At 39.3% G+C, this 57671-nt stretch carries 54 protein-coding genes (2 of these 54 cut by a window edge); 19 read left to right on the top strand and 35 right to left on the bottom strand.

What is annotated here, in order from left to right; translation table 11 throughout:
* The 15 genes from AB657_RS07230 to AB657_RS07160 form a co-directional block, all read right to left on the bottom strand.
* A protein-coding gene (locus AB657_RS07230) for a shikimate dehydrogenase family protein (RefSeq protein ID WP_047245881.1) crosses the window boundary here: on the bottom strand, positions 1 to 734 show its 5' portion. 19 nt of this gene lie to the left of the window's left edge; 734 of the gene's 753 nt are visible here — the first part of the coding sequence; it begins with the start codon at positions 732 to 734; its stop codon lies off the left edge, out of view.
* On the bottom strand, positions 706 to 1725 hold the full coding sequence (locus tag AB657_RS07225) for a DUF368 domain-containing protein (RefSeq protein ID WP_047245880.1): 1020 nt from the start codon (positions 1723 to 1725) through the stop codon (positions 706 to 708). Before AB657_RS07225 ends, AB657_RS07230 begins: the two co-directional genes overlap by 29 nt.
* 12 nt (positions 1726 to 1737) lie before the next feature.
* A complete protein-coding gene (locus AB657_RS07220; protein ID WP_047245879.1) occupies positions 1738 to 2652 on the bottom strand; it encodes a DUF368 domain-containing protein in 915 nt (304 codons plus the stop codon).
* 17 nt (positions 2653 to 2669) lie between these two features.
* The gene (locus tag AB657_RS07215; protein WP_047245878.1) at positions 2670 to 4073 is read right to left on the bottom strand and encodes a tetratricopeptide repeat protein; all 1404 of its coding nucleotides are present in this window, start codon (positions 4071 to 4073) and stop codon (positions 2670 to 2672) included.
* Positions 4074 to 4176: 103 nt separating this feature from the next.
* Positions 4177 to 5352 carry an aspartate aminotransferase family protein gene (locus tag AB657_RS07210; protein ID WP_047245877.1) on the bottom strand — a complete coding sequence of 392 codons (1176 nt, stop codon included), beginning with the start codon at positions 5350 to 5352 and terminating at the stop codon, positions 4177 to 4179.
* A 14-nt stretch (positions 5353 to 5366) separates the two neighbouring features.
* Positions 5367 to 7055, bottom strand: a complete 1689-nt coding sequence (locus tag AB657_RS07205) for an OstA-like protein (protein WP_084696395.1) — start codon at positions 7053 to 7055, stop codon at positions 5367 to 5369.
* 72 nt (positions 7056 to 7127) lie between these two features.
* Positions 7128 to 8129: a ThuA domain-containing protein gene (locus AB657_RS07200; protein WP_052958654.1), complete on the bottom strand. Its 1002-nt coding sequence runs from the start codon at positions 8127 to 8129 to the stop codon at positions 7128 to 7130.
* A 19-nt stretch (positions 8130 to 8148) separates the two neighbouring features.
* On the bottom strand, positions 8149 to 11304 hold the full coding sequence (locus AB657_RS07195) for a PVC-type heme-binding CxxCH protein (RefSeq protein WP_047245876.1): 3156 nt from the start codon (positions 11302 to 11304) through the stop codon (positions 8149 to 8151).
* 83 nt (positions 11305 to 11387) lie between these two features.
* Complete coding sequence (locus AB657_RS07190) at positions 11388 to 12851, bottom strand: Gfo/Idh/MocA family protein (RefSeq protein ID WP_047245875.1); 1464 nt, start codon at positions 12849 to 12851, stop codon at positions 11388 to 11390.
* A 10-nt stretch (positions 12852 to 12861) separates the two neighbouring features.
* On the bottom strand, positions 12862 to 13653 hold the full coding sequence (locus AB657_RS07185) for a 3-keto-disaccharide hydrolase (protein ID WP_047245874.1): 792 nt from the start codon (positions 13651 to 13653) through the stop codon (positions 12862 to 12864).
* Between the two features lie 113 nt (positions 13654 to 13766).
* Positions 13767 to 15038 carry an adenylosuccinate synthase gene (locus AB657_RS07180; protein ID WP_047245873.1) on the bottom strand — a complete coding sequence of 424 codons (1272 nt, stop codon included), beginning with the start codon at positions 15036 to 15038 and terminating at the stop codon, positions 13767 to 13769.
* Positions 15039 to 15056: 18 nt separating this feature from the next.
* Positions 15057 to 15512: a Fur family transcriptional regulator gene (locus AB657_RS07175; protein WP_047245872.1), complete on the bottom strand. Its 456-nt coding sequence runs from the start codon at positions 15510 to 15512 to the stop codon at positions 15057 to 15059.
* 49 nt (positions 15513 to 15561) lie between these two features.
* Entirely contained in the window at positions 15562 to 17766 is a 2205-nt protein-coding gene (locus tag AB657_RS07170; RefSeq protein ID WP_047245871.1) for a RelA/SpoT family protein, read from the bottom strand.
* A 44-nt stretch (positions 17767 to 17810) separates the two neighbouring features.
* A complete protein-coding gene (locus AB657_RS07165; protein ID WP_047245870.1) occupies positions 17811 to 19043 on the bottom strand; it encodes a M48 family metallopeptidase in 1233 nt (410 codons plus the stop codon).
* A 40-nt stretch (positions 19044 to 19083) separates the two neighbouring features.
* On the bottom strand, positions 19084 to 19890 hold the full coding sequence (locus tag AB657_RS07160; protein ID WP_047245869.1) for a TrmH family RNA methyltransferase: 807 nt from the start codon (positions 19888 to 19890) through the stop codon (positions 19084 to 19086).
* 79 nt (positions 19891 to 19969) lie between these two features.
* Here AB657_RS07160 and AB657_RS07155 point away from each other — a divergent pair, with 79 nt between their 5' ends.
* The 10 genes from AB657_RS07155 to AB657_RS07110 all read left to right on the top strand — a co-directional run bounded on the left by AB657_RS07155 (position 19970) and on the right by AB657_RS07110 (position 27293).
* Positions 19970 to 20782: a DUF6503 family protein gene (locus AB657_RS07155; RefSeq protein WP_232304854.1), complete on the top strand. Its 813-nt coding sequence runs from the start codon at positions 19970 to 19972 to the stop codon at positions 20780 to 20782.
* A 108-nt stretch (positions 20783 to 20890) separates the two neighbouring features.
* Positions 20891 to 21139 carry a MoaD/ThiS family protein gene (locus AB657_RS07150; RefSeq protein WP_047245867.1) on the top strand — a complete coding sequence of 83 codons (249 nt, stop codon included), beginning with the start codon at positions 20891 to 20893 and terminating at the stop codon, positions 21137 to 21139.
* A 2-nt stretch (positions 21140 to 21141) separates the two neighbouring features.
* Positions 21142 to 21558 carry a molybdenum cofactor biosynthesis protein MoaE gene (locus AB657_RS07145; protein WP_047245866.1) on the top strand — a complete coding sequence of 139 codons (417 nt, stop codon included), beginning with the start codon at positions 21142 to 21144 and terminating at the stop codon, positions 21556 to 21558.
* A 77-nt stretch (positions 21559 to 21635) separates the two neighbouring features.
* A complete protein-coding gene (gene moaA, locus AB657_RS07140) occupies positions 21636 to 22619 on the top strand; it encodes a GTP 3',8-cyclase MoaA (RefSeq protein WP_084696394.1) in 984 nt (327 codons plus the stop codon).
* Positions 22619 to 23092, top strand: coding sequence for a cyclic pyranopterin monophosphate synthase MoaC (gene moaC, locus AB657_RS07135; RefSeq protein WP_047245864.1), 474 nt, complete (start codon positions 22619 to 22621; stop codon positions 23090 to 23092). The genes moaA and moaC overlap by 1 nt, the downstream gene beginning before the upstream one ends.
* Entirely contained in the window at positions 23076 to 23669 is a 594-nt protein-coding gene (locus AB657_RS07130) for an NTP transferase domain-containing protein (protein ID WP_047245863.1), read from the top strand. The genes moaC and AB657_RS07130 overlap by 17 nt, the downstream gene beginning before the upstream one ends.
* Complete coding sequence (gene moeB / locus AB657_RS07125; RefSeq protein WP_047245862.1) at positions 23666 to 24736, top strand: HesA/MoeB/ThiF family protein; 1071 nt, start codon at positions 23666 to 23668, stop codon at positions 24734 to 24736. Before AB657_RS07130 ends, moeB begins: the two co-directional genes overlap by 4 nt.
* A complete protein-coding gene (locus tag AB657_RS07120) occupies positions 24720 to 25496 on the top strand; it encodes a sulfite exporter TauE/SafE family protein (protein WP_052958653.1) in 777 nt (258 codons plus the stop codon). The genes moeB and AB657_RS07120 overlap by 17 nt, the downstream gene beginning before the upstream one ends.
* A gap of 62 nt (positions 25497 to 25558) precedes the next feature.
* Positions 25559 to 26749, top strand: coding sequence for a molybdopterin molybdotransferase MoeA (locus tag AB657_RS07115; RefSeq protein ID WP_047245861.1), 1191 nt, complete (start codon positions 25559 to 25561; stop codon positions 26747 to 26749).
* 118 nt (positions 26750 to 26867) lie between these two features.
* Positions 26868 to 27293 carry a hypothetical protein gene (locus tag AB657_RS07110; RefSeq protein WP_047245860.1) on the top strand — a complete coding sequence of 142 codons (426 nt, stop codon included), beginning with the start codon at positions 26868 to 26870 and terminating at the stop codon, positions 27291 to 27293.
* A gap of 68 nt (positions 27294 to 27361) precedes the next feature.
* Here AB657_RS07110 and AB657_RS07105 read toward each other — a convergent pair whose 3' ends face one another.
* From AB657_RS07105 to AB657_RS07095, 3 genes are all read right to left on the bottom strand, one after another.
* Positions 27362 to 28654: an amidohydrolase family protein gene (locus AB657_RS07105; protein WP_047245859.1), complete on the bottom strand. Its 1293-nt coding sequence runs from the start codon at positions 28652 to 28654 to the stop codon at positions 27362 to 27364.
* 30 nt (positions 28655 to 28684) lie between these two features.
* Entirely contained in the window at positions 28685 to 31639 is a 2955-nt protein-coding gene (locus AB657_RS07100; protein WP_047245858.1) for an amidohydrolase family protein, read from the bottom strand.
* 160 nt (positions 31640 to 31799) lie between these two features.
* On the bottom strand, positions 31800 to 32864 hold the full coding sequence (locus AB657_RS07095) for a DUF3810 domain-containing protein (protein WP_316933211.1): 1065 nt from the start codon (positions 32862 to 32864) through the stop codon (positions 31800 to 31802).
* A 67-nt stretch (positions 32865 to 32931) separates the two neighbouring features.
* On the opposite strand from AB657_RS07095, the gene AB657_RS07090 reads away from it, so the two are divergent.
* The gene (locus AB657_RS07090; protein ID WP_047245856.1) at positions 32932 to 34383 is read left to right on the top strand and encodes an aminoacyl-histidine dipeptidase; all 1452 of its coding nucleotides are present in this window, start codon (positions 32932 to 32934) and stop codon (positions 34381 to 34383) included.
* Positions 34384 to 34445: 62 nt separating this feature from the next.
* On the opposite strand, the gene AB657_RS07085 is transcribed toward AB657_RS07090, so the two are convergent.
* The 3 genes from AB657_RS07085 to AB657_RS07075 are packed head-to-tail and all read right to left on the bottom strand — an operon-like array spanning position 34446 to position 37160.
* On the bottom strand, positions 34446 to 35582 hold the full coding sequence (locus AB657_RS07085; protein WP_084696473.1) for a peptidylprolyl isomerase: 1137 nt from the start codon (positions 35580 to 35582) through the stop codon (positions 34446 to 34448).
* Positions 35583 to 35595: 13 nt separating this feature from the next.
* Positions 35596 to 36147, bottom strand: a complete 552-nt coding sequence (gene gldI, locus AB657_RS07080) for a gliding motility-associated peptidyl-prolyl isomerase GldI (protein ID WP_047245855.1) — start codon at positions 36145 to 36147, stop codon at positions 35596 to 35598.
* The gene (locus AB657_RS07075; RefSeq protein WP_047245854.1) at positions 36144 to 37160 is read right to left on the bottom strand and encodes a DHH family phosphoesterase; all 1017 of its coding nucleotides are present in this window, start codon (positions 37158 to 37160) and stop codon (positions 36144 to 36146) included. Before AB657_RS07075 ends, gldI begins: the two co-directional genes overlap by 4 nt.
* 158 nt (positions 37161 to 37318) lie before the next feature.
* Here AB657_RS07075 and AB657_RS07070 point away from each other — a divergent pair, with 158 nt between their 5' ends.
* On the top strand, positions 37319 to 37738 hold the full coding sequence (locus AB657_RS07070; protein ID WP_047245853.1) for a nucleoside-diphosphate kinase: 420 nt from the start codon (positions 37319 to 37321) through the stop codon (positions 37736 to 37738).
* A gap of 81 nt (positions 37739 to 37819) precedes the next feature.
* Here the strand turns inward: AB657_RS07070 and AB657_RS07065 are convergent, their stop codons facing one another.
* The 3 genes from AB657_RS07065 to recF are packed head-to-tail and all read right to left on the bottom strand — an operon-like array spanning position 37820 to position 39623.
* Complete coding sequence (locus tag AB657_RS07065) at positions 37820 to 38116, bottom strand: DUF721 domain-containing protein (protein ID WP_047245852.1); 297 nt, start codon at positions 38114 to 38116, stop codon at positions 37820 to 37822.
* 2 nt (positions 38117 to 38118) lie between these two features.
* Positions 38119 to 38538, bottom strand: coding sequence for a hypothetical protein (locus tag AB657_RS07060; RefSeq protein WP_047245851.1), 420 nt, complete (start codon positions 38536 to 38538; stop codon positions 38119 to 38121).
* A gap of 5 nt (positions 38539 to 38543) precedes the next feature.
* Positions 38544 to 39623: a DNA replication/repair protein RecF gene (recF, locus tag AB657_RS07055; protein WP_047245850.1), complete on the bottom strand. Its 1080-nt coding sequence runs from the start codon at positions 39621 to 39623 to the stop codon at positions 38544 to 38546.
* 125 nt (positions 39624 to 39748) lie between these two features.
* On the opposite strand from recF, the gene AB657_RS07050 reads away from it, so the two are divergent.
* From AB657_RS07050 to AB657_RS07020, 6 genes are all read left to right on the top strand, one after another.
* Positions 39749 to 40516 (top strand): tetratricopeptide repeat protein, encoded by a 768-nt coding sequence (locus AB657_RS07050; protein WP_047245849.1) that lies wholly within the window; start codon positions 39749 to 39751, stop codon positions 40514 to 40516.
* A complete protein-coding gene (gene ribH / locus AB657_RS07045; protein ID WP_047245848.1) occupies positions 40516 to 40998 on the top strand; it encodes a 6,7-dimethyl-8-ribityllumazine synthase in 483 nt (160 codons plus the stop codon). The genes AB657_RS07050 and ribH overlap by 1 nt, the downstream gene beginning before the upstream one ends.
* Before the next feature lie 442 nt (positions 40999 to 41440).
* Positions 41441 to 43285, top strand: a complete 1845-nt coding sequence (mutL, locus tag AB657_RS07035) for a DNA mismatch repair endonuclease MutL (RefSeq protein WP_047245846.1) — start codon at positions 41441 to 41443, stop codon at positions 43283 to 43285.
* On the top strand, positions 43286 to 44029 hold the full coding sequence (locus AB657_RS07030) for a rhomboid family intramembrane serine protease (RefSeq protein WP_047245845.1): 744 nt from the start codon (positions 43286 to 43288) through the stop codon (positions 44027 to 44029). It abuts the gene before it with no gap.
* A 3-nt stretch (positions 44030 to 44032) separates the two neighbouring features.
* On the top strand, positions 44033 to 44905 hold the full coding sequence (locus tag AB657_RS07025) for a rhomboid family intramembrane serine protease (protein WP_047245844.1): 873 nt from the start codon (positions 44033 to 44035) through the stop codon (positions 44903 to 44905).
* Between the two features lie 7 nt (positions 44906 to 44912).
* Positions 44913 to 45926, top strand: a complete 1014-nt coding sequence (locus AB657_RS07020; RefSeq protein ID WP_047245843.1) for an endonuclease/exonuclease/phosphatase family protein — start codon at positions 44913 to 44915, stop codon at positions 45924 to 45926.
* On the opposite strand, the gene AB657_RS07015 is transcribed toward AB657_RS07020, so the two are convergent.
* The 9 genes from AB657_RS07015 to udk form a co-directional block, all read right to left on the bottom strand.
* Complete coding sequence (locus AB657_RS07015) at positions 45903 to 46223, bottom strand: DUF6122 family protein (protein WP_047245842.1); 321 nt, start codon at positions 46221 to 46223, stop codon at positions 45903 to 45905. The genes AB657_RS07020 and AB657_RS07015 overlap by 24 nt on opposite strands.
* A complete protein-coding gene (locus AB657_RS07010; RefSeq protein WP_047245841.1) occupies positions 46216 to 46842 on the bottom strand; it encodes a WbqC family protein in 627 nt (208 codons plus the stop codon). The genes AB657_RS07015 and AB657_RS07010 overlap by 8 nt, the downstream gene beginning before the upstream one ends.
* A gap of 11 nt (positions 46843 to 46853) precedes the next feature.
* A complete protein-coding gene (gene lepB / locus AB657_RS07005) occupies positions 46854 to 48551 on the bottom strand; it encodes a signal peptidase I (protein ID WP_047245840.1) in 1698 nt (565 codons plus the stop codon).
* A gap of 97 nt (positions 48552 to 48648) precedes the next feature.
* On the bottom strand, positions 48649 to 49350 hold the full coding sequence (dapB, locus tag AB657_RS07000; RefSeq protein ID WP_047245839.1) for a 4-hydroxy-tetrahydrodipicolinate reductase: 702 nt from the start codon (positions 49348 to 49350) through the stop codon (positions 48649 to 48651).
* 2 nt (positions 49351 to 49352) lie between these two features.
* A complete protein-coding gene (locus AB657_RS06995) occupies positions 49353 to 50012 on the bottom strand; it encodes a DUF5683 domain-containing protein (RefSeq protein ID WP_047245838.1) in 660 nt (219 codons plus the stop codon).
* The gene (locus AB657_RS06990) at positions 50005 to 50910 is read right to left on the bottom strand and encodes a ParB/RepB/Spo0J family partition protein (RefSeq protein ID WP_047245837.1); all 906 of its coding nucleotides are present in this window, start codon (positions 50908 to 50910) and stop codon (positions 50005 to 50007) included. Before AB657_RS06990 ends, AB657_RS06995 begins: the two co-directional genes overlap by 8 nt.
* A 1-nt stretch (position 50911) precedes the next feature.
* Positions 50912 to 51685: a ParA family protein gene (locus AB657_RS06985; protein ID WP_047245836.1), complete on the bottom strand. Its 774-nt coding sequence runs from the start codon at positions 51683 to 51685 to the stop codon at positions 50912 to 50914.
* Between the two features lie 177 nt (positions 51686 to 51862).
* Positions 51863 to 52204, bottom strand: coding sequence for an FtsB family cell division protein (locus AB657_RS06980; RefSeq protein WP_047245835.1), 342 nt, complete (start codon positions 52202 to 52204; stop codon positions 51863 to 51865).
* Positions 52204 to 52818, bottom strand: coding sequence for a uridine kinase (gene udk, locus AB657_RS06975; protein ID WP_047245834.1), 615 nt, complete (start codon positions 52816 to 52818; stop codon positions 52204 to 52206). Before udk ends, AB657_RS06980 begins: the two co-directional genes overlap by 1 nt.
* A 108-nt stretch (positions 52819 to 52926) precedes the next feature.
* Between udk and AB657_RS06970 the strand changes: the two genes are divergently transcribed.
* Positions 52927 to 54147, top strand: a complete 1221-nt coding sequence (locus AB657_RS06970) for a multidrug effflux MFS transporter (protein WP_047245833.1) — start codon at positions 52927 to 52929, stop codon at positions 54145 to 54147.
* Positions 54148 to 54150: 3 nt separating this feature from the next.
* Here AB657_RS06970 and acs read toward each other — a convergent pair whose 3' ends face one another.
* Together acs and AB657_RS06960 are read right to left on the bottom strand one after the other, a co-directional pair.
* Positions 54151 to 56058, bottom strand: a complete 1908-nt coding sequence (gene acs / locus AB657_RS06965) for an acetate--CoA ligase (RefSeq protein ID WP_047245832.1) — start codon at positions 56056 to 56058, stop codon at positions 54151 to 54153.
* A 35-nt stretch (positions 56059 to 56093) separates the two neighbouring features.
* Positions 56094 to 57671 carry the 3' portion of a sodium:solute symporter family protein gene (locus AB657_RS06960; RefSeq protein WP_047245831.1) on the bottom strand. It continues 117 nt past the right edge of the window, so the window shows 1578 of its 1695 coding nt (coding positions 118-1695); its start codon lies beyond the right edge, outside the window; it ends in the stop codon at positions 56094 to 56096.

The raw sequence follows: 57671 nt of genomic DNA, 5'->3' as shown, positions 1-57671 counted from the left end.
CATGCTTTTTCTGCTTGTAACTCCAACATTCTTAACCCATTTAACGTGGTGGCTCCCTTAGCTCGTCCGTTCTTTAGGAAAGCACTTGTTTCGGGGTTGTATATTAAATCGAACAAAAGATGTCTTTTGTTCAAGTGTTCATAGGGGATGTTGGGTTTGTTATCTACATCTGGATAGGTTCCCAATGGGGTACAATTTATGATAAGCAAACGGTCTTCGATAATGTCTTTTGTCAATTCTGGGTAGGTATAACCATCTTCCCTTTTTGTTCTTGAAACAAATTTGTAAGGGATTTCTAATTTTTTTAAAACATAGGCAATGGCTTTTGATGCTCCGCCAGTACCTAATATCAAAGCATTTTTATGGTATTCTTTTAGATGTGGCTCCAGTGATTTCTGAAACCCATAGGCATCTGTGTTGTAGCCTGTCATAGAATCTTTATTGAACTTGACCGTGTTGACCGCACCTATTTCGGCTGCCGCATTATCCAAATTTTCTAAAAATGGAATAATCTCTTCTTTGTAAGGTATGGTAACGTTTAAACCCTTTAGATTTTCTGTTTTGACTATTAAGTCATTTAGTTCGGAGATGTTGGCCAGATCAAAATTCACATAGCTATAGCCGTTTAAACCTAGCTCCTTGAATTTCTTTGCAAAATAGCCCCTGGAAAAAGAGTAAGAGATGTTCTTGCCTACCAATCCGAACTTATGTGGTTCTTTTTCTGTTTTTTCCATACCAATCTAAAAGTAATAATATGCTGACTCCAAAAATAATAAAAAAGAATGCCCACCATGTTTCAGAAAGTTCTAGGTGGGGAAGATAGCGTTCGTAATTAATTATTATTTCTTTTCCATTGGAGTCCAAAAGAACAGTGCCGTCTAAATCTTTTTTGAAGATGGCCTTTTTCCAGGGCCAAACTACCCCTAAAGACCCGGTTATAAAACCTAAAATTACCGCAGTGGTAATATGCTTGTAATGTTTAAGTACATAACTTAGAATATGTGACAAGGTAACTAGGCCCGTGGCAGAACCTAATGTGAAAACAGCCAATATTTTTAAGGTTCTTAAGCGTTCTGTGTTAGAGGTAAAGCTAAAGTCGCCTAATAATATTTCAGAAAACGTATCGTAAAGGGCGTTTACCGAGTCTACTAATAACAAGACGTAATTTCCCAATAAAATAAGGATAAAAGATCCCGAGAGCCCTGGTAACGTCATACCCGATACACTTATGATTCCGCAAAAGAAAATAAAAAGAAGGTTGTCGTTTTCTTTAGCGGGGTTTAAAAAACTTATAGATATGCCCACGGCCAAACCAATTAAGGCGGCGGGTATTGTCTTTTTTGTCCATTGACCAAAATCTTTTCCGATATAGTAGATAGACCCCAAGATCATTCCGAAAAAAGCGGACCATACAAATAGTTCCTTTTTTTCTAGAAAATAGTCCAACACTTTTGAAATGCTGAAATAACTTACCAGCATACCAAAGATCAATAGGGTAAGAAACGAACCGTTAATGTACCTATAGAAGCTTTTGAACCTTCCGTTGATCAACAGCTTTAAGGCTTTGCCATTGATCTTTTGGAGAGAATAAATAAACTCTTCGTAAAATCCGGCAACAAAGGCTACGATACCACCAGAAACGCCCGGGACTTTATTGGCGGCCCCCATACAAAGTCCTTTGATGATTAGGAATAGTTTATCCTGTAAGGTTCGTGAATCGTTCATTTGGGACCTCTCTTACTTTTTAGAAGCAGTTTTTTCCAATATAAAAATAAGGGAAAAACCTATGAGGGCAGCAAGGATGGCATAGAATATTTGTGGGTCGCCTTCGTAGCTTAACGGAGAGGTGTTGGTATCTATAATTACTGTTTTATCACCATATACCTTGGTTTCCAAAATTCTTTTCCAGGGCCATATCTTGTTCAAAGAACCTACAATAAAACCGGTAAGAAGGGCCAATGTAATGTTCTTGTAATTAGTGAACATCCATTTTAATAGTTTGGCAAAACTAAGAAGACCAAAAATGGCACCTATACCGACCGTTACAACTATTTTAACGTCTCTTTCATGAACAGCATCCAATATTGTTTTGTATGAACCAAGTAGAACCAAGATAAAGGCGCCGGAGATGCCCGGTAAAATCATGGCACAGACGGCCAATGCTCCCGACAAGAATAAAAAGGGCAGGCCATCCACATTTTCGTTTGGAGGCAAAGTGGTGATAAAAAATGCGATTAAAGCCCCGATAACAAGAGCCGAAATGGTTCCTAAATGCCATTTTTGAATTTCCTTGCCTACAAAAAACACACTAGCTGCCACTAGTCCAAAAAAGAAAGACCATAGTAAAATAGGTTCGTTTTCGAGCAGCCAGCTTACCAAGGTTGCCAGTGAAAAAAGGCTAATGAATATTCCTGTAAAAAGCGCTAATAAGAAATTGCCGTTTACTTTGGCCCAAACCGTTTTAAAACCATCGTCCTTCAAAGTCTTCAGTAGGCCTAGGTTTATGTTGTTTATAGAGGTAATAAGTTCTTCGTAGATACCTGAAATAAAGGCGATTGTTCCGCCAGATACCCCGGGTACAACATCTGCGGCACCCATGGCAATACCTTTCAGGGTAATAAATATGTAATCTAATAAATTTCTATTTCCCATAATTTAGGAGTAAAAAGTCAAGAAGCTTTTTTGTAGCTCGCTAAAATAGCATTAATCCAATCAGAATTGCTGTATTCGGGAAATTGATTGAAGAAAAGATGTATCTGTTTTTGCTTTTTGTCTAGTTTAAGGGCGTCCATTAAACTTATTCTTGCATTTATGAAATCTTGTAAAATAAGATGAAAACCTACGGTCTTATAGATAATTTTTAAATTGTTGGGGTAAAATTCCCTTCCTTGCGAAAGTATTTGTACCGCCGCATAGGTGTCTCCGTTTATATGGGCCACATCTGCCCATTTTAACCAAGTGTCCAATTCATAGTTTCCTAGATCAACTACTTGTTTAAAGGCGAAGTCTGCTTGGTCGTAATTTTTTAGGGCGAAATTTATATTCGCACATTTTTTCCAATACAAAGGGTTCTCACCATCAATATTCAATGCTTTGTTTATGTAGTACAGTGCTTTCGAATAATTTTTTTCGTTGTAATAGAAGTTTGTAATAGCCAGCCAACCTTTGTCCAACAGCGGGTCTTCATGTACCGTCTGGTAGAAATAGTACTTGGCCATTTCTTTGTTTTTTAACTTTTCATAACACTTGCCGATTCTCAAAAAGGCATGTGAAGTGGGGTCTTCAATGGTTATGGTCGTTTCATAATTTTCTATAGCTTCTTTGTATCTCCCTAATTTTTCCAACACTTTTCCTTTTTCAAAATAAGCACCTATAAAGGTGTCATCTGAAATTACGGCAAAATCAAAAGCGGTCAATGCTTCTTGAAACATTTCTTTTTCATAGTACTGCTTGCCCAACTGGTGCCATGCAACTTGGCAATAGGGGTTTTTTTCCAAGTATTCATTTAAGTAGGCTATAGCCCCATCATAATCCTCTAAAAACTCAAAACAGTATATGACGTTGTAAAGGGAAGAATAATCTTGGTTGTCGAACTCTACACAGCGCATAAAACTTTTCTTGGCCGATTTAAAGTCGTCCATAAAAAGATACTCCATACCCAACAAGGAAAAAATATCAAAAGAATTGGTAGATATATCCAATGCTTTTTGAAGCAGAGCCACTGCGGCCTCATGGTTGTCTTTTTTAGAGTAGATGTTTGCACGCTGAATATATATTTCTTCATTGTGGGCATCCAACAACTGAAGTTCGTCCAATAATTCCTCCGCACTTTCCAGATTGTTTTCAAAAACCATTACCTCTACCTGCAACAATTTTAACTCAATGGAGGCGGGGTGCTGTTGAAGTCCGATCTTGATGCCTTTTTTTGCCAGGGAAATTTTACCGTTGTTAAGATAATGGTGAATAATATCCTCGAAATCCTCCGCATCAAAGAAATAGACATCGTCTGTCTTGAGCATGGATTCGAACTTGGTAATTGGCTTGTCAGGTCTTTCGTTAGATTCTAACGCCATAGGAACATTCTGTTTAAACTATGGATTTAAAAGTAATCTTTTGTCAGGGGTCAAAGGTAGACTTCAACGCTATATTATTAACAAATTAGTTAACAAAATATTGTTACACCCTATCTAAAAGGCGCAATATAATATCACACCCTGCAGTTATTTCCTCCTTGGAAATAGTCAGTGGTGGCGATATTCTAACCGCTCTTTGCTCGAACAAAAGCCAAAATAGAATTAGGTTTTCATCTTTTGCTTTTAAGATCAGATTATTTGCAATGTCGGGGGTTTCCATTATTAATGCCAGCATTAGCCCCTTACCACGGATCTCTTTTATTTTAGGGTGAACAAGTTTTTTTCTGAATAGAGCTTCTTTTTTACGGGTGTCTTCTATAATCGAGGAATGTAGTAAAACATTTAGCGTTGCCAAACTTGCTGCGGCAATGACCGGATTGCCTCCAAATGTAGTAATGTGTCCCATTTTAGGGTTTTGGCTGAGGGTCTGCATAATATTTTTGCTAGAGGTGAAAGCTCCAACCGGCATTCCGGAAGCCATGCCCTTTCCGATGACCAGAATATCTGGAGTACAGTTAAAATGTTCAAAGGCGAATAATTTGCCTGTTCTACCAAAGCCAGGTTGAATCTCATCCAATATCAACAGCGCACCTACTTGCCTGCAACGCTCACTGACCTTTTTTAAATAGTCTTTTTTTGGTACTATGAACCCAGCACCACCTTGAATTGTTTCTAATACTACGCAAGCGGTTTTGTCGGTAATCATTTCCAAATCTTCAAAAGAGTTGAAGTTGATGTGATGTACATCGGGTATCAAAGGCCTAAATGCTCCTTTTCGCTCTTCAAAATCCATCAGGCTTAGACTTCCCATAGTATTACCGTGATAGGCATTTTTTGCCGCCACGATTCTAGATCGCCCGGTATAACGCCGGGCCAATTTTATGGCACCTTCCATGGCTTCGGTGCCAGAATTTACCAAATAGGTTACATCGAGCCCTTTGGGCAGATTTTGGGCCAAAAGTTTTACATATTGGGTGGCAGGTGATTGGGCGTACTCCCCATAGACCATCACATGCATATATTTTTCGGCCTGTTCTTTTATGGCGTCTACTACCTTTGGGTGGCAATGCCCCAAGCTACAGGCAGAAACACCGGCAACAAAATCTAAATGGGCCTCTCCATTGGTGTCGTATATATAACTGCCCTTGGCATGTGATACTTCCATTCCCAATGGATATAGTGATGTCTGGGCCTGGTATTTTAAGAAATCATCCTTCACGAAATTCTTGGTGTTTAGTTCGTAGATTTTTTAGATCTAGGATCCGTGGCCTTGTTATTGGGTATATTGTTTACAGGGTCGTTTTCGTTTTGACTCCGTTCAGCCTCTTCGGCATCGATATCTATCGGGTTGTCTATTCCACGTATTACCGGAAGCACTAGGTTGTTGTCGTCATCGTCGAAAATATCGTCCTTGGTGAGAATACGTTCGTCTCCCCGCCATACAAATCCTTTTAAGATTCGGCTGTTTTCAGGTAATTCTTTTTCTGGGTAAATGGTACCATCCGGATTTGTGAAAAACGTAAGGTCTTCCACATCATTGTTTTCCATGGTGATTCTTATGGCACTACAGACGGTCTTGTCTATACCTATTAGCTCATTGTCATCGTTGTACATATAATAAACGACTTCGGTGTTCTGAACAAGGTCTATGATCTTTAGTTCGTTCTCGATAAATTTCCCATAAAGATTAATACCTTTGGCCTGGTTGTATCCCTTTTTTCCTATACTGTCCAAAGAGATGATAAAGGCATTTTGCAATACTTTTAGAGAATCCAATTTTTCTGTTTTAAGATCGGTGATGAGGTGAATACTATCACCTGTCATCTGATTTGCTCCGTTCCAAATAATCGGGTTTTTTATCAATTGTGTAATGCCTGTTTTTTCTTCGGAATGAATGGAGTCGCATTTTCCGCTTAAGTCTTTTTTGAAGAATTTGGCATTTCTAAAGGCCCTTGTAATACGCTCGTCGGGCTTGCCGGTAATCATTAGCGTATCTCCATGCACGTAAAGAGAATCTTGCTCTTTTTCTTGTACCAAGATGGAAACCGCTCTCTTTGTCGCAAAAACGGAGTCTTTGGCTTTATGTACTTCTGCATAGTGGGCGCGTATAATTCCATTGTTAATGGTGTCGGTAACGGTAATGTTATTGGTGGCGGAGGCAAATTCACGTGCTTTGTTAAAATAAACACTATCACCTTCTACGATGCGGTTGTTGTAATTAATTTTTGTGTTCTTTATACCGTAGCCACTTTCTACCTTTGTATCGTAAAAACCTCTTTCGCAGTATATTTTATACGTTTCCCCTACAATGGTAGATGGCCCGTACATATAGGCGTTTTTTGAGGTGGTGTAGTAATCTAACTGCTCCGAATCCAATATGTATTCAGGATTTTGGATATGTACGCTATCTAAAAACTGGTATTTTTTTAGTTCCATAAAATACCTTCCTATCTTACTGGTAAGGGTGTTGGCGGAATCTATGACCGTACCGTAGTCTTGGTAATAGGCTTCTTGTTTTATTCTGTCAAAACGCAAGGTATCCGTTTTTAGAGTCATATCGGCGTTGGTAAGCACTACGTCTCCCCAAGCTTTTGCCAGTTTAATGTCGCCCTGATAATTAATTTTCTTGGCGGTCATTTCTATAGAGTCCCCTTGCTTTAAAAGCACATTGCCAATGGCCTCCAACCTGTTTTCTTTTTGGAAGTAAATGGCAACATCGCACCATAGGTCGGCACCCTGATGTTCGAACTGAACTTGTTTTTCATCTTTGCTAAAGATGGATGCTCCTGGATATTCGGTTTCGTTTTTGGTAAAGTTAGCCCCGTAAACAATGTTTATTTGTTTAGGCTCTTCAGGTTTTTCTTGACAGAAAACAGATATAGTAAAAAGAAGAAGTATAGCTCCTAAAACTGTACGATGCAAGGTTTATTTTTTTTTCAAAAATAGGATATTTTAAATCAGGTGATGATATGATTAGCATTCTTTTAGCAAACCTTAGCGAACGGGGTGTGGTTTTTGGTTCAATTTATACAGTTTCCCAAAACCCGAATTGTTTGGTTCATAGGGCGTGTCCAATGTTATATTGACCCCGTCTTCAGGTATATTATTTTCTTTTTTCAAGGCCCAAAAAATACCGTTTAAGGCTATTTTTCGCACTTCGGGTATTTTAAAGTCGTACGGATGTCCAAGTGTTGTAAAGAAAACCCTTGCTTTTTTGCCGCTTTTGCCGGTATAGCTCTTTGTCCATGCAACTGGGTTTGTCAAAGGAAATTTATCTAGGTTTTTGTCGATTTCATGTTGAGATTTTAACGAACGGCCTTGCAGAAAAGGGGTGGAGTCCCCGTACAATTTCCAATCACCACCATCTACATGGTATAACCAAGAATAGGCCTTAAAGGGAGAAAATCCTCTTAAAATTACATTGTTGGGGTCTATGGCGGATATTTTGGTCACCGGTATTTTGCCGTCGTCAAAATGGCCGTGATGGGTTATCCATTGTTGTCCAAATACTTTGGTAGGCCATTCGTTGTTGTATGTTTTTGCCAAAGCAGTATCATTTTTGTACATAAAAGCATGGGTGGCTGTTCTGAACCCAACAATAGGTTTTCCAGATTCGACATAGTCTGTAATATACTTGAGTTCTTCTTTAGGCAGGTTTCTGAACCGGGTAAAAAGCACCATGAGGTCTGCCGATTCCAATGCATTTAAATCGGAAATATGATCTGTTCTGTTCGGGTCTATAAAACCTAAACTGTCCAGGGCATAGCACACGGTAACCCTGGCATGTAATTCTCTTTTTGCCAAACTTGCGAGCATAGGCATAGATTCTTCTGACCTGTATTCTTCGTCACCGGTCACAAAAACAATATGTGGCTGTTTTGCGCTCTCGCCAAGGGTGTCTTTACTTTCTTTTTTTTCTTTTTCTCCACATGAGGATATTGCGATGCAGAATATTAGTAAATATGGCAAATGGCTTTTTATGTGGAACGATTTCATTTTAGGGTATTTTATGGTGTTATTTCATAGGATGTTCTTTCAATAGGTCACTAGGGGTATAGAAATCTTTCCTTTCTTTTGTTGCAGATCTTACTTCTTTCACCTTGGTAGGGTCTACGACCGATGCCTTATTACCAAATGAGTTTCTGACATAGGTAAGTACGGCGGCAATTTCATCATCGTTTAGCAATCCCTTAAAGGCCATCATGGGGACTTGCCCTTCGTAATGGTTGCCCATGACATCCATAGGGCCATATAGCCCGTGAAGAACAAGTTTTATCAGTCTTTCTTCATCTCCGACAACCCATTGTTGGTTTACAAGGGTAGGGTAACCGGCCTGTTGCAAGCCCGTTCCGCTTTCTTGGTGGCAGGTAATACAGTATCCTTCTGTTTCATATATTTTTTTGCCTTTTTTATAAATTTCCAAGTCGTCTCCCTTTAGGTGTGATACGATAGCTTCCTCATTGTCCTTATTTAAAAAATTACCTGTAAGTCTGGTCTCGGCAAAGCTGAAAGAATCTTTCATCCATTTATCCAAAGGATGTTGTTTAGCTACTTCCAATATGGCCAAACCTTCTTCTTTTGGTAGCCACGAGGCGGCTGTGATGGCCTCAAGGCGAACACGCCCATGCAAATCTCCGGCAGCAGTTTTTAGTAGCTCTAAAGAATTGTTCAATTGGTGGGCCATGTACCGTAAAACCCTTACCGAAGCAGCCCTTACCCTATGGTCTTCCGATTGCAATAGGGCTTCAAGAAGGTTTTGGTCTACTTGGTTCAATCCCCAGGTAACCCATAAGGCTTCTAACCTGTGATGTTCGTATTTTGGGTCTTGTTTATCTAGATTGTCTACCCATATTTTTAGTTTCTCAAGTACTTCATCAGGATTTCTGCCTCTTAGTTCTCTTCGGGTTCTATATCGTGTTCTGTATTCAGGGAGTGTAAGGTTGTCCAGTAATTCATCAATGGAGGCACCATCTATTTTAGCAGGAGTGACCAGAGGTCTAGAGGGGTAGGTGATCCTGTAAATACGACCATGTGCATGATCGCGCAAAGGATCTCTGGCATTATGTTGCATATGGCCGATAAGTATATTGTGCCAATCTACTAGATAGAGGGATCCATCTGGCGCAAATTCCATTTCTACAGGTCTAAAGTTCTTATCCGTACTACTTATTAAATCTTGTCTGTGCTTGGTGGTATAGCCTGTTCCTTCTTCTGATACTTGATGTTGTTTAATACCTAAGAAGCCTATCGAGTTCGCCAGAAGCATGTCTCCCTGCACTTCTTCCGGAAAATGTCTACTGGAAATAAATTCTAATCCAGAAGTGGGCCTTACGCGGTGAGCCTCTTCTATTAAATCTCCGGTAAGGGGCGAGGCAATACCGTAAATGGGTTTAAGGGTGCTAGGCATCATCCAGTTCACTGTTGGTCCGGAAGTATGAAGAAAAAAGTCTTGCCCCCATTCGTCGAATGCAATGCCCCAAGGGTTGGGGATGCTTACTTGTACTGTTCTGTCCAGTTTTTTGCGCTGAGGGTTGTACCTGTAAAAACCGCCATTGGTCGCTCTTACCGGCCCATAGGATGTTTCTACGTTCGTATGGAGAAAAATACCTTCGGACATGTAAAAAGCACCCGAGGGATCTGCGCAAAAAGCAGAAATGGCATGGTGGGTGTCATGGTCGTCAAAACCACTTAAAATAATCTCTATTTTATCTGCCCTATCATCACCATCGGTATCGGTCAAAAGTTTAAGGTTGGTTCCTTGGCTTAGGTAAACACCTTCAGGGGCAAACTCAAAACCTATGGGAAGATGCAGGCTATCTGCGAATACAGTTTGTTTGTCCGCCTTGCCGTCTTTATCAGTGTCTTCTAAAATAATCAGCTTGTCATTGGGTTTTGTATCGCCGGGTCTATAATGAGGGTAAGAGGGGAGGGTAGCCACCCATAGCCTGCCTTTATTGTCAAAAGATATTTGAGCAGGATTTGCCAAATCGGGAAATTCTTTTTCAGAGGCAAAGAGCTCCACTTTGTATCCTTGGGGTACCGTTAAGGTTTGTTCCGCTTCTTTTCCATATTTATAGGACATAATTTCACCTTCATCCGCTAAATTATAATTGGTTGCTACTTCTGGTAGGCTTGTGGTTCTCGAGTCCGCATTTGAAATGTCGTAGTCGTCACCTTGTAAGATAGACCAGATGGCCGTATCCCTAATTGCGGTCAATTCCTTAACTTTTTTAATTTCATAAGGGTAGTTGTCAGGGCCGTATGGGTCATATCTTCGGCCATACGCATGCACCCCGTTCGGAAATTTATAATCATAATGCCAAAAAAAGTTCTTATCGTTTACCATTTTGTTTACGACATCTCTTTTCTTAGATTGCTTTATGGGTGTGTTTCCACTTAAGTGGTCAGCTATGTACGTGGCCAATTTTTCATAACCTGCTTTGTTTAATTGAGAGCCATCTATGGTATAATCGGTATCGTCTTCAAACCAGCTTAAACTTGGTGTAAAAACATCTATAAAGGGAATATTGTTGGCCTTGCAGACCTTTTTCATGCCTTCGGTATATAGTTTTAAGTTCTTGTTTTCCTCTAAACCGTTGGGCAGGTCCGTTTTATCGGAAAGGTCTTCAAATGCAATAGGGGAGACTACTACTAGGTTAGGGCTTTCCAAACCATTGTATCTTTGATTTTTGGTATGCAGGATAAAGGCGTTTAGTTCATTTTTAAAATTTTCTAAACCGTGTATTCCTTCAAAAGATTCGTTGAAACCAAAGAAGGCAATGATGATATCCGCCTTTAATTGTGTCAACCATTTGTCGGGAGAAGGAAAAAAGCCTTCACTGCCCGAGGGCTGTGCAAGTTCGGTCTGAAATTTTTCTGCTCCCGAAAATGCCCAAGGAGAATTACGTGCCGAGTGCGGTCTAAACCCAGGGGTATTGCCGCCATCGCACATATTTCTGATCCTTAGGGAATCTTCAGGAAACCTTAAATGCATTTCGGTTTCAAAAAGACCATAATTCTGCATTCTTGACCCAAGGTTGTTGCCGATTAGAACAATACGGCTGTTAGGTTTGATCTTTACCAAGGGGTCTTTTTTTTCGGCACAGGCGAGAAACAAAAAAAGAAATGAAACTGATAGCAAAAAATAGAAGTTTGATTTTTTGGTATTCATGGTTGAAGAGGTATTGGTACTTAAATATAATCATAAAAAAGCCACCAAAAGGTGGCTTTTTTATGATAAAACGGGGATATTTTTTAAAAGTCCCTATAATTGCCCTCTAAGAATACATTCGCCTCTTCTTCTAGAAATTTGGCATTGGCACTGTCCCAATGAAGGGTTTTATTTGGAAACCTACCTGCAATGACTCCTAAAAGTATCGTTTCTGTCAGTCTTGATGCATATGAGAAGGGAGCACTGGTTTCACCTTCGCCCAAGCAGGCGTCCACAAATTGGTGATAATGTTTAGGGCCTTCCGAAGCATAGTCCCTAATAGGTTTTCCCATGTTGTTCGCTTTCTCTACCTCAGCAATTTCTGTAGATATATCCACATATTGGCCGTCTACTATTTTTTGTGGTAATTGCATAAAGTGAGGTAACAATAACCTTCCTTTTTCTCCAACGAACATAGCTCCTTGTTCAGGTAATTCTCCTTGTCCCGCAATTTTTGCGTCCAAAGAAATTTTATCCTCGACGGATTCGTTCTCTTTATTTTTTGAGGAGTCTTTATCAGATGTGTTGTCGGCTGTGTTCGGAAGTTTTAGGTCTTCGTGCATTTCTGGTGCTCCAGGACCATCGTACCATATCCATTTTAATGTTTCGGCAGTGTGTTCTGTACCCGGAAATTCATAGGTTACAATGTTTTTCTCCGGAAATCCAAATCCGTTGGGTTCCCTGCATTCATTTTTGATCGTTCGGGGAACATCCAGGTTTAAAGCGTTGTATGGGGTGTCGAAAATGTGTACGCCCATATCCCCTAAAGTACCGCAACCGTAGTCTACCAATTTTCTCCAGTTGCCGGGATGGTAGACTCCTTCTTTATATGGTCTTTCCGCTGAGGTACCCAACCATAGGTTCCAATCCAGAGTTTCCGGTACGGGGTCTTCACCTTCGGGAACAGGCCCGTCATAACCCCAATTTTTAGGAGACCATGCATGTACCGTATGTACTTTACCTATTATACCCGATTGTATTAATAAGGTGGCTAGTTTGTAATCGTAAAAAGAATGTACCTGAATGCCCATTTGTGTAACCAAGCCCTTTTCTTCGGCCAATTTTTTCATGGCTCTGGCCTCAGAAACATAGTGTGTTAATGGTTTTTGGCAATAGACGGGTTTGCTCATGTTCATGGCCATCATAGAAGCCGGAGCATGCGTATGGTCTGGTGTTGATACGATTACGGCATCAATTTCATCTCCGATTTCTTTAAGCATAACCCTATAATCCGTATATGTTTTTGCGTTGGGGTGTAATTTTTTTGCTGCTGCCAAATTGTTGGCGTCTACATCACATAATGCCGTTACATCTACTTTTGCATGCGAAGAGATGTCTCTCAAATCTTCACCTCCCATATTGCCTACACCTATGTGTGCCGTACGAAGGCGTTTTTGGGGTACAGCCGTTACTTTCTTTTCGTCTTTACAGGATAATAGTACAGATGGCATAATAGCCGTAGAGGATGCCAATAAAGCCGATTTTTTTAAGAATTCTCTTTTTTTCATGAATTATGAATTATAGTTTTTTGATTTTAATATTTCGAAACCAGATGGGGCTGGAGTGGTCTTGAAAGCCTATGTAGCCCGATTTGAATTTACCGTAGTCTTCACTGTTTTTCCATTTGTCAGAATTTTTTCTTTCGTACCAATCTTCTGACCATGGTACAAATGATAAGACCATTTGCCCGTTTAGCCAATGCTCTACTTTTTCGGGGGTAAATACAATTTTGGTAGAGTTCCATTCCCCCACCGGATGTAGAATTTTTTTACTGGCATCGGCTGCATGCATAGCATAATCAGAGGCCGTTTGTTGTAAAGGTTTTAGTTCTTCGGGGTTTTCCGTATAGCCCAAACTTTTATTGTAGGCGGTAAGGTCGTGGATACTTGCGTAATTTTCGTCGTCGATCAATTGGTATTCAGGGGCTACTTCCGGCGGTCCGCCATACCCCTCTTTTAAGTGGTAGAAAATTCCACTATTTCCCCCTTTTGGAAGTTTCCATTCCAAATAAAGTTCAAAATTCTCGAATTCTTCTGCGCCGTAAATAATGTCTTTTCCTCCGGTGTAATTTTGTTCAAGGCCCAATTCTGTGTCAAAAGTAAGTTCGCCGTTTTTGGCGACCCAGCCGGGTGGTAGCTCATCGCCGTTATAGGCGCGCCAACCTTTTGTACTTGTGCCGTCGAATAGAATTATCCATTCATCGTTGCTAGAGGTTTCTTGTGGGGCGGTCGTGTCTTTTTCTACTTTTTTATCGGTTTTGCAAGATTGATTTATAAGCAGAACAAGAAGGAGAAACTTAAGATATCTCATGGTGGGTTGTATTGGTTATTGGTTTGGTTCTGTAATTTAATAAAAAAAAAGGATAGGGGTACCGACTTTTGTCGGTACCCCTATCCTTGAAATAATTTGAGAGGTTGGTTTTGTTACCTGTAAATAGTCTGTGTTCGGTCTGGTCCGACAGAAACTATTTTAATGGGAACTTCAAGCTCTTTCTCTATAAACTCTATGTATTTGACCATACCGGTGGGTAATTGGTCAAATTTGTCCATTTGGGTCAAATCTTCTTCCCATCCATCCATTTCGGTATATATGGGAGTTACATTGTCCGCTTCAATATTAAAGGGAAGATGTTCTATTTTTTGACCTTTATAATTATATGCGGTACAAACTTTTAATTTTTTAAATCCGCTTAGCACATCACCTTTCATCATCATTAATTCGGTAACGCCATTAACCCTTACGGCGTACTTTAAAGCCACTAAGTCTAACCATCCACATCTTCTTGGTCTTCCTGTGGTAGCTCCAAACTCGTTACCTACACGCCCCATGGTGGCACCGTCTTCATCAAATAATTCTGTGGGGAAAGGACCGCTACCGACACGTGTGGTATAAGCTTTAAAAATACCTTTTACCTCACCGATTTGGTTTGGTGCAACCCCTAAACCTGTACAGGCACCTGCTGCAGTGGTGTTGGATGAGGTTACAAAAGGGTAGGTTCCAAAATCAATATCCAATAATGAGCCTTGGGCTCCTTCTGCCAATATTTTTTTACCTGATTTCTGTGCTTGGTACAGGTATTCTTCACTGTCTATAAAAGTAAGTTTTTTGAGTTCCTCGACAGCTTCAAAGAAATCGGCCTCTAGTTCTGCTAGGTCATATTGTATGTCCACATCATAAAAGCTTATCATAGCTTCGTGCTTATTGGCCAAATTTCTGTATTTCTCTTTCCAATCGTTTAGCTCTAAATCACCTATTCTCATACCATTTCTTCCGGTCTTGTCCATATAGGTAGGTCCTATTCCTTTTAGGGTAGAACCTATTTTCGCTTTTCCTTTTGAGGCTTCCGAAGCGGCATCCAACAAGCGGTGGGTGGGCAAGATCAAATGTGCTTTTCGTGATATTAATAGGATGGATTTGATGTCGAGGTCAAATTTCTTCAATGCATCTAATTCTTTTCTAAAGATAACGGGGTCGATAACCACACCGTTACCTACTACATTGATGGCTTTTTTATGAAAAATACCGGAGGGGATGGTATGTAGTACATGTTTTATCCCATCAAATTCCAATGTATGGCCGGCATTTGGACCACCTTGGAAACGTGCTATAATATCATAATTCTTTGTAAGGGCATCAACGATTTTTCCTTTTCCTTCGTCGCCCCATTGTAGGCCCAATAATAAATCTACTGCCATTTAAATATGCTTGCTTTATTAGTTACTTGTGTTTTCTTTCTTATTTTTTACGCCATAAAAGTACAGAGAGTGTGTGTTTATTTTTATATCGAACACTTCTTCTATGGTTTTTTTGATGGATTGTATTCTTGGGTCGCAAAACTCCATTACTTCTCCTGTATCCGTAAGAATAACATGGTCGTGCTGACGGTCGAAATATGATTTTTCGTATTGAGCCTGGTTTTTGCCGAATTGATGTTTTCGTACCAATTTACAGTCCAAAAGTAATTCTATGGTGTTGTATAAAGTTGCTCTACTTACGCGGTAGTTTTTGTTCTTCATTTTTATGTAGAGAGACTCTATGTCGAAGTGATCGTCACTATCATAAATTTCTTGAAGTATAGCATAACGCTCAGGTGTCTTTCTATGTCCGTTTTCTTCCAAAAAAGTAGTAAAGACGTTTTTTACGATTTCCTGATTTTTATTGGGAGCCATATACAACTATATTAAGGCACAAAGGTACAGTTAAATTTTAATTCCTATTCTAAAGTCTTGTGACTTTGTCAATGCCGTTTATTTGTTTCAGATTGTCGATCAACCTCTTTAAAATACCTTTATTCTTGACCACCACCGTAATTCTACCGGTGAAAGTTCCCCCATCGGTACTAAAGTTTAGGTTTCTCATGTTAACGTGCATGTTGTTGGATATAATTTCCGTTATATTACTTACCAGTCCAAGATTGTCGATACCGGTCAACTCAATATCGGCCTTAAATTCCTCTTGGGTAGAATCTACCCATTTTGCACTAATAATGCGATAGGCGTAGTTAGATTGCAACGAAATTGCATTGGGGCAGTTCTTCTTATGTACTTTAATGCCTTCGGAAACACTGACAAATCCGAAAACTTCATCTCCAGGTATGGGATTGCAACATTGAGATAATCTGTAATCCAATTTTTCCTCTTCTTTACCAAAGACCAAAAGGTCGTATTTAGAGGTAATCTCTTCTTTATTGATGTCTTCCGAAACTGGGTTTCTTCTAATCCTGTTTTTGAAAAAGCTTATAAACGCATTGTTGTAAGAAGAGGCAAAATCTTTTATCATTTGGTTGTCTATAGACCCAATGCCCACTCGATAGAAAAGATCCAAACTGGTTTTTAACTTGAAGTAGCTCACCATCTTGTTGATGGAATCCTCGTTCAGGTTGATCTTCTGCGATTTTAATTTTCTCCTTAATATTTCTTTGCCGTCTTCCGCTACGGATTTTTTCTCTTCCCTTAAAACTGATTTGATCTTGGCACGGGCCCTTGCGGTTGTTGCATAGTCCAACCAGTTTTGATTTGGTTTGGCTTGTTCAGAAGTAATAATCTCTACTTGATCTCCGCTATGTAAGGTAGTATTTAAGGGAACCAGCTTTCCATTGACCCTGGCACCTCTTGTTCTCATGCCTACCTCTGTATGTATATTGAAGGAAAAATCCAAGGGAGTAGCGCCTTTGGGCAGCGATTTTAATTCTCCCTTAGGTGTAAAGACGAAAATCTCTTTTGAATAGAGGTTTAATTTAAATTCCTCAACAAAATCTACGGCGTTCGTGTTCGAGTTCTCCAGAGCCTCTTGTAATTTGTTGAGCCATACCTCGATACCTTGTTCTTTTTGGTCTCCGTGCTTATATTTAAAATGAGCCGCATAACCTTTTTCCGCAATTTCATGCATGCGTTCACTCCTAATCTGCACTTCGACCCACTTGCCCTTTGGGCCCATTACGGTGATATGAAGTGCTTCGTAACCCGTGGATTTAGGAGATGAGATCCAATCCCGTAGCCTTACGGGGTTAGGGGTAAAGTGATCTGTGACTATAGAATATATTTTCCAGGCCAGGAACTTTTCGTTCTTGGCATCGGATTTATATATAATACGGATGGCGAACTTATCGTATATCTCATCAAAGCCAACATTTTGCACCTTCATTTTTCTCCGCATGGAAAAGATAGATTTCATGCGGCCCTTAATGGTATAATGGAGCCCCTCTTTTTTTAAAGAATTGTCTATTACATCCGAAAAGGCATCGATATAAGCTTGCTGCTCTTCTTTACTTTCCTCAATTTTACTTTTTATATCGTTATAGACTTCTGGCTCGGTATATTTTAAACTTAGGTCCTCTAATTCTGTTTTAATATTGTAAAGGCCTATTCTATGGGCCAGTGGCGCGTAAATGTAAAGAGTTTCAGATGATATTTTAACTTGCTTATGCTCTGGCATCGAGTCCATGGTGAGCATATTGTGGTAACGGTCCGCAATTTTGATGATGATTACCCTAACATCGTCGTTAAGGGTTAGCAACATTTTTCTGAAGTTCTCTGCCTGTTGAGATATGTTCATATCTTTCTTCAGGTGCGAAATTTTGGTGAGCCCGTCTACGATACGTGCTACGGTTTCGCCGAACATACGGTCTATATCGTCCAAAGTATACTCCGTATCTTCTACAACATCATGTAATAATGCCGAAGCAATGGAAACGGCATCCAGCCCTATTTCCGACGCTACGATCTTGGCAACGGCAATGGGGTGAAAAATATAGGCTTCGCCCGATTTTCTTCGTTGATTCTTATGTGCATCTACAGCAACCTCAAAAGCGCTTCTTATCAGCTTCTTATCGTCTTCTGTCAACGTTTGGTAGCTGATCCTAAGCAACTCTTTGTATTGCTTGGCAATAAGTTTGTTTTCTTTTTCTATGGCAGTCTGTAACATACTAGATTAAAAATAGTACAATCTTAACTGCTAGACAACAAAAATTATGCCTTTAAATTCTGTATTCTTTTAACCAGGGGCGGATGTGAGTAATGCATAAAAACATATGCAGGGTGAGGGGTAAGGTTGCTTAAACTGTTCTTTGATAATTTTTTTAAAGAGGATATCAGAGGGGTCTCCGAAAAAGTATTTTTGGCAAAATTATCGGCTTCATATTCAAATTTTCTGGATAAATAGTTCATTAACAGACCCGTAATTTCGGAGATAGGACTGTAAAGAATACCAAAACTTATCAGTGCGGCGTGGAAACTAGGCCGGGCCACGCCTATGGCCAGTGATAGGTTCGGGTTGTTTATAAAAATGGACAGGATAAAGAGCATAAGACCCGTCAATAAAATGGAAGTGGTTAAATTGAAAATAATGTGTTTTTTTTTGTAATGTCCGATTTCATGGGCCAAAACTGCCAAAATTTCATCTTCTTCCAGATCATTGATCAAGGTATCGTAAAGGGTAACCCTTTTTTCTTTGCCAAAACCCGAAAAATATGCATTTGCCTTAGTTGATCGTTTAGAACCGTTGATAACGAATATATTGTTGAGTTCAAAACCAACCTTGTTGGCGTACGATTCTATTTTTTCTTTGAGACTACCGTTTTGCAATGGTTCTTGTTTGTTGAATAGGGGCACTATTAGTTTGCTATAGAACAAGTTCATGAAAATGGTAAATACGGCCACTAAGAGCCAAGTATAGATCCAGAAGTCAGTACCGGCCCATTGAAAAAACCATATTACCATAGATAGAATTAAACCACCAACGATGATGATTATTAACCATCCTTTCAATTTATCGGAGATAAAGGTTTTCAAGGTAGTTTTGTTGAAACCGAACTTTTCTTCTATCACAAAAGTTTGATAGTACGAGAAAGGGGTGCTTAATAGATCGCTCCCTATAAGTATTATGCCAAAAAATATGAGGGCCTTTGGTATTGGGGCCGTAGTGATTTGGTTTGCTATGTTATCGACCCATGCGAACCCGCCGAATAAGAGAAAGGTCAAGATTAGAACCAATGAAAAAGTAGAGGTCAGTATTCCGAATCTATAATTGGTATACTTGTAAGCCTGTGATTTTTCGTATTCTTCAGCATTGTATACATCCCGTACGTCTTCGGGCACGGGGTCTTTAAACCTTTGGGCGTTGAGATAATTTAAAAAGCTCGTTAATAAAAATTCACCTATTAGTATCCCTATAATGCAATAAAAAACAAATGTATGATCCATATAGGTTTTTGAAATAAACGGTAAATTCTAAAATTTGTTGTCAGAATTTTCTTCGTTGTCTTTTGGCTTCAAATATAAGTATTGCCGCCGAGACAGAAACATTCATGGAGTCTATCTGCCCTTCCATGGGTATTATGATATTCTGAAAAGAGTTGGAAAGCCACTCGTTACTAAGTCCGCTATGTTCTGTTCCTACGACGATGGCCGAAGGTTCTGTATAATCAACTTCGGTATATGGTTGTGAAGCCGATAAGGCAGCGCAGTATATTTTTATATTGTTCTCTTTAAAAAAAGAGATGATGGCACTGGTATCTGCCATAACTATGTTTCTTGAAAACACGCACCCTACGCTAGATCGTATGATATTAGGATTGTATAGGTCTGTTTTTGGGTTGGCGATAAAAACGGCATCTAAATTTGCTGCATCGGCAGTCCTAAGTAATGCTCCTATGTTACCCGGTTTCTCGGGAGCCTCTGCCACCAATATCAGTGGATTTTCATTTTTTAGTTTTAGTTGAGACAAATCGTGGTTTTGGGCTTTGGCCAAGGCAATAATACCTTCCGTAGAATCGCGATGGGCCATTTTTTTATAGACCTCCGTACTTACAGATATAAGAATTGACGTATCTATGTCGGATAACGAATCGAGAGTCGTTTGGTCTAAAAGTGGCTCGCAAAAAAGAATGTTCTCTATTTGATAATCTCCTTTTAAAGCAAGATCCAGTTCGCGTTGTCCTTCAAGAACAAAAAGTCCGGTCTTTTTTCGATCTCTTGACTTTTCTTTTAAATGAACTATTTTCTTGATCAAGGCATTCTGTATGCTACTAATATGTTTTATATCTTCCATAAATTACAAAAGTACTTGAATCTGTTAAGTAATGGCAATAGTTTCGACCTAAGGGGAAATATAATTTAAATTTAAAGGAATGATGAAAAAATTAATATTGTCGGTAGTCGTAATCGGATTTTTTGGATGTAAAGAACAGGTTCAAAAAAAAGAACCTATAACAAAGGATGCGACGACCACTGTAGAACAGGACCATAAGAAATTCCCAGAAGACCTAAACAAGGTTTTTGATGCACATGGCGGGTTTGATAACTGGAAAGGATATCGGAGCCTTTCTTTCGATTTGCCCAAAGGCGACATTAAAGAAACCCATTATATAGATTTGATCACTAGAAAAGATAAAATAACAATGGATGCTAATGATGTATCATTGGGGTTTGATGGAGATCAGGTATGGTTGTCCGACCCAAAGGGCGAGTACAAGGGGGACCCTGTATTTTATCACAATCTAATGTTCTATTTTTATACGATGCCTTTTGTGTTTGGTGATGACGGCATAAACTACGAAGAGGCCGAAAACTTAGAGTTCGAGGGAGTTTCTTACCCTGGTATTCTTATAACGTATAATAGTGGGGTAGGGGCCTCGCCAAAAGATGAGTACTATCTGTATTACAATCCAGATACATTTCAGATGGAGTGGTTGGGGTATACTGTTACCTATCGTACGGGAGAGGCTTCGGATAAGGTCAATTGGATCAGGTACAATGATTGGATGAAGGTAGAAGAGGTTGTTTTGCCCAAATCTATATCTTGGTATACGCATGAGGACAAAAAAATGATCGGAGTAAGAAATGCGGTATCTTTTGAGAATGTAGTATTGCAAAAAACGGCCAAAGACAATGGGTTTTATGACAAACCTGATGGTGGCAGTTATGTAAATGGAAAAAAGTAAAAACCTTTGTCAAATTTATAAATTTAAAGAAAGGTTAAATCAAAAGTCGTATAGTTTAGTTCTTGTATAATTATAAGTATCTTAGAAGTTCTTGAAAAAAATAATCGAATGGGGGTGGAAATGTTGTTTTTTGGCATTGCCAAAGATATTGTAGGGGTCTCACAGATGGAATTTTCCTTTAATATGGAAAATGTTGGTTCTGTCGGAGATTTAAAAGTGCAATTAATGGAGCAGTATCCTGCGCTGTCTAAACTATCTAGCTTTGCATTGGCGGTAAATGGTGAATATGCCCAAGATGATTTAATTTTAAAAAGCAACGATGAGGTGGCCGTAATTCCACCGGTAAGCGGAGGTTGATCATGAAAAAAACAGTAGAAATAGTAGATGACCTGGATACTAAAACGGTCTACGACGAATTATCGGATCGTAGTAGTGGTGGCATATGTGTTTTCTTTGGGGCCGTTAGGGAATTTACCGATAATGAAGAGGTGACGGCGTTGGAATTTGAGGCCTATAAGTCCATGGCATTAAAAGAAATGGATAAAATTGCGGATATGGCCATAGCCAAGTGGAACTTGAATAAAGTGGTCATAAAACATGCGGTCGGAAAGAAAAAGGTAGAGGAACCAGTGGTTATAGTTGGTGCTTCTTCGGCACATAGGTCGGCTTGTTTTGAAGCCTGTAGGTTTTTAATAGATACCTTAAAGGAAACTGTTCCCATTTGGAAGAAAGAAATATTTAAGAATAAGTCTGTTTGGGTTTCGGCCCATCCATAAGATTCCATAGGAAAAGCACAAACCCACTGATAATTATATGGGGGGCAATGCAAAAAAAAAGGATATTATAAAATACGATGCTAGTAGATAACCATCAAAGAAAAATTAATTACCTCAGACTCGCGGTAACCGATAGGTGCAATTTGCGTTGCAATTATTGTATGCCCGCCGAAGGTATTGATTTTGTGAAAAACGATCGGTTATTGACCATCGATGAATTGTCCAGACTAAGTGCCATATTGGTTTCACTTGGTATCGACAAAATTAGAATTACCGGGGGAGAACCTTTCGTACGAAAAGATTTGATGCAATTAATACGTCAGCTTTCAAATATGAAAGGCCTAAACGATATCTCCATTACCACCAATGCTACTTTAATTGGGCCATACATAGATAAATTAAAATCTTTGGGTATCAAAAATATCAATGTAAGCTTGGATGCCATAGACAAGGATACTTTTGAGCGCATTACAAGAAGGGATCAATATGATACGGTGCATAATAACCTTTTAAGACTTATTACAGAGGGTTTTAATGTGCGTATCAATTTTATAGCTTTAGAGCATCAGAATACCCAAGATATATTACCTGTTTTAGAATTGGCCAAACATTATAAGGTATCTGTTCGGTTTTTAGAAGAAATGCCCTTTAACGGCGGTTCAAAATCTTTTCAGAAAATAAAGTGGGATTACAAGCACATATTGGCTCACATAAAATCTGCTTATCCCGATTATTATAGGTTGCCTTCTCCAAAAACCTCTACCTCTATCAATTATAAGATTCCAGGTTTTAAAGGTACTTTTGGGGTAATACCATCCTTTAGTAGAACATTTTGTGGTAGTTGTAATCGCCTCCGTATTTCCGCTACCGGAGATGTAATTACCTGCTTGTACGCCAAAGCGAGCCATAATCTTAGAGATATTATGAGGGCTACCGGTTCTGGGGAAAAAATAAAAGAACAAGTTTTATTGGCGGTTGGAAATAGGGCCAAGACAGGTTTTGAGGCCCAAGAAAAGTATAAAAGTGTATTTTCTAATTCAATGACTTCAATCGGGGGATAATGAAAGAAAAATTATCACATATTAATGAGGATGGCAATGCGGCAATGGTGGATGTTTCAGAGAAAACACCTACGACCAGGGTCGCCGTAGCTTCCGGTAAAGTAAAGTTTCCTTCCCATATTTTTGAAATACTTGCGAAACAAGATTTTCTGGGAAAAAAGGGAAGCATTGTACAAACAGCTGTAATCGCGGGAATACAGGGCGTAAAAAAAACATCGGAACTAATTCCTTTGTGCCATCAGATCAACCTTTCTAAAGTTGGGTTGGATATTGTGCCGGGTGTTAACGAGTTTAAAATTAGCTGTACCGTTAAGTGCAATGAAAAAACGGGGGTAGAGATGGAGGCTTTGACGGGTGTATCGGTCGCCGCCCTAACAATCTACGATATGTGCAAGGCCCTGTCTCAAGATATTGTAATCTCCGAGGTACAACTTGAACAAAAATCGGGAGGAAAAAATGATTTCAGAAGATAAGATTTACGGGCTAGTACTATCTGGGGGGAAGAGTACCAGAATGGGTATGGATAAGGGGCTGATACCATATCACGGAGTGCCACAACGCGAATATTTGTACGAGCTTTTAGAAAAGGTTTGCGAGAAAGTGTTTATGAGCGTACGTGGTGATCAATTGGAAGAAGTGGACAATAGATTTAATACCATTGTCGATTCCGATGAGTTTCGTGGTCCTTATAATGGTTTGCTTTCAGCCCATAAAAAATATCCGGAAGCGGCCTGGTTGGTCTTGGCATGTGATCTTCCGCTAATAGATGAAGCAGCATTAAACGATTTGCTTCTAAAAAGAGATCCCAAGAAATTGGCAACTGCATATGCGGTAAAAGAAAACCCCTTGCCAGAGCCGTTATGTGCCATTTGGGAACCACAGGCTTTAGAAAAGTCTATTGTTTATTTAGGGAAGGGCAATAGCTCATGTCCCCGTAAGTTTTTGATCAATAACGATGTAAAGTTGGTTTTTCCTGATCGCCCCGAAGTATTGATGAACGCCAATTCACAAACAGAGTATAAGGAAGCATTGCAAAAACTAGAGTTGTGAGTGTTAGGTATCAAAGACAGGTTATTTTATCGGGCTTTGGAAAAAAAGGACAGGATGCCCTAAAGAAATCTAAAGTTTTGGTAGTTGGTGCGGGTGGACTAGGGGTGCCTGTGCTGGTCTATTTAAATGCGATGGGAGTCGGTACTTTGGGTGTTGTAGATGCTGATAAGGTGTCTAAATCAAACTTACATAGGCAAGTTTTATATACCGATGCAATGGTAGGGCAACCTAAAGTTGTAGCCGCCAAGAATCAGCTTCAAGCCCAAAACCCAGAAACAAAAATTGATATTTACCAGGTATTTCTGGGTATCGATAATGCCATGGAAATTATTGAAAAATATGATTTAGTAGTGGATGCCACCGATAATTTTCCCGCAAGGTACTTGATCAATGATGCTTGTGTACTATTAAAAAAGCCTTTTGTTTATGGTGCCTTACATGGTTTTGAGGGGCAGATTAGTGTTTTTAACTATAAAAATGGGCCAACCTATCGTTGTTTGTTTCCGGCAATGCCGAATGCCGATGAGGTTCCAAATTGTAACGAACATGGTGTTTTAGGAATTTTACCGGGTATTATCGGTAATTTTCAGGCATTGGAAGCTATCAAGGTTCTTACCGGTCTCGGAGATGTTTTGTCGGGCGTTTTATTGTTGTACGATGCCCTGTCACAACAAAGTAAGCAAATTAGGTTCAAGGTAAACTCCGATAATCTAAAATTAAAGAGTTTGGCCCATAGCTATGATTTTGATTGCCATACATCGGTGAAATCTATTGAACCAGGGCAATTTCAAAAATTACTCTCTAGGGGAGATATGGAATTGGTGGATGTTCGCACCAAAGAAGAATTTGATAAAATGCATTTAAAGGGTGCAAAGCATATCCCTTTAAACCAGCTAGAGCAAGAAAAAGATAAGATAAACATGTCCTGCACGGTCTATTTAATATGTCAATCGGGAGTAAGAAGCTTAAAAGCTGCATTGTTGTTGCAAGAGTTCTTTCCAGATAAAGAATTCATAAATGTAAAAGGGGGAATGAACCTAGTTGGAAATTATGCAGATACCTATTGAGAATTTAGTATTACTGTGTTTGGGTTTTTTTGTCATAGCAACACTATATTCTTCGGTAGGTTTTGGCGGCGGGTCTAGTTATTTGGCATTGTTGACTCTTTTTTTGGGCAGTTTTTTTGCCATACGCTCCATTGCCCTAGTCTGTAATTTAGTAGTGGTCTCGGGTAGTACCTATTTGTATTTTAAAAATGGGCATGCAAAATTAAAAGACTTTTTACCTTTTGTAATTACCAGTATACCCTTGGCGTTTTTAGGGGCTTCCTTTAGGCTAAAAGAGAGTGTTTTTTTTGTGATTCTTGGTATTTCCCTAATATTCTCGGCAGTGTTTTTGGCTCTGCAAACCTTTACTTGGAAACCTGTTAAAAATGAAACCAGGGAATACCCTAAATACTTAAGTTATATTTTGGGTGTGGGCATAGGTTTTTTATCGGGCTTGGTAGGTATTGGTGGCGGTATTTTTTTGGCTCCAGTATTAAATCATTTAAAATGGGACAAGGCTATTAAAATTGCAGCTTTAGCGAGCTTTTTTATTTTGGTGAATTCTGTGTCCGGTCTTTTAGGTCTGGTATCCAGTGGTTCGTTGACATTGCCATGGGTAGAAACTTTGTGTCTGGGCCTTACCGTTTTCTTAGGAGGGCAACTAGGAATCAGAATTAGCCTAAAAAGACTTTCGGCACATGAAATAAAAAGAATAACCGCCTTGTTGGTATTTATTGTGGGGATAAGGGTTTTGCTGGTCAATGGCCTCAATGTTTTTTAGAAGAAGGAATTTACCCAAGAAATTGAACGGTAAAAATTAATTAAGATAAAAAAAATTAAGGTATGATTACGTATAAAGAAGCTTTGGAAAAGGTTCTTGGACACCAACTAAGTTTGGGGTCGGAATATGTTCCGTTACTTGAAAGTACAGGAAGGTTTTTGGATGAACCGGTTTATGCCGATCGCGATTTTCCTCCGTTCAATAGAGCTACCAAAGACGGAATCGCCATTAATTTCAAAGTAATAGAAGAAGATATAAAAAATGTACCCGTAGAAGGCATGGCCAGTGCAGGTATGGAGCAACAAACACTGCATAACTTAAAAGGATGTATGGAGGTAATGACGGGAGCCGTGGTTCCAAAGAACGCCGATACCGTAGTAATGTACGAACATTTAAGTATAATTGATGGCGTGGCGACCGTTAATAAAGAAGTGGCCAAAGGACAAAATATTCATTATAAAGGAAGTGATGTATTGCATGGGACTAAAATATTGTCAAGAGGCATAAAAATTACTCCAGCAGAAATAGGGGTGATGGCGTCTGTGGGAAAATCGGAAGTTTTAGTAAAGAAGCTGCCCAAAGTGTGTGCAATAGCTACAGGCAATGAATTGGTGGACGTTCATATAAAACCAGAACCGCACCAAATACGAAAATCGAACAGTTTAACCATTTTGTCGGCACTTTCCAATCTCGGTATACAAGGCAGTTCTTTGCATTTGGTGGATGATAAAGACAGTATTGAAGAAGGATTGAAAAAAGCATTGGACGAGAACGATGTGCTATTATTGAGCGGAGGTGTATCTAAAGGTAAGTTTGATTTTATACCAGAGGTAATGGCGGGCTTGGGGGTAGAGAAAATATTTCATAGGGTTGCGCAACGACCTGGAAAACCTTTTTGGTTCGGTATACAACGAGCATCAAATACTATTGTTTTTTCTTTTCCAGGCAATCCGGTCTCTACGTTTGCAAACTACCATATCTATTTTTTGCCGTGGTTGTATGCTTCATATAATATACCTACAGAAAGGGAGTGGGCCAAATTATCGGTCGAATTAAGTATTGCTCCGCCATTAACACGATTTATTCAAGTAAAAAAAATCTGGAAAGATGGGGGTTTATGGGCTGAGCCGGTGGTAGAAAATGGCTCCGGTGATTTAACCAGCCTTTCCAAGGCCGACGGATTTATTTGTTTAGAACCCAAGACGAATAAGTACCAAATTGGTGAATTGGTTCATATTGTAAGCATAAGATAGATGGGTGAGTTGTTTAAAAAATAATCGTACCTTTCTGTTAATTAGTTGTTTAGCTATTTTTAAGGTGGTGGGTCATATTTTGTTCAACTGCCTATTTGTATAACTTAAGTGTATAATTATGAATCCGATTATTAAGAATATAATAGCTGTTATAGCAGGGGTTGCTATCGGGAGTGTCGTAAACATGGGTATTGTAATGGTCAGTGGGGCCATAATTCCCCCTCCGGAAGGTGGTGATATTACTACTATGGAAGGGTTAAAGGCAACTATGCATTTGTTTGAACCCAAACATTTTGTGTTCCCATTTTTGGCTCATGCATTGGGCACTTTGGCCGGGGCATTTGTTGCGGCCAAAATAGCTGCTAGCCATAAAATTAAAATGGCCCTGATTATTGGTGTATTCTTTTTTATAGGGGGTGCGGTAAATATTAGTATGTTGGGCGGCCCTATCTGGTTTAGTGTTTTAGACCTGGCGATAGCTTATATTCCAATGGCTTACTTAGGAGGTAGATGGGGCGGCCATAAGATGGTAGTTAACGTTTAAAACATAGGAAATAAAAAAGCCGGATTTAAAATCCGGCTTTTTTTTGGAATATAGTTAGGGATAAGAGATTATTTACCTTCATATTTGCCCATGTATCGTTTCCATAATTCTGTTTGGTGGGTTTCCAAAGAAATATTTCTTCCATCGATAAAAGCGTGTGTCAATTGATTGGTGCGCATATCTAAAGCATCACCCTCAGAGATGAAAAGTGTAGCGCTTTTTCCAACTTCCAGGGTGCCATAGCTATCATCGATACCTAAAATTTTAGCGTTGTTACCTGTAATAAGCTGAAGTGCAGTTTCTTTATTCATACCCTGTTGTCCTAGTTGTCCGGCATAAAAGGGTAGGTTACGGGTTTGAAAGTTCTCGGCATCACTGTTCTGTAACCCGACCATTAGGCCTGCGTCCACCAATAATTTTGGTAATTTATAAGGCAGGTCATAATCATCGTCGTCGTACACGGGAAGGTTGTGTGTATACTGAACCAGAACAGGAATGTTGTTCTTTTTAATGAAGTCGGTAATTTTATAGGCATGGTAGCCCCCTACCAACACAATATCCTTTATTTTGTTCGCTTTCAAAGTGTTTATTGCGTCAATGATCTCTTTTTCACCATCGGCATAGACATATAGTTTTTGAGAACCATCAAAAAGCCCTTGCATGGCTGCAAAAGCTGGATTTACTTCATTGGGCGAGCTTTTTCCGTATGCAAATGAATTCTTTATGAAAGCAACAACTTCATCAATTTCTTCGGCATACTTTTCATTTGGCTTATAGCCCCTATCTTCGCCCATCCACGGACGGCCTCGTCTAAAGGTATTTGGCCAATGTAAATGAATACCGTCATCTACTTTGATGGCTGCGTCTTCCCAGTTCCATGCATCGAACTGAACAATAGAGGAGGTACCTGAAATTCTTCCACCTACCGGTGCTATTTGACTAATTAAAACGCCATTGGGTCTCATGCTTTCCACAACTTTAGATTCGGCATTATAAGCTACCAAACTACGAACGTGAGGTATCAGATCACCGATCTCGTCTTGGTCGTCACTGGCCCTTACCGCATCTACTTCGACTAGACCCAAAGATTTTCCGGGTGCTATAAAACCCGGGTATACATGTTTTCCTTCGGCATTTATTATGGTTCCTTTTCTGGCAATTTTCATTTTTGAGTCGCCTACAAAAGTTAATTTTCCGTCCTCGAACATTATCAAGGAACTTTCTATGACCTCACCATTTCCCAAATGAGCTGTGGCTCCTTCGATAGTAATGGCTTCGGTTTGGTTTGAAGCTGGGGTCTGTTGTGCCAAACTGGGTAAATAAACCCCTATCGCTACTAGTAGAAATATTATTTTTTTCATCATATATTTTATTATCGTTTGAGTAGAATATTAAAGACTTTCACAAGTGAAGTTTCTTTTGGTTCGTTGTTTGGGACCTTGCATCTTGCCGCCACCGGCTTTTTCTTTCAACATCATTTTTACCAATTGGCTGCGTTCTTGTTTAATGGCTTCTCGCTGCATTTTATCCTTTTCAAGGTCAAAATATACGGCACCTTCTATTATTGTTTTTTCAGCTTTACTGTAAACGGATAAGGGGTGTCCGGACCATAGTACAACGTCTGCATCCTTACCTTCTTTTATACTACCCACACGATCGTCTATATGCAAAAGTTTTGCAGGGTTGATGGTAACCATTTTCCAAGCTTCCAATTCGGACATACCGCCATATTTCACCGTTTTGGCTGCTTCTTGATTCAGGCGTCGAATCATTTCCTGGTCATCACTATTTATAGCTACGGTAATACCTTGAGACTGCATAATGGCGGCATTGTAAGGTATAGCGTCGTTAACTTCGTATTTGTAGGCCCACCAATCACTAAAAGTACCGGCACCTACACCATGTTCCGCCATCTTATCGGCAACTTTATAGCCTTCAAGAATATGGGTAAACGTATTTACGCGAAAACCGAATTTCTCGGCAACTTTCATCATCATGTTAATTTCGCTCTGCACGTACGAGTGGCAACTTATAAAACGTTCGCCGTTTATGATTTCGGCCAGAACTTCCATTTCTTCATCATAACGATAGGGTTCTCCGCTTTTCTTCTTTTCGTCATATTCCTTGGCTCTTTGGAAATAGTTGGTGAATACCTGTTCTACGCCCATACGGGTTTGTGGAAAACGAGAATAACTGCCCCAGTTAGACTGTTTTACGTTTTCACCAAGTGCGAACTTTATAAATTTGGGCGAATTGTCGTAGATAAGTCCATCGGCATCTTCTCCCCATTTAAGTTTTAGAATTGCAGAGCGACCACCTATAGGGTTGGCTGAACCGTGCAATAGCTGTAAAGAAGTAACTCCCCCTGCCAAAGAACGATAGATACCCATGTGTTCTGGATCTACTACATCTTCCATTTTTACTTCGGCGGAACTATTGTGCCCCGATTCGTTGACCCCAAGCGCTGCGATGTGACTGTGCTCATCTATAATACCGGCCGTAAGGTGTTTACCGGTAGCATCTATTACTTTGGCACCACTTGATTTTAGGTCCTTTCCTATTTTGACTATTTTACCGTTTTTAATAAGCACATCTGTGTTTTCTAAAATACCTGCTTCTTCGCCGGTCCAGACAGTCGCATTTTTGAATAACAGCGTTTCTTGTTTTGGTTTTGATTTATAACCATACCCAACATTTGGATAGGTTACCGGCATAATTTTAGGAGTCTTAGAGGCGTCCTTTTCTTTTTTGTCATTCTGTGCCAAACCTGATTTTTTGGTTGCTGTAAAAAAGCTCTCTGTGCCATCGGGCAATATTAACCTGCCCGATAGGTTGTCCGAATCGGGTACAACAGCACCTGTCATCCGATAGTTTTTCTCTCCTTTATCGGCAGAAAAGGAAAAGGTGATCCAATGGTCCTTATAAGATAATTTAGAAGGTAATTTAAGCGTGTCCTTTTTTACTTCTAATTTGGGTTTTGTTACTTCACCCGTAATGGAGATATCATAAGAGTTACCTTCCAAGGTTAAACTATAGTCGCCCCTAATGTCTTTGGTCTCTTTATCGTTGATTACGTTTTTGTTTCCTTGGACCCAATTTTCATATAGGATGGTAGATTTGTCGAAAATATCGCCCGAAGTAATCAAAAAGTTGGCATAAGCTCCTGATTTAAGGCTGCCCAGTTCGTCAGATTTACCTAAAATTTGGGCCGGCATGGTAGTCAATGCCTCCAAGGCCTTTGTTTTTGATAAACCGTAGGTAATGGCCTTTAAGAGGTTGTCCTTGAATTTGGACATTGATTTTGAATCATAGGTCGTTAATGAAAAAGGAACATCGTTTTCGGCCAAAACTTTTGGGTTTGTTGGGGCTTGGTTCCAAAAACGCATATCTTTTAGAGAAACATAATCTGCTTGGTAAGGGTCTGAAACATCATAGGCATCCGGAAAATTTAGAGGTATGATATATTTTGCGTTCGTAGCCTTAATCTCAGCAATTCTTTCAAACTCGTTACCACCACCTAAAATGGTATATTGTATACCGTAGGCATCACCAATTTTGTCAGCCCTTAAAGCGTTTCCTTTGTCTTTGGCCTCAAAAATTTGAACAAGCTGCTTGTTTCTTATTAAAGCCTCCAAAGAACGGTCCTTAGTGTCAGAGTTGCCTTGCTCGTACCAATTTGCATCACTGTACATTTGTCGTAATAATGCCAATGCACCCATTAGTGATGTTGGATACGACTGTTGTTTTAGTACACTTTTGGTCAGTGAAAAATATTGGGCGGAACGGTCGTCTAAAATACGATTGGCATCCGTGCCCTGATCGTTTAGAGCGATCAGTACCCCGGTTCCTCTTGCAATACCGTCATGTATGTGCGAGTTTACGGCACCAAAACCTGCTTTGATCAATTCTTTGGCCGCTTTTTCATCATATTTAAAACTGTTAATAGCGGCATTCTCAGGCATAATATGATCGTTCCAGTAATATCCTTCCCTTTCGGCTTCATATTGTGCTGATCTGCCCCTTCCCGGTTTTCTTTTGGGCTGTTCAACACCAAATTTTGAATAAACATCGATAAAAGAGGGGTAAATAGATTTGCCTTCCAAGTCTACTACGACCGTATTTTCTGGAAGTTTTACGGATTTTCCTGTATTTACAACTTTTCCGTTTCTGATCAATAAGGTGCCTTTTTGGATAACCTGGGTCGGCGTTACAAAAATTTTGGCATTTGTAAAGGCTGTATAGTTATTGTTTTTTGCCTTAACACCATCATTTTTAGGGAAATAGTCTTGTGAAAAGACCAAGGTACTACACCATAACAGGCATAGTGAAAAAAGAATTTTTTTCATTTTGAGTTTGTTTGATTAGTCGTTTAAAATTAAGACTTGAAAAGTGGCTCAAAGAAAATTTTAGTATTTTTTAACAATTAAATTATTGGGATCAAGCAACTTCGTTTTTATCTAATGAAGAATTGATTATTCTTCATATAAACCTATGGATTATTGATGATTATTGAAGAGGGTGTTTTTTATGGTACGCTATTAAAAGGGAAACTACGGCGTTATAGCTTTTAATACCTTGAGATTGATTGTTGGCTTTTAAAAAAGAATTGAAAATAGATTTGAATACCGGTTCCATAGGATTTTCGTACTGGCTCCAAAAATCTGCCATTTCTTGAAAATTGGCTCGTACCCCGGGGTTTAATGCTGCAAACATGGTCTTGAACAGTTCGGCATCTCCTCGTCGAACATCGCTTAAGCAATAACCCAAGGCATACGCGTAAGCGGTATATTGAAAGTAGAGGTCATCGTTGTTGGCCGTTACCAAATACCCTATAAAGTTGGTTTCGTTCTCTGCAGAATACCCAAGTTGATGGCCAATTTCATGTCCGGTAACTATAGGTAGCCTAAAACCGGGCAATATTCCGTTGACCTGTGCCTCGTTGGTAAAAGGGTTTAGGTAACCGGCATACCCCATATATGTGAGTCCGGTACTGAATAAAGATGTTTTGACACTTGGTTTTGCGTATGTAAGAAAGTCGTATTTTTTTGATAAATGTTTATAACCGTCTATGCTTTTTTCGAATATTTCTTTTTTGGAGTAGGGAACTTCCACCTTGGTCAATGAATCTCCTGTAAGTCGTTGTTGTATCTGGTTGGTCTTTTTAATAAGTTTTTGGGTAAAAACTACAAGTTCGTGGTAATCTTTGGTTTCTTTTAATTCTAGTTTGTCGGCCAAGGGTTCACGGTAATAATTAAAACCCCACATTAGGTGAAAGGTAAAATAGGCAATGGATAGTACCATAAGAACATCTCTTAGAAATAAAATTTTATGATGTTTAATGGTTCGCCAATTTTTATATAGGTAACCTATGGCTGTAATGATCAAAAGAAAGTATAGGATATCGCCTACTGAAAAAGGTACCCAACCGAACAACATTCTAAAAAAGATAGAAATTTTAGGGTAGATGCCTGTGCTATATACCTCTTCTATAATCAATGTTTTACCACCAAGCCACTTGATCAGGATAATTTGGGGAATTATTGATAAGGCAATTCCTGTTTTTAATCTCATCTTCATTGCTTCAAAAATAGGGAATTGATTTTTTGGGCAGTATTTTTGACCAAATATTTTAATTGATATGAATACAGAAATCAATAAGCTAGAGCCAAAAGAGGTTTGGGCGAATTTTTTAAAATTGAATGAAGTGCCAAGGCCATCAAAGAAAGAGGAGAAGGTCATTGAGTTTATGTTGGACTTTGGAAAATCTTTGGGACTAGAAACTTTTAGGGACAAAATAGGTAATGTTATAATCAGAAAACCTGCCAGTGCGGGTATGGAAGGCAAAAAGATGGTTACGTTGCAATCGCATTTGGATATGGTGCATCAAAAGAACAACGACACCGTTTTTGATTTTGATACGGAGGGGATACAAATGTACCATGCCGATGGATGGGTAAAGGCCAAAGGGACTACTTTGGGTGCGGACAATGGTATGGGGGTTGCCGCCATTATGGCGCTGCTGGAAAGTGAACAGATAGTGCACCCGCCTTTGGAGGCCTTATTTACAATTGATGAAGAAACGGGTATGACAGGGGCTTTTAATTTGGAAAAGGGTATTTTAAAAGGAGATGTTTTATTGAATTTGGATACGGAAGAGGATGATGAAATAGATATAGGATGTGCCGGGGGAATAGATGTTACGGCCAGTAGAAACTATAACATAAAAGAAGGTGGGCATGGTGATGAGGGAATTCAGATTACGGTCACTGGTTTAAGGGGCGGTCATAGCGGTATGGATATTCATAAGGGCTATGGAAATGCCAATAAGATTATGAACCGTCTGCTTTATTTGGGGCTCGATTTTAATATGCGTATCAGCTCTTTGGAGGGCGGTAGCTTAAGAAACGCCATTCCCAGAGAGAGTGTATGTAAATTGAACATAGGTAGAAAGCATGCTAAAAAATTTATAAAGCGTGTCAACAAATTGTCCGATACTATAAAGTCGGAATTAAGGTTTCAAGAACCAAACCTAGAGATAAGTATATCGGAAATAAAGCCCGCTAAAAAAGTAATGGGTCTTGGTGCCCAAGAGAAGTTGATAAAAACCGTTTATGCTACTTCGAACGGGGTATATGCAATGAGCACTACTATGCCAGATCTTGTGGAAACTTCCAACAACATTGCAAAAGTTGAGGTTAAGGATGGTCATATTACGGTAGCTTGTTTAACACGATCATCGGTCGATACGGCGAAATTGGACTTGGCAAATTCTTTACGGTCGGCATTTGAGCTTGGTGGGTTCAATGTAGAGTTCAGTGGGTCTTATCCGGGGTGGAATCCAAATCCTGACTCGGAAATCCTTTCTGTTGCCAAAACAACTTATTCCGATTTGTTTGAAGAGGAACCTCGTGTGGTTGCCTGTCATGCCGGTTTAGAGTGCGGTATCTTAGGGGAGAAATATCCAGAAATGGATATGATAAGTTTTGGTCCTACAATAAAAGGGGCCCATTCTCCAGATGAGCGTGTGAGTGTGGTTTCTGTCCAAAAATTTTGGAATTTTTTGTTGGAAATTTTAAAACGCACTTCTTAGAAGAGAAATAAAAAAAGCCCCGCAATAAAATTGCGGGGCTTTTTTTATTGTTGTACTTACGGTTATTTAATACCTGTGATCTCTACATCAAAAACCAAATCGGCATTTGGGGGTATTGGGCCTCCACCTTGTTCACCGTAACCGATGTGCGAAGGTATAAAAAGCCTTACCTTGTCACCGACTTTCATGGTTAATAGACCTTCTCTGAAACCTGCGATCAACCGTGTGTCGGGGCTATACTCCATTTCTGCCGGCATGTAACCGCCACCTTGTAGCCTTCTCTCGTCAAATTGGTCATATTTACGCGCAATTTCTTCGTAGTTGCTGTCAAATAAAGTTCCGTCCATTAAGTAACCGGCATACATGACATCTACTTTTTGGCCCATTTTAGGTTTTTCGCCATCACCTTCCTCTAATTTTAAAATTCTAAGTCCGGATGGTAAAGCATTTGCCTTTTCTTTTTGGGTAAGGAGCTCTGCAGCAAAATCGGCCTTTATTTTATTGAGTGCAGCTAATTTTTCAGCTTTTTCGGCTTCTATTTTGGCAAGACGCTCCTCTTCGTTGTCAAAATAGTCCGTCATTACTTTTACGGCATCGAATTTACGGGCATCCTTGCCATTTCTGATAATTTCTATAGTATTCATGGTAACGGCTTCCAGTGGTTTGTTACTGCCGGGTTCAACTGCAACGTTCGCTATGGAGTCCACTACTTCTATGCCTTCCACAACTTCACCAAAAACACTATGGCGCCCATCTAACCATGGGGTCGCATTGTGGGTGATGAAGAATTGACTTCCGTTAGAATCGGGTCCGGGGTTGGCCATGGAAAGAATTCCTTTTTTATCATGCTTTAGAGAATCGTTAAACTCGTCCATGAACTTGTATCCTGGGCCTCCTGTTCCTGCTCCTAATGGATCTCCGCCTTGGATCATAAAGCCTTTCATGACCCTGTGGAACGTTAGTCCGTCGTAGTATTTTTTGCCTTTGTATTCTTCACTTACAAACGGACTTTCGCCTTCGGCCAAAGAAATAAAGTTGGCGACGGTCACCGGTGTTTTTTCATGTTCAAGCCTAACAATGATATCGCCTTTAGAGGTTTTAATGTCTGCGAAGAGACCATCTCCAAGGTCGGCACGTTTGCTGGTTTTACAACTGGCCATAACCAATGGTATAAGAGCCAATAGGTATATTCTTTTTATCATAATAAATGGTTTAATCTTTCGTATTGTTTTGTTGTTTTTCAATTTTTAAAATGGTAATTGTTGATTTTAAGGGAACATTGGTTCCTATTTTGTTGTTATCGCCGTGGTAACCATATGCTATGGACGAAGGAAAAAGGAAAGTTGCCTTTTCGTTTTCCTTTAGTAGTTTAATAGCATCTCTTAATCCGAGAAAAAGTTCTTGTTTGTCTACCTTATAACTAACGGTACCTATTTCAGATTCCGAATAGATCGTATCGTTGTCCAATGTTAGCAAATTGTACTTTAAGATGACCAAGTCATCTGTTTTTGGCGTATAATTGGAGCTGTCGTTCACTTTTAGGTAATGGTACCAAGAACCAGAAGCGCTGTGCGTATAATGTTTTAAGGAGTCGTTCTTGATTATTTCATGAATTTTTTTCTCTTCGGCTTCCAAGAGTTTTCTACTTCGTTCTACCGAAGCTTTAAAAAAACTACCGCTTTTTCTTTTGACCGGTTTTCTTGGTTCTGGACCGTCACAACTAAAAAGTAATATGGTAACAAGAGTTAAGATAATATTTCTCATTGTGTCAATGCAGTTTTATACTGTGGAAGTAATGATGTAAAATAACTGATGGTTTCCTCTAAATTTCTTTCACTTTTACCGCCTGCGGCATTATGGTGTCCGCCACCGTCAAAATGTTTACGGGCAAAATCGTTTACAGAGAACTCACCGACCGATCTAAAGGATATTTTAAAAATACCTTCCTCCCTGTTTTCTATAAATATTACGGCAAAACGGATTCCTTCAAGGGTAAGGCCATAATTTACAAAACCTTCGGTGTCTCCCTTTTCGTAATTATAACGGTCCAGCTCTTCTTGACTCAATGTAATATAAGCAGTATTGAACTCTTTTAGAATCACCATATTTTTCAGCGCACAGCCTAAAAGGTGTAATCTGCTGGGAGAGTTGGTATCATATATACGATGATGGATCTCGGTGTTTTCGGCTCCCTTGTCCATTAAATCAGCTATGATCCGGTGTGTTTTGCTGGTGGTCGCCTTAAATTTAAAAGAGCCCGTATCGGTCATTATACCTGTATAAAGACAGTTGGCAATATCTTTGTCTATAAGATCTAAGTCGCCTAAATAAGAAATAAGATTGTAGACCATTTCACAGGTAGAGCTCATGCTTACATCGGAATACATTACCGTGGCATAGTCCGAGGGTTCTTGGTGGTGATCCACCATTACGAATTTTGCAGTAGCGTTCTGTAGGCTTTCCGACATTTGGCCAACCCTGCCAAAATCGTTAAAATCCAATGTAAAGATCAATTCGGCTTCCGTTATACGCTTTTTTGTTTCCGAGTTGTTGCGTTCAAAATTTATAATTTGATCGGCACCGGGCATCCATTTTAAAAATTTCGGAAAATCGTTCGGTGCCAGTACGTCGGCTCGGTGTCCTTTTTTTGTTAAATAATGCCAAAGGGCCAGTGTGGAACCGATAGCATCGCCATCTGGATTTTTATGCGGAATGATAGCTATCCTCTTTGAAGTGGAAAGCAATTCTTTAAGTGCCTCTATTTGCTCAAAATTCATGGGCGCAAAGATACAATATAATAGCAAATGGGATATACACTATCAACATGCCTATAAGTGGGTTCTTGTGCAATAGTTTTAATTCATAACCTAATGCTAAAACAATTGAAAGTTGTCGTTTGTTCCGAAAAGCGTATTTTTGCGCAAAATTTAGAAAAATGACTACGAATAGAACATTTACAATGATAAAGCCAGATGCTGTTGAAAAAGGGCATATAGGGGCTATTTTGGATAAGATTACGGCTGCTGGTTTTAAGATCGTGGCTATGAAGTACACACAGTTAAGTGTTAGGGATGCCCAAGAATTCTATGCGATTCATAAAGAACGTCCATTTTTTGACGAATTGGTAGAGTTTATGACCAGAGGTCCTATTGTATCGGCTATTTTAGAAAAAGAAAATGCGGTAGAGGATTTTAGGGCCTTGATAGGTGCGACCAACCCAGCGGAAGCTGCGGAAGGAACCATTAGAAAACTTTTTGCGGATAGCATTGCCGAAAATGCCATTCATGGATCTGATAGTGATGAGAACGCAGCCATTGAGGGTGCTTTTCACTTTGCAGGAAGAGAAATCTATTAGATTATTATACTATTTAAGTAAAATAAAATGGCCGGTACAATTGTACCGGCCATTTTTGTTCTGGGTCATTATTGGTGGTGTTTAGCGTAAGACCAATTTTTTCACCAGGTCTTTTCCTAGTTCCTGGTTTATCATTTGTATAATTTTTGACTTTCCCAAACTTAGCTCTTCCCTTAGAACGGAAGAGGAAAGAGATACGAACAGGGTACTATTTTTTAGTTCAACCTCGGTGGTGTAGTTCTGAACACCATTGCCCATAAGATTGGACCATGCTGTTCTTACATCTACCTTGTCTATACCATCTTGCAGTTTGTTCTTTTTGATAAAGGCCGAAAGGGCATCTTGCATGCTAAGGTTATCGTTTTCTCTTCGTGACATTGTTATTCAATTTTTATGGGCTCAAAACGTTTAAAATGATAGACAGTACCTTCCGCGTTCTGTGTAGAGTAACTGTCATCTGACAAGAATATAATACTTTCTTCCCATTCGCTTAAGTCATTTTTGTATAAAATTTTAAAACCGTCATCTTCTTGCTTTATGGTAAATGGTTCTGCATCGTTTGATGTTTTGAAACTTCCGTCAAATTGCGGTACTACCTTTTTTTTGAACCCTTTTAAATCATTGATCTCTATATAGTCGATAATAGAATTAATTTTATATTCCTTTTTGTTGCCATCGGAAAAAACAACTTCTTTTATTTCCCAATACCCATTAAGGTGCTTTAGGTCGCTTTTAGAAACTTTGTTGGAACAAGAGAACAGGACGAACAATATAATGGTAGGGAGTATTAACTTTTTCATTCTTATTACAACTTAAATATTTTGTAGGTCTGATGAATTTTTTTTACAACTTTTTCGGTTCTTTCGGCATGTGTATCGCTCACAAAAATTTGTCCGAAATTTTCTTGGTTTACCAATGAGATGATATGTGACACACGGTTTTCGTCCAGCTTGTCAAAAATATCATCCAATATTAAGATAGGGCTGGTTTTTGCCAATTCTTGCATAAAATGGAATTGTGCAAATTTTAAGGCGATCAAGAAAGATTTTTGTTGTCCTTGACTGCCGAATTTTTTAATGGGATAATCTTTTATCGAAAAACTAAGGTCGTCTTTATGGATGCCTACACTGGTGTATTGCAGGGCTCTGTCCTTTGCCAGGTTTTCTTCTAGCAAAGAAGAGAGGTCGTTGTGCAACAGTTTGCTGTCATAGGCAAGGTTAACCTCTTCGGTGTTGTTTGTGATAGCCTTGTACTGTTCCTTAAAAATAGGGATAAAGATGTCTAAAAACTGTATTCTTTTATTGTATATTTCTGAACCGTAAGCGTGTAGTTGCTCATTATAAACACCAAGGGTGGCCTTGTCAAAAGTATGGTTTGCGGCAAAGTATTTTAATAGGGCGTTTCTTTGCGACAGAATTTTGTTGTAGTTCATCAGCGACTGTAAATAGTCTTTGTCAGATTGTGATATTACACCATCTATGAACTTTCTTCTAACATCGCTACCTTCTAGAATCAAATCTCTGTCCGCCGGTGAGATAATAACCAGGGGCAATAGGCCAATATGGTCTGCAAATCGCTCGTAGGCTTTGCCGTTTCTTTTGATCACTTTTTTGTTGCCCCTTTTTAAGCTGCATATAATTTTTTCTTCACGTTCTTCTTTTTGGAAAAGACCTTCGATCACAAAAAAATCAGTGCCGTGCTTTATGTTTTGGGAAGAGACGGGGTTAAAGTAGCTTTTGCCGAACGAAAGGTGGTATATAGCGTCCAGTATATTTGTTTTTCCTACACCATTGTCACCTACAAAACAGTTGATCTTTGAATCGAACTCTATGTTTTTCGAATCAAAATTTTTATAATTTAAAAGTGATAGTTTTTTGAGAAACATTAAAAAATATCCGTTTTTTTAGTCCGTGATTGCGAAATAGCTACTAGGGCTTCCAAAAATAACGAATAAATACACTATTGGATTTCAATAAAAACTTTATTTTTGCGCGACCAATAAAATTAGAGATGGCAACATATAAGAAAAGAGGATTTAAACCTAAAACCAAGGTTGAGGCTCAGGAGTTTGAAGAGCAAGAAAGTACAACGGCTGAGGTATTCAGTACTTTGGATGAAAGTGCATCCAAAACTGAAGAATGGGTTTCAAGAAATCAAAGCTACATTTTGGGAGTCATTGGGGTTATCGCAATTGGTGTTTTGGGTTACTTGGCGTACGGTCAATTTGTACAAAATCCCAAAGAAACCAGTGCAGCCAACGAAATGTATTATCCACAACAATATTTTGACCAGGCATTGGCGAGTACTACGGCTAAAGATTCATTGTTTACTTTGGCTTTGGAAGGTGCTGAGGGTAAATACGGTTTCTTGGATATTATAGAGGAGTACAGTGGTACCAAAGCGGCCAATTTGGCTAATTATTCGGCTGGTATGGCGTATTTGAGCATGAACAAATATGATGAGGCCGTCGATTATTTGGAAGAATTTAAGTCAGATGATGAGATATTGGGTGCCCTGGCCAAGGGAGGTATTGGAGATGCTTTTATGCAGTTGAACGATCCAAAGAATGCTTTGGAATATTATGAAGCGGCATTTGCACACAGTACGAATGAGTATACGACCCCAAAATTTTTATATAAAGCGGGTGTAACTGCCCTTGAAATGGATGATAAGTCCAAAGCTTTGAAGTATTTTGAGAGAATTAAGAATGAATTTTCCGGTTCAGATGAAGCTCGTTCTATCGATGCCTTTATCGGAATTGCCAAAAGTGGAGCATAATGGCCACAAAAAATAAAAATTTGTCAGATTATGACAAGGCTACAGTCCCAAACGCGAAGGATCTTCGGTTTGGGATTGTTGTTTCTGAGTGGAACTCGAATATTACCGAAGGGCTGTACAAAGGTGCAGAGGAGACCTTGTTGGATTGTGGGGCGCAATCGTCCAACATTGTTAGGTGGAACGTTCCTGGTAGTTTTGAGCTTACCTTTGGTTGTAAAAAAATGTTACAACAAAAAAATGTAGATGCCGTAATTGCCATTGGTAGTGTTATTCAAGGGGAGACCAAACATTTCGATTTTGTTTGTGATGCTACAGCACAGGGTATTAAAGACTTAAATGTTTTGCACGACATACCCGTAATTTTTTGTGTCTTAACGGATAATAACATGCAACAGGCCATTGACCGGAGTGGAGGAAAATATGGCAACAAAGGTTCCGAAGCGGCCATCGCAGCCATTAAAATGGCTGTGCTGGGCAAGTAAACCGTAATTTTTATTTGATCGTCTTAGTTTTTATGACTGTAGGAATAAATTGTTTCCTATAGTTTTTGAAAGGGGAATTCTGTTAACAAATTTTGGCATTCCTTGTATACCGCATTTTTTGAATTTAAGTAACTTTGGGGAATATGGGGATGCTAAGCAAAATAACGCGTTTACGAAAAAATAGGAAGTTTGAATACAATCCTAGATATTTTGATGACAAAGGCAAGGGCAATCCATATAAAATTGAACCAAAGTTCGATCAATTTAGAAGCACCCTCGGTAACCAAAGAGGGCTTAAAAATAAAATAAGTAATGCTCTAGAGGACACAAAAAGAAAAGGTGACCGCAATGTTAAAATTCGTTTTTTAATAATTCTAGGGGTACTCATCTTTATTTTTCTATATGTCATAGATTTTGACCTCTCTATATTTTTTTCCTGATAATGGCAGATATTATTAGACTTTTACCGGATCATGTTGCCAATCAGATAGCAGCAGGTGAAGTAGTTCAGCGTCCTGCGTCCGTAGTTAAAGAGCTATTGGAGAATGCTATCGATGCCAAAGCGACAGAAATAAAATTGATTGTTAAGGACGGGGGAAAAACCTTGATACAAGTTGTGGACAATGGTATTGGTATGAGCGATACGGATGCCAGGCTCAGTTTTGAGCGTCATGCCACTTCTAAAATTCAAAAGGCCGAAGATCTCTTTAATTTAAGCACCAAAGGATTTAGGGGAGAGGCATTGGCTTCTATTGCCGCCATTGCCCATGTAGAAATGATGACCCGTACAGAGGATCAAGAAGTGGGTACGCATATTAAGATAGAAGGGGGTAAGATTTGTAGTCAAGAAGTGGCCGTGGTACCAAAAGGAACTTCTTTGATGGTCAAAAACTTATTTTTCAATATTCCGGCAAGACGAAATTTTTTAAAATCGGATCAAGTAGAATTTCGTCACATAACAGATGAATTTCATAGGGTGGCCCTAGCTCATCCACAAATCGAATTTCATTTTTATAACAATGGAGGGGAGTTGTTTAACCTGCCCGCGAACGATTTTAGAAAAAGAATAGTCCATATCTTCGGTAGAAAGGCAAATGAAAAATTGGTTCCTATAAACGAAGAAACCAATGTGGTAAAGATTTCTGGGTATATTCAAAAACCCGAGTTTGCCAAAAAGAGTAGGGGAGAGCAGTTTTTTTTCGCAAACAATAGATTTATAAAAAGTCCGTACCTGCACCATGCGGTATTGGGCGCTTTTGAAGGTTTGATAAAACCGGGTACCCATCCGGGGTATTTTATTTGTTTGGAAGTGGATCCGGCAACTATAGATATTAACATTCATCCGACCAAAACAGAAGTAAAATTTGATGATGAGCACACGCTTTATGCTTATTTGAAGTCTACCATTAAACATAGTTTAGGCCAGTTTAATGTGGTGCCTTCCTTGGATTTTGAAAAAGATCAGAACTTGGAAACACCTTATGATTTCAAAAATAAGAATGCTCCTGTGCCCAGTATTACGGTAGATGTTGGTTTTAATCCGTTTAAAGAAACCTCTTCTCCAAAGCGTACGCCAAGTTACTCCAAGAGCAGTGCCAAGGGGTGGGAGAACATGTATGAGGGACTAGAAAAAAAATCCTTTGAACATGGCGCGAGTACTTTTGAAGTTGAATCCGAAGAGATCAATAGTACTATCTTTGATTCGGACAAAGATGTTAGGGATACCATAACGACCACTTTTCAGTTGCGAAAAAAGTATATTGTTACCACGATCAAATCGGGAATGGTGGTCATAAATCAGAGTAGGGCACACCAAAGAGTGCTTTATGAAGGTTTTTTAAAAAACCTTACCATTAAAGAAGGGGTCAGTCAACAATTGTTGTTTCCGCTTTTATTGTCGTTTTCTAAGGTAGAATTGGAGATACTAAAAGAAATAAAGGAAAACCTTTGTGCCGTTGGTTTTGTATTTGGCAACATAGAGGATGATGCCGTTGAAATAAAGGGGGTTCCCGTCATGGTTGCCGAAAGCGAGGTGCAAATGGTTATGGAGCAATTGATATCGGACTTTCAAATGGAGGTTTCCGAAGATAGTTTTTCGCAAAGTGATATGCTTGCAAAAACGTTGGCCAAGACCTTATCGGTTAAAACCGGAGAGGTTTTGGACGATGCATCGCAATTAGGTCTGGTAAATGATTTGTTCGCGTGTAAAGAAGCTACATTAAGCCCTTTTAACAAAAGAACTTATATTACCATTACAGAAAATGATATTGATAGAAAATTTATATAAATGACTAGAATAACAGAGGCGATAAAACATTTATTGATAATTAATATTTTGTTTTTTGTCGCAACGAATATTTATGGGGAACAAATGTATCAGTGGTTTTCCTTGTGGTTTCCCAAGAACGAGAATTTCGGCATATGGCAAATTCTTACCCATATGTTTATGCACGGGGGCTTTATGCATATAGCGTTTAACATGTATGCACTGTACGCTTTTGGATCGCCCTTAGAGCGTATGTGGGGTAGAAACAAGTTTTTGTTCTTTTACCTATCGGCAGGTTTGGGGGCCGCATTGATACATACGGGGGTCAATTATTATTATTTTAACGAGGGTATGTCCGCTTTGGTAAATTCAGGTATATCGGAAAGTACGGTTATGGATATTGTCTCTAGTGGACAGTATAGTATGGAGTGGTACAATATTGCGGGCAAATCTACTATAGATAATTTTTTGAGTGCATACCATACGCCTGCGGTCGGGGCATCAGGAGCTATATATGGTATTTTGGTGGCATTTGGAATGTCTTATCCCAATAGCGAACTGTTTCTTATTTTTCTTCCGATACCGATCAAGGCTAAATTTTTTATTCCTGTATTAATAGCTTTAGACCTGTTTTCGGGAGTTACCGGATATGGTATTTTTGGACAGGGTATTGCACATTTCGCGCACGTAGGTGGTGCGTTGTTCGGATTTTTGATGATGTGGTATTGGAAAAAGAATCAGTTTAACAATAACCGTTGGAATTAAAGAATGACGGAGACAAATCTAAGATATCAATATAATAGGTTGAGCATCGCTGAAAAGTTGATCGCTATCAATGTATTGGTGTTCATTGTGAACGCACTTGTTCCCTTTTTGTTCGGGATTTCAAAAAATAGCATTGTGCAATGGTTTGAGTTGCCAAACGATTTCTTTGATTTTCTTGTGCAGCCATGGTCCATAATAACCTATAGCTTTTTTCATGGTGGTTTTGGGCATTTATTTTGGAATATGTTGCTCATCTACTTTGTGGGGCGCATATTTTTGAACCTATTTGATGCAAAACGCTTTTTAAACGTTTATTTGCTGGGTGTTATAATGGGAGGACTTTTCTTTGTTCTCGGTTATAATGTTTTTCCGGCCTTCTTTGATATAAATGCCTATTTGATAGGGGCATCAGCAGGGGCCAGTGCCATTTTGATTTTTATTTGTACCTATATTCCCAATCAAGAGGTAAGGGTCATATTTTTTAATGTAAAATTATGGTACATAGGTGTTTTTGTAGTTCTTATGGATCTGATTCAGTTACCATCAAGCGGAAACGCAGGGGGGCATTTAGCTCATTTAGGTGGTGCTTTATTAGGGTATCTGTATGCAAGGCAGCTTTATAAGGGAACAGATATCGGGGCCGGATTTTCAAGGTTTTTAGATGCTGTGGCCAACCTGTTTAAACGTTCAGAGAAGAAAGCACCCATGAAAACGGTGTATAGGAAACAATCGAGAACTACAACTTCCTCAAAAAACTATGATGCGCAAAGTCATCAGAAGAAAATAGACGCTATTTTAGACAAGATCAGTAAGTCTGGTTATGAAAGCCTTTCAAAGGCGGAAAAAGATTTTCTTTTCAAAGCTGGTAAGGAATAAAATGTGAATGAAAAGACTGTCTTTTTTTAATAGAATCCTTTATGGTTTTAATATTGTTATAGCACTTACCTTATTGTTGGCCTGTGCGGTGCCCTACACAACTGTTGCAAGTTTGTTTTTCTTGAGTTTGGCAGTGCCTTTATTGGTGGTATTGAACATTGTTTTCTTGGTGTATTGGTTCTTGTTTAAAAGAAGGCTTTTATGGTTGTCTTTGGTGGTGTTGACGGTCGGTTATTTTGTTTTGGGGTCTTTTGTCTTTTTTAACCCAAAACCGGATAGTGGTTCTTTGGAAGGTCTTAAGATCATGTCTTTCAATGCCCAGCAATTTAACGAGATGAATTCTATAGATGCCAAAGGAGTCGGAGGACGAATCGTAGATTTTATCAAAAAGGAAGATCCTGATATTATTTGTTTTCAAGAGTATAGGGGTAGTTGGGGCAAAAAGTTTAAACAATATCCTTTTTTGAGTCAGACCCCTTACGAAGAACATAAAAGTACACAAGGGATACTCTCTAAATACCCCGTAATATCAGAAGGGTCCTTGAATCTTCCAAATACGATTAATAATGTAATTTATGCCGATATAGTTTATAAGGAAGATACTGTACGGATATATAATCTGCATCTTCAATCTTTAAAGGTAAGACCTTGGAGTTTAAAAAGAGAACAGTCTGATAAGCTTTTTAAAAGGTTAAGAAACTCTTTCTTTATGCAGCAAGAACAGGCCGAAATTATAGTGGAGCATGCCAAAGGTTCCCCGTATAAAAATATCATTTGCGGTGATTTTAATAACACGCAGTATTCCAGTGTATATAGAACCATTAGAGGGGATATGAAAGATAGTTTTGAGGAAAAAGGATTTGGTTATGGAAGAACCATTAATTTTTGGCGTTTTCCGTTAAGGATAGATTTTGTGTTAACAGATCCGAGCTTTCGTGTGCTAATGCATAAAAACTATAATGTAAGGCTTTCTGACCACGAACCTGTAATGGTCTACTTAAAGGTGGGGTCTAATGAGTAGGCAGTCTGTAAGGTCGGCAACAATATGTATTAAAAAGGCAATGCCCCAAATACGGGTCTTTTTCCAAAAGAGCATTAGAAAATAAACACCAATCGCCCAATAACTATGTAGTGGGTGAAAGTTTATGCTGCAACGATCGGTCTCAAAAATAGGGTCTGCCAATACATGGTCTATATCTATGATGATGCCTGCCAATAGTATAAGGGCCACCTTCCATGCGTGTTCCTTAAAAAAAGTAAATGCGATAAAGAAGGGTACTATGAAATGAATGCCATAGTGGAGCAAAAATCTAATCATTAGGTTTTTTTATTTCTACCTGTTTTAGATAACTTACCGTATTTGGACCTAAGTTAAATAGGGCATCCAGTATACTGGTGTTGGGTATAAAACCATGGCGTTCCCCGAAAACCTGTGTATACTCATCGGCAGTGATGTTGACACTTTGTTTGGCATTTATCAAAAATCTGAAGTCTTTTTCTTTAGGCTTTAGTTCATAGCCAGTAGTTTTAGCCACTGGCATTTTAAGTTGTAGAGCTTCACATATAAGTGCTATGGACTCAAGGTTCATGTCCATTAAGAATTCGATTTTTTTTTCGTACAGCGGTCTAATCTCATCTTCGTAGAACTCAAAAAAGGGAGAGGTTCTGTAAGCTGTTTCCAATGTTCTCCAATGTTGTCGCTGCCAAGAATATGAGTTGTCTATCTTAACATCTTTATACAGCTGTCTTCCTTTTTCGGTTGTACCGTGAATTATAGGAATACTCAACATATGGCGCCCTCTGTCGGTACATATATAAGTCCTGTTTCTATAGGTTTGTTTCTGAAAATTGTCTTGTGTTTCCCATATTGTTTCATTATCGATGAAAACACTGAAAAAAGCAATATTGGGAAAATATGCCGGATGTAAAAGATGCATCTTTTTAAAAACTAGTTAGACTTTTTTCTTTTCCATAACCAACTTCCGACGAAATAGGCTATAAGCAATATCAGAAAGTATTTAAAGTAAGATTGTGGTTCCCCATCACCATTAACTGTGGTGAAGATACGATCCCATCGTGGTCTCCAGTTACCTATGCTTTCAGTAAAATTATCGAAACTCATCCATATAAAAATGGGCGTCCCTACGATGTGGTTTTCCGGTACATAGCCCCACGCCCTACTATCTTCAGAATGATCTCTGTTGTCACCCATCATCCAATAGTAGTCTTGTTTAAAGGTGTACGAGTCGGCGACTTCTCCGTTTATAAAAATCTGGTTTCCAGATACGCTTAAGGTGTTGCCTTCATATTCCCTGATAATTTTCTTGTACAAGGGGAGTACCTTCAGGTTTAGGGCAACGGTACTTCCTTTTTTAGGAATATAAATGGGGCCCATTTGGCTGTAGTTCCATGGGTAATCCGGACTTTGTGGAAAAAGGTTGTTTCCTCTTTGTCCTTTAGGTATAACTTGTCTTACAACAGAATCTACGGAGGAATCTTTACGCAAGCTGGCTACCATTTCATCGGTTAACGGCACCAGACGTTGCCTATCGGTTATTTCTTTGAGTGAAAGACGGTACTTTTTAATTACGTCTATTGGTATACCGGATGCCTTGGTGTAAATTTCCAGTTGACCGTCATTTGTCTGGTTATATCCGATCAAATATTTGTTCAAAATTTGAACCTGCTCTTGGTTTAATGGCCCCGAAACGTATTTTCTTGTAAAATCTGTAACGCCCAATTTATCCAATAACCTTGAGGATACACCATTTTGAGCATATACTATATAGTCGAATTGAGGTTTGGCACTGCCGGGCAATTCCAATTGTTTTCCGTTAACAAAAACATAACCGTCCCTAACTTCGAGCGAATCACCTGGTATACCAACACAACGTTTTACATAGTTCGACTTTTTGTCTATAGGTTTTTTTACGCCCGCCTCTTTTTTAAAGAATACCCTTACGGTATCTGCAGGCCAACTGAAAACGACAATATCGTTTCTTTCGATTTTAGTGAAGCCAGGTAATCTAAAGTAGGGGAGTTGAGGCTTGTTCAAATATGATTTTATACCTAAAATTGGCAAGGTGTCATGTACCATGGGGGCCGCTACCGTGGTCATCGGTGTTCTTGCCCCGTAATGAAATTTACTTACAAATAGAAAGTCGCCAACCCGTAAAGTACGTTCCAACGAACCTGTGGGTATGACATACGGCTGAATAAAATATGTGTGTACCAAAGTGGCTGCTACTACCGCAAAAACAATAGAACTCACCCATTCTCCGAGGGCTGTTCTAGGGTGTAAACTTCGCTCGGGTATGTAGGTAACATCCAGCGTGTAATTGACATAAAAAATATAAAGACCTAGTGTAAGTACTACCAACCAAGACTCCAATGTGCTATTTCTTCCAAAACTACGAATGGTCTCCACCCAAATAACGGGAAACATGAGAAGGTTGATGATAGGAATGAACAAAAGAACCACCCACCATTTTGGTCTGTTGATAATTTGCATCAAAACAATGGCGTTGTATACCGGTACGGCAGCTTCCCATGCTTTGCGCCCTGCTTTAACATAGAGTTTCCATGTTCCAAGAAAATGGATAACTTGTATTATGAGTATGAATATAATCCATTGAGTGCCATTCATAATTTTATCATTTTATGTTTACAGAATATCCTTGGGTCGATATAGCGGATATTCATTGATAACCATTTGTCCTAAAATTTAGTTTTTGTTACTTATTTTAACCAAGGTTTAACACATCTTTCATGGTGAAAACACCTGTTTTTCCAATGAGCCATTCGGCTGCGGCAATGGCTCCCAAAGCAAACCCTTCACGATTGTGGGCCGTATGTTTTATTTCTATACTATCTACATCGCTTACATAATCTATGGTGTGGGTGCCTGGTGTATTTCCAATTCTTTTAGAGGTAATGGGTATATTGTTTTTTATTTTTTCACCAAGTTTCCATCCCGAATAATCAGAATTCTCTATAATGCCCTCTGCTAAAGAGATGGCCGTACCACTGGGGGCATCCAGCTTTTGGGTATGGTGTATCTCTTCCATACGTATGTCGTATTGCGACAGATGGCGCATCATTTTTGCCAGATACTCGTTTAACTCGAAAAAGATGTTGACCCCAAGGCTAAAATTGGAAGCATAGATAAAAGCACCTTCTTTTTCTTCGCATAATTTTACGACATCATCATATTTATCTAGCCAACCTGTGGTGCCACAAATTACCGGAACGTTATTTTCTATACATTTGGTAATGTTTCCGTAGGCCGCACTTGGCATACTAAAATCAATGGCAACCTCTATGTTCGAAAAATCTATTTCTTGCGTGTCGTTATCTATTTTGGCTACGATTTCATGGTTTCTTTCCAGTGCTAAACGCTCGATCATTTTACCCATCTTTCCATAACCGAAAAGTGCAATCTTCATTTTTAAAATTTTATGGTTAAGGCCATTCCGTATATAGGATCGTTGGTAACGCTGTTCAAGTCTAGAAAAGGTTCAAAATCAACGGAAAGGTCATTGTCTATATTAAATTGTTTTAAATGTGCATCTACGTTCGCATCTATGATATTTAGTGCGTAAGCGGCAATTGAGATGACCAGCCATAGGTCTCTGTCTTGCTGAAACCTTTCTTGTTGGTCCTCGAGGTCGTCTATATCCAAATCGGGATCGTCCCCAGGGGCATTGTCACCGTTCAGATCATAGAATTCGTCATCCGTAAAACCGGCTTGTCTTCTCTTAAAGGCTACTCTGAACCTTTTATAGTTGTTGTTGTTCCAGGTATAGGCGTAAATACTGCCACCAATAGCTCCATATACCAAAGGTACTTTCCAATATCTTTTATTATAAATTTGGCCCAAACCGGGCAGAATTGAAGAGTAAAAAGCTGCTTTACTAGGGCTCAGCGGATTAAACTTCAGTTCCTTTTTTTGAATGGAATCTTGAATGACAACCATATCTACATCGGTACTCAACGAAGTAGCGATGCTGTCTATTTCTTTTGTTTCTTGAGTCTCGTTCTCTTCTTGAGCATAACTATTGGAAACCAGAAAAAAAGCGATAGCGAATGTGGTTAAGAGTCTATGCACCCGTAATTAACTTTTTAATACGCTCAAATTCTTCTTCGGAATTAAAAGGAATGGTAATTTTTCCTTTAGACTTTCCAGATGTTTTTACGTCTACCCCTACGTCCAAATGTTTTGAAATTTCTTTGATGCCGGAGCTGACAAATACCGGGGGCTTTTGTTTTGTGGTTGTTTTTGTTGGTTTTTTACTGTCTTGCTGGTGGTAGTTTTTTACGGCATTTTCCGTATCCCTAACAGATAGGTTTTGGCCAACTATTTTTTCGTAAAGGGCAATCTGGTCTTTTCTGTTTTCTATATTCACCAAGGCCCTGCCGTGTCCCATGCTAAGAAACCCGTCTCTCATTCCTGTTTGAATGATAGGGTCTAATTTCAGCAAACGAAGGTAATTGGCGATGGTGGATCTTTTTTTTCCGACACGATCACTTAGTTTCTCCTGTGTAAGGTTTATTTCATCTATAAGGCGTTGGTATGACAAGGCTATTTCTATAGGGTCCAAGTCTTGTCTTTGAATATTTTCTACCAAGGCCATTTCCAATGACTCTTGGTCGTTGGCAATTCTAATATAGGCCGGAATAGTCTCTAACCCTATTAGTTTAGAGGCACGGAACCTTCTTTCACCAGAGACTAACTGATATTTGTTAAATCCTAATTTTCTAACCGTTATGGGTTGTATGACACCAAGCTCTCGAATAGAGGTGGCCAATTCTTGAAGGCTCTCGTCGTTAAAATTAGATCTTGGTTGAAAAGGGTTTACCTCTATATGTTCCAGATCAAGTTCTATAATATTGCCGACCACCTTATCGGCGTTTTTGTCCGATGCAGATTGAATATCATTTTCCGGGTCTTTCAAAAGTGCAGAAAGACCTCTTCCCAAAGCTTGTTTCTTTATTGCCTTTGCCATCTTAAACTGTCTGCTTGTTTTTCTTTACTACCTCATTTGCCAAATTCAGGTAGTTGACCGCACCCTTACTGGATGCATCATATTTAATAATGCTCTCCCCGTAACTCGGGGCTTCACTTAATCTAACATTTCGTTGGATTATGGTCTCAAAGACCATGTCGCCAAAATGTTTGCTAACCTCTTCTACCACCTGGTTGGACAATCTTAACCTAGAATCGTACATGGTCAACAACATCCCTTCGATATCCAACTGCGGATTGTGTATTCTTTGTACACTTTTTATGGTGTTTAATAGCTTGCCAAGTCCTTCTAGAGCAAAGTATTCGCATTGAATAGGAATTATGACAGAGTCCGAGGCCGTTAGGGCATTAAGGGTCAATAGGCCCAAAGAAGGGGCGCAATCGATAAGAATATAGTCATAATCGTCCTTAAGCTCTAAAATGGCTTTTTTTAGCATGTACTCCCTTTCATCTTTGTCTACCAATTCAATTTCGATCGCTACAAGATCGATATGTGCAGGTATGAGATCAACATTTGGGGATGTTGTGGAAATAATAGCTTCCTTTGCCGTTTTGGTATGTTCCAATAATTGATAGGTGCCAAGTTCAATACTTTCCACATCTATTCCTAATCCTGAAGTGGCATTGGCTTGGGGATCGGCATCGATCAGCAACACCTTTTTCTCCAGTACCCCCAAAGAGGCAGCCAGATTAACGGAAGTGGTGGTTTTTCCAACACCACCTTTTTGATTTGCGATAGCAATTATCTTGCCCATATTCAAAGTAAGTTAGGATGTAAAAATACAATTATTTGCGGGGCTGGTAAAAGGATTTTGTTAACACTAGGTGAATAACAATGTACTTTTCTTTAAAAAAGAGTTAAACTTTTATTTATCAAAGCTTTAACAAGGTGTAAATTAAAGTGTAATTAACAATAAAACATGAAGTTTTGTTTATTCTTTTTTATCCTTTTCTTTTAGTTTTAAACTGTCTTCGTATTCTATTAAATAGATTTCCTCGTTCTTTTTTTTGAGATAGTATTCCTCACGTGCAAATTTTTCCAGTTCTTCTTCGTCCGATAGTTTTTCAATTACCTTTTTGTCTTTTTCTATTTCACTCTGTAAAAAGTCCTTTGTTTTTTCTAGTTTGTTGATTTCCCTTTTTAACTCTAAGTGTATAAGTAAAGAGTTGGTATCAAAGAAAATCATCCATATGGCGAACATGGTCAAGACCAATACGTAAATGTTGGTCATGACCTTGAACCATTTTTTTTGTTTTAATTCTTTGAACCCCATTAGGCCTGTGCTAGTTTCTCGTTAATAATGCTTCTTACGATTTCAACGGCGACCGTATTGTACTTATTATTTGGTATAATTATATCGACATGCTCTTTTGTCGGTTCTATGAACTGATCGTGCATAGGTTTTATGATGGTCTGGTATTTTTCCAATGTTTCATCCAAATTCCAGCCACGTTCGTTCACATCTCTTTTTAATCTTCTGATCAAGCGTTCATCGGTATCGGCATGTACAAAAATTTTAATATCGCACATATCCCTAATGGCCTTGTTGGCCAGTATAAGAATGCCTTCTACGATCATTACTTTTCTAGGGTGTGTCGGAATGGTTTTCTGGGTGCGGTTACATTCTAAAAAAGAATAAACGGGCTGCTCTACCGATTTCCCGTTTTTTAATGCTTTTAAATGTTCTTCCAAAAGCTGAAAATCAATGGAATTGGGATGGTCAAAATTTGTTTTTCTTCTTTCTTCCAAAGAAAGGTGGGATAAATCGTTGTAATAGGAATCTTGTGATATTACACCTACCTCTTCATAGGGAAGCTCATTAATGATCTGATTTACAACCGTAGTTTTTCCACAACCGGTACCTCCGGCAATTCCAATAATCAACATAAAAATTTCTTTGGGTCAAAAATACATATTTGAACTTCAAAATTCTACTAAACCTAAAAATGAAGATTTGGTAAACAGCCTTCGCCCTATAAGTTTTACTTTTGCCGGATGCAAAATGAACAAGTAAAACCTAATTTTGAGTTTGTTGCCTTAATGGCCTCGTTGATGTCTATTGTTGCTTTAACGATAGATGCCCTAATTCCTGCTATTGCCGATATTGGTATAGCGATCAATAGTTTGGATCCTACAAGAAATCAATTATTGGTAATAATGATATTTTTGGGTTTGGGGGTAGGACAGTTGTTTTTTGGGCCTCTGTCCGATAGTTTAGGAAGAAAGCCCATTGTTTACATTGGTTTTTCCATTTTTGGTGTAGCCAGTGTCATATGCCTATTGGCTCCTAATTTAGAGATAATGATCATAGGTAGAATTCTGCAGGGTATTGGGCTTTCTGCACCTAGGACCATTAGTATATCGATTGTTAGAGATACCTATCGGGGAGATTATATGGCCAAGATCATGTCTTTTGTTACTGCGTTTTTTATCCTGATTCCCGTGGTGGCCCCGGCGTTTGGCAAGGCGGTTATGCAAGTTATGGGATGGCAGGGTATTTTTTATGCACAGCTTTTCTTTGCATTGGTTGTTTGTGTGTGGTTTTATAAAAGACAGCAAGAAACATTGAAACCAGAGCATAAGGTGCCTTTTACCATTTCGGTTTTTATAAATGGAATCAAAGAAATTTTTAAACATAGAGAAACGGTTTCCTGTACCCTAATGACCGGTTTGATCACTGGTTCTTTTTTGGTATACTTGAGTTCTGCACAACACGTTTTTGAAGAACTGTACGGTTTAAAGGAAAGTTTTACCTATGTTTTTGCAGGGCTGGCCATATCCATTGGTTTTTCTACCTTGATGAACGGTACCTTGGTATTAAGATTTGGTATGCGGAATTTGTCTTTTGTGGCGCTAACAACCTTTACCTTGGTAGGGGCATTATATATGGTTCTATTTTGGGGCGAGCCTAATCCGAGTGTGACCGTTTTAATCAGTTTTCTATCGGTGTTGTTTCTGTGCTTGGGCTTTGTTTGGGGTAATTTAAGATCTATAGCAATGGAACCCATTGGTCATATAGCCGGTATTGGGGCGGCTATCACAGGTTTTATATCTACCGTACTGTCCATCCCCATTTCCATTTTTATAGGAGGATTCATAAAAGAATCGGTCTGGGCTATTTTTGCAGGATTTGGAATTTGTGGATTACTCTCAGTGGTCTTGTTCATGGCTTTCAAAACAAGACCACTGTTTGCGAGTAATAGGGCTTATCAATAATATTTAAAGCGCGTTGTCTATAATTTCCTGAACAACTTCTGGATTCAGTAATGTGCTGGTGTCCCCTAAATTAGAAGTGTCCTTGCTTGCTATTTTACGTAATATTCTACGCATGATCTTTCCACTTCTTGTTTTTGGAAGACCTGATACGAACTGAATTTTATCTAGCTTGGCAATGGGGCCTATATGTTCTGTGATCTGTTGGTTGATCTCTTTTCTTACATTTTCCCGGTCCCTGCTTTCTCCGGTTTCCTTTAGTATTATAAATCCATAAAGTGCGTTTCCTTTTACATCGTGGGGGAAACCTACAATGGCGGATTCTGCTACAGCCTGGTGTTCGTTAATGGAATCTTCAATGGGTGCGGTACCCAGATTATGGCCCGAAACAATGATTACGTCATCAACTCTACCCGTAATTCTGTAATATCCTACGGCATCCCTTAATGCACCGTCACCTGTAAAATACATATTCTTATATGCAGAGAAATAGGTATCTCGGTATCTATCGTGATTTCCCCAAATGGTTCTTGCAATCGAAGGCCATGGGTATTTTACACATAATCTACCTTCTACCTGATTGCCTTTTATTTCTTTTCCGTTTTCATCCATCAGTGCAGGCTGAATGCCTATAAATGGCAATGTGGCATAGGTTGGGGTGGTCGGTGTCACATAAGGGATAGGGGTGATCATAATACCACCTGTCTCGGTTTGCCACCAAGTATCTACAATAGGGCTACGGTTCTTACCTACATTGTTGTTGTACCAATGCCAAGCTTCTTCGTTTATGGGCTCTCCTACGGATCCTAGCACCTTAAGACTTGACAGGTCGTGTTTTTCTATAAACTCTAGATTCTCTTTGGCCAAGGCTCTTATGGCCGTAGGCGCGGTATAGAACTGGTTTACTTTGTGTTTTTGTACCACGTCCCAAAAGCGACCATAATCTGGGTACGACGGTACCCCCTCGAACATCACCGTGGTTGCCCCATTGGCCAATGGCCCGTAAACTATGTAAGAGTGTCCTGTAATCCACCCGATATCTGCGGTACACCAATAAACATCGTTTTCTTTGTATTGAAAAACATTTTTAAAAGTATATGCCGTGTATACCATATAACCACCAATGGTATGTACCATTCCTTTGGGTCTGCCCGTAGATCCAGAGGTGTATAAAATAAAGAGAGGGTCTTCGGCATCCATTACTTCTGCAACATTGTCCCCGTATGCCTCGTCCAATAAGGGTTGTAACCAATAGTCTCTGCCGTCTACCATTTCTATGTCGCTGTTGATTCTTTTTGCGACCAGTACCGTATTTACCCCAGGGCAATCCAATAGCGCCTTGTCAACAATATTTTTAAGGTCTATGGTTTTTGCTCCTCTGTAAGAACCATCGGAGGTTATCACCAATTTACAGTCAGAATCGTTAATTCTGGTGGACAGCGCATGTGAAGAGAAACCAGCGAATACCACCGAGTGGATAGCGCCGATACGGGCACATGCCAAGAGAGAAATGGCCAATTCGGGAATCATGGGCAAATAGATGCAAACGCGATCTCCCTTTTTTATGCCTTTTTCCAATAGCACGTTGGCCATTTTACATACACGTTCATGTAGTTGCCTGTAGGTGATATGTTCTGCTTCTTCTTTTGGATCGTTCGGCTCAAAAAGAATGGCCGTTTTATTTCCCCTTGTGGGTAAATGTCTATCTATACAGTTTTCGGTAATGTTCAATTTTGCACCTTCGAACCATTTTATTTCCGGTTTACTAAAATCCCAACTCAAGACGTTGTCCCAGCGCTTTCTCCAAACAAAATGCTCTTCCGCTATTTCTTCCCAAAAAGCTTCTGGGTTACGTACCGATTTTCTGTAAACTTGATAATACTCCTCTAAATGTTTAATGTGGTAATTACTCATCTCTAAATTCTGATTTCATTTAAAATTATATACAATTAATGATTAATGGCTTCTTTTGCCCCACTGGGGATTCTAATATCCTCTACTATTTCCTGAACATCTTCGGGTGGATCTGGAGTAAATTTCATGATCACTATGGAAACTATGAAATTCACGACCATGGCGATACTTCCGAACCCCTCGGGAGATATTCCGAACCACCAATCGGCCGGTGTGCCACCACCAAACCATCCGAATTTGAATTTTGTCATATAAAACAACATTAACATGGTGCCTATGATCATACCGGCAATGGCCCCTTCTTTATTCATTTTCTTGTAAAATATACCTAGAACGATGGCTGGGAAGAAAGAGGCTGCCGCCAGGCCAAAGGCCAGGGCGACAACGGCGGCAACGAACCCCGGTGGATTAATTCCGAAATACCCTGCAATAACCACTGCTACCGTAGCTGCCATTCTCGCGGCCCATAATTCACCTTTATCTGAAATATTGGGCTTAAATACTTTTTTAATAAGGTCATGGGAAACAGAGGCCGAGATTACCAATAATAAACCTGCTGCCGTAGACAAGGCTGCTGCGAGACCTCCTGCAGCTACCAGTGCTATCACCCAGGCCGGTAAATTGGCAATTTCCGGATTGGCAAGCACCATGATGTCACGATCAACGATAAGTTCATTTTTATCGGTATCTGCAACATATTGTATTTTTCCGTCTTTGTTCTTGTCATCAAATTCCAGTAATCCTGTAGTCTCCCAGTTTTTAAACCACTCGGGCATAGTACTGTATTCTTTGTTGCTTACGGTATTGATCATGTTGGTTCTGGCAAAAACCGATACGGCAGGGGCGGTGGTGTAAAGGATGGCAATTAGCAACAAGGCCAACCCTGCTGATTTTCGGGCATCCTTAACCCGTTTTACGGTGAAGAACCTGACAATTACATGGGGTAGGCCGGCCGTACCCACCATTAAGGCTAAGGTAATAGCGAATACGTCCGCTATCGATTTTGAGCCGCTGGTGTATTCGTTAAAACCCAATTCTGTAGAAAGACCATCCAATTTATCCAAGAGGTAGGTTCCTGATCCATCCGACAGGGTAGAACCCATACCCAATTGTGGAATCGGGTTTCCCGTCATTTGGATAGAAATAAAAATGGCCGGAACCATAAAGGCAAAAATAAGTACGCAATATTGGGCCACTTGGGTGTATGTAATTCCTTTCATTCCCCCTAAAACGGCATAGAACAATACAATGACCATTCCGATGATTACACCTGTATTGATATCAACTTCTAAAAAACGTGAAAATACAACACCAACTCCACGCATTTGCCCCGCGACATATGTGAAGGATACAATAAGGGCACATATGACCGCAACAATTCTGGCTGTTTTTGAGTAATAGCGGTCACCGATAAAATCGGGAACGGTAAACTTACCGAACTTACGTAAGTAGGGAGCCAATAATAAGGCCAATAGTACGTATCCGCCGGTCCATCCCATAAGATAAACGGAGCCATCGTAACCAGCGAACGCAATAATACCTGCCATGGAGATAAAAGAGGCTGCGGACATCCAATCGGCAGCTGTGGCCATACCGTTGGCCAAAGGCGAAAC

The organism is Maribacter thermophilus (assembly GCF_001020565.1).
GTDB lineage: Bacteria > Bacteroidota > Bacteroidia > Flavobacteriales > Flavobacteriaceae > Maribacter > Maribacter thermophilus.
Note: the sequence above shows the minus strand (reverse complement) of the source record. Positions and strands in the feature narration are given on the sequence as shown.

Bases quoted from the DNA above. Each gene is read 5' to 3' on its own strand.
- AB657_RS07020 (WP_047245843.1), top strand. From the start codon at position 44,913: ATGAAAAGACTGTCTTTTTTTAATAGAATCCTTTATGGTTTTAATATT.
- dapB (WP_047245839.1), bottom strand. From the start codon at position 49,350: ATGAAGATTGCACTTTTCGGTTATGGAAAGATGGGTAAAATGATCGAG.
- AB657_RS07150 (WP_047245867.1), top strand. From the start codon at position 20,891: ATGGGGGTGGAAATGTTGTTTTTTGGCATTGCCAAAGATATTGTAGGG.
- AB657_RS07115 (WP_047245861.1), top strand. From the start codon at position 25,559: ATGATTACGTATAAAGAAGCTTTGGAAAAGGTTCTTGGACACCAACTA.
- AB657_RS07110 (WP_047245860.1), top strand. From the start codon at position 26,868: ATGAATCCGATTATTAAGAATATAATAGCTGTTATAGCAGGGGTTGCT.
- AB657_RS06990 (WP_047245837.1), bottom strand. From the start codon at position 50,910: ATGGCAAAGGCAATAAAGAAACAAGCTTTGGGAAGAGGTCTTTCTGCA.
- AB657_RS07060 (WP_047245851.1), bottom strand. From the start codon at position 38,538: ATGAAAAAGTTAATACTCCCTACCATTATATTGTTCGTCCTGTTCTCT.
- AB657_RS07180 (WP_047245873.1), bottom strand. From the start codon at position 15,038: ATGGCAGTAGATTTATTATTGGGCCTACAATGGGGCGACGAAGGAAAA.
- AB657_RS07160 (WP_047245869.1), bottom strand. From the start codon at position 19,890: ATGGAAGATATAAAACATATTAGTAGCATACAGAATGCCTTGATCAAG.
- AB657_RS07015 (WP_047245842.1), bottom strand. From the start codon at position 46,223: ATGATTAGATTTTTGCTCCACTATGGCATTCATTTCATAGTACCCTTC.
- AB657_RS07070 (WP_047245853.1), top strand. From the start codon at position 37,319: ATGACTACGAATAGAACATTTACAATGATAAAGCCAGATGCTGTTGAA.
- AB657_RS07025 (WP_047245844.1), top strand. From the start codon at position 44,033: ATGACGGAGACAAATCTAAGATATCAATATAATAGGTTGAGCATCGCT.
- AB657_RS07065 (WP_047245852.1), bottom strand. From the start codon at position 38,116: ATGTCACGAAGAGAAAACGATAACCTTAGCATGCAAGATGCCCTTTCG.
- AB657_RS07215 (WP_047245878.1), bottom strand. From the start codon at position 4,073: ATGGCGTTAGAATCTAACGAAAGACCTGACAAGCCAATTACCAAGTTC.
- AB657_RS07010 (WP_047245841.1), bottom strand. From the start codon at position 46,842: ATGCATCTTTTACATCCGGCATATTTTCCCAATATTGCTTTTTTCAGT.
- AB657_RS07100 (WP_047245858.1), bottom strand. From the start codon at position 31,639: ATGAAAAAAATTCTTTTTTCACTATGCCTGTTATGGTGTAGTACCTTG.
- AB657_RS07155 (WP_232304854.1), top strand. From the start codon at position 19,970: ATGATGAAAAAATTAATATTGTCGGTAGTCGTAATCGGATTTTTTGGA.
- AB657_RS07095 (WP_316933211.1), bottom strand. From the start codon at position 32,864: ATGAGATTAAAAACAGGAATTGCCTTATCAATAATTCCCCAAATTATC.
- AB657_RS07225 (WP_047245880.1), bottom strand. From the start codon at position 1,725: ATGAACGATTCACGAACCTTACAGGATAAACTATTCCTAATCATCAAA.
- gldI (WP_047245855.1), bottom strand. From the start codon at position 36,147: ATGAGAAATATTATCTTAACTCTTGTTACCATATTACTTTTTAGTTGT.
- AB657_RS07030 (WP_047245845.1), top strand. From the start codon at position 43,286: ATGACTAGAATAACAGAGGCGATAAAACATTTATTGATAATTAATATT.
- AB657_RS07195 (WP_047245876.1), bottom strand. From the start codon at position 11,304: ATGAATACCAAAAAATCAAACTTCTATTTTTTGCTATCAGTTTCATTT.
- AB657_RS07170 (WP_047245871.1), bottom strand. From the start codon at position 17,766: ATGTTACAGACTGCCATAGAAAAAGAAAACAAACTTATTGCCAAGCAA.
- AB657_RS07175 (WP_047245872.1), bottom strand. From the start codon at position 15,512: ATGGCTCCCAATAAAAATCAGGAAATCGTAAAAAACGTCTTTACTACT.
- AB657_RS07190 (WP_047245875.1), bottom strand. From the start codon at position 12,851: ATGAAAAAAAGAGAATTCTTAAAAAAATCGGCTTTATTGGCATCCTCT.
- AB657_RS07145 (WP_047245866.1), top strand. From the start codon at position 21,142: ATGAAAAAAACAGTAGAAATAGTAGATGACCTGGATACTAAAACGGTC.
- lepB (WP_047245840.1), bottom strand. From the start codon at position 48,551: ATGAATGGCACTCAATGGATTATATTCATACTCATAATACAAGTTATC.
- AB657_RS07185 (WP_047245874.1), bottom strand. From the start codon at position 13,653: ATGAGATATCTTAAGTTTCTCCTTCTTGTTCTGCTTATAAATCAATCT.
- AB657_RS07200 (WP_052958654.1), bottom strand. From the start codon at position 8,129: ATGAAATCGTTCCACATAAAAAGCCATTTGCCATATTTACTAATATTC.
- udk (WP_047245834.1), bottom strand. From the start codon at position 52,818: ATGTTGATTATTGGAATTGCCGGAGGTACCGGTTGTGGAAAAACTACG.
- AB657_RS07090 (WP_047245856.1), top strand. From the start codon at position 32,932: ATGAATACAGAAATCAATAAGCTAGAGCCAAAAGAGGTTTGGGCGAAT.
- AB657_RS07220 (WP_047245879.1), bottom strand. From the start codon at position 2,652: ATGGGAAATAGAAATTTATTAGATTACATATTTATTACCCTGAAAGGT.
- AB657_RS06985 (WP_047245836.1), bottom strand. From the start codon at position 51,685: ATGGGCAAGATAATTGCTATCGCAAATCAAAAAGGTGGTGTTGGAAAA.
- moaC (WP_047245864.1), top strand. From the start codon at position 22,619: ATGAAAGAAAAATTATCACATATTAATGAGGATGGCAATGCGGCAATG.
- moaA (WP_084696394.1), top strand. From the start codon at position 21,636: ATGCTAGTAGATAACCATCAAAGAAAAATTAATTACCTCAGACTCGCG.
- mutL (WP_047245846.1), top strand. From the start codon at position 41,441: ATGGCAGATATTATTAGACTTTTACCGGATCATGTTGCCAATCAGATA.
- AB657_RS07050 (WP_047245849.1), top strand. From the start codon at position 39,749: ATGGCAACATATAAGAAAAGAGGATTTAAACCTAAAACCAAGGTTGAG.
- ribH (WP_047245848.1), top strand. From the start codon at position 40,516: ATGGCCACAAAAAATAAAAATTTGTCAGATTATGACAAGGCTACAGTC.
- AB657_RS07120 (WP_052958653.1), top strand. From the start codon at position 24,720: ATGCAGATACCTATTGAGAATTTAGTATTACTGTGTTTGGGTTTTTTT.
- AB657_RS06970 (WP_047245833.1), top strand. From the start codon at position 52,927: ATGCAAAATGAACAAGTAAAACCTAATTTTGAGTTTGTTGCCTTAATG.
- AB657_RS06980 (WP_047245835.1), bottom strand. From the start codon at position 52,204: ATGGGGTTCAAAGAATTAAAACAAAAAAAATGGTTCAAGGTCATGACC.
- AB657_RS07165 (WP_047245870.1), bottom strand. From the start codon at position 19,043: ATGGATCATACATTTGTTTTTTATTGCATTATAGGGATACTAATAGGT.
- recF (WP_047245850.1), bottom strand. From the start codon at position 39,623: ATGTTTCTCAAAAAACTATCACTTTTAAATTATAAAAATTTTGATTCG.
- AB657_RS07130 (WP_047245863.1), top strand. From the start codon at position 23,076: ATGATTTCAGAAGATAAGATTTACGGGCTAGTACTATCTGGGGGGAAG.
- acs (WP_047245832.1), bottom strand. From the start codon at position 56,058: ATGAGTAATTACCACATTAAACATTTAGAGGAGTATTATCAAGTTTAC.
- AB657_RS07075 (WP_047245854.1), bottom strand. From the start codon at position 37,160: ATGAATTTTGAGCAAATAGAGGCACTTAAAGAATTGCTTTCCACTTCA.
- AB657_RS07105 (WP_047245859.1), bottom strand. From the start codon at position 28,654: ATGAAAAAAATAATATTTCTACTAGTAGCGATAGGGGTTTATTTACCC.